We start from the raw sequence: 57671 nt of genomic DNA, 5'->3' as shown, positions 1-57671 counted from the left end.
TTAATAAGGAAAGGACCTATGCAGTTAGAGGCAGTATCTCCATAGGTTATGAAACCAAAACCGGAGCCCATCAGGATATAGATTCTATTGTTAAGGATGCAGAGGTTAAAATGTATAACCAAAAAACCTTACACCGGGAAGATATTGATAGGGGAATGGTTGATACCATTATTGAAACCCTGCAGGAGAGAAACCCCCGGGAGAAACTGCATTCCCAGTCGGTTAGCCACCTATGCCAGGCCATAGGGCAAGAAATGGAGCTGCCGGATACAGAAGTTAGAAAACTAAAGGAAGCAGGTTTATTGCATGATATTGGCAAGATAGCATTAAGCAGGGAACTCCTTAACCTGAATGAAGATATGCTAAGTGGTGAACAAAAAATGCATTGGCAGCAGCATCCGGCTATAGGGTATAGGATATTAAATTTATCCAACAGGACTCTGGATTTGGCTGAAGGGGTTTTAAGCCATCATGAAAACTGGGATGGTTCAGGCTTTCCCAAGGGCCTTAAGGGAAAAGAGATACCCATGATCGCCAGAATAATAGGGGTAGCAGAAGCCTATGATGCTATGACCAATAAGCTAAGGCCAAAACCCATGTCGTCCGGTGAAGCCTTAAAAGAGATTAAAAAAGCAGCGGGAATAAAATTTGACCCGGAAATAGTAGATATATTATTCAAATTGGTAAAGGCCTAAAAAGCTTACTTTTTATCCGGCTGCCGCATTTTTGCAATCTTGGGTTTTCTGATTAAAAACAATACTCCCCCTATAATTGATTCAGCCAGGAGCAAAAATAAAATAAGCAGGGGGAATATGGCTGCCTTAGATGCAACTACCCCAAAGCTGGTTAAGAAATAGGCGGTAGTATTTTCCCTGATACCTATGCCCCCAATAGATATGGGAATCATGGCTACCAGCAGCACTATGGGTACCATAAATACAAAGGATACAAAACTTATATCTATTTTTAAGGCCAGGGCGGCAAAGTAGTAATGCAAAATTACATTAAACTGCATTAAAAAACTTAATAGTATAAGCAGGGTTAACACTTTTTTATTCTTTAAAGCAGTAAGGGCATCCATAATGCTTTTAAATTTATCCTTTAGCTTAGCCATAAACCTTATTTTAAAAATGAAATTAAAGGGCTTCAGCAGCTTGGGATTTAGAAGCAATAATAAAAAAATACCCAATACTACAAATAATATTATTACCACCAAAAATATGGTATTTAGCTCGGTAAGGCTAAACCCTAAAAACAAAGACAGCATAACAAAACATATAAGGGCTATTACCCCCGTACCCCGTTCCAGCAGGAGCACAGTGATAGACTTGGGCCAGCTGCTGTTTTTAAGCTGGGCTGCATCATAAGCGCGGTAGGTGTCCCCGCCTATGCTGCTGGGTAGAAAATTATTTAGAAAAATCCCTATCAGCAAAGATCCGTTAAGGTAGTTTAGGGAAGGGTTTACTCCCTGCAGCTTAAGCAGCATCTGCCACCTTACTGCTGAAATTATAAGGCCGGTAAAGTGCATAAAGGCAGCTAAAAACAGGAACCAGAAATTAATATCATTTACAGTTACCGTAGACAAAAAATTTGTTATTTCTTCCCAGTATTTGTAAATCAAATACCCAATAAGGGAAAGGCTTACTATCACTTTAGCAATATTGAAAATCTTGGATTTCACCTAATTTGCCCCCCAGTTATCTTTTATGAAAGTCTTTAGGTAATCCTGGGGCAGTCCCATGAAAGTGTTTCGCCACAAGCGGTCACAATCCTTGCATGGAACCAGGGTGCCTATATCCTTAGCTGTTATTTTTTGCCTTAGTCTTTGCATCTTTTGGCCCTTAAACACAGCCTCTGCGCTGTCACTATTAATATTTCCCAGGTTAAGCCTGGCTTCAAAATCCTGGGGACAGGGCAGTATGTCTCCATTAAATAATATTACCAGAGCATACCACAGAAAGGTGCAGGGCACATAGCTTTTTTTAGCAGGCAAGGCGCCTGGCACCAATCCCGCCCAGTTATGGGGTTTTCTGGTAATGACTCTATTTAAGGGCAGCCCTTTAAACCGGTTAAAAAATTCCTGTTTTACTTCCGGTTGGGGCTGGGGGCCGTATTCCATTATCTGCAGTACGGTATAGGGAGTCTTACTGCCCAGCTGGCGTTTTAGGTTTAAAAAATATAGGATGTTTTTTACAGTTTGTTCAAAATTGGAGTTTACCCGGTGCTGTTCATAAGTTTCTTTTTGGTATCCATCAAAAGAAAAAGAAATAAAATCCAGCCCTGAGCTGATAACCTGGTGGGATTTTTCCTTATCCAGCAGGGTAGCATTGGTGTGGATTCTAACTGTAGCCGGTGTCTTTTTGGCATAGCCAATCATATCCATCAGCTGGGGGTGCAGGAAAGGCTCGCCCCTGTGAAAGAGGTAGATATCATTTACCCGGGAGCCCAGCTGGTCGATTATATCAGTAAAAAGGCCGTAATCCATAAAACCTTTCTGCTCCGGCTCCATATCACGGTTAGGACAAAGTGGACACTCCAGGTTACAGTTACTGGTCACCTCTATCCATACCCGGCAGGGCCAGTAGTTGGGCCGGGGATTTCTTTTTATGTAGTTAAGGTATGAATTCAGTAGTCTGGATACCTTTTTTAAATTCACCAATTAGCCCTTTATCTCCCTTACAAAATAAGTAGGCTTCTTTTGTGATTCATGGTATATCCGCACATTTAATTCCGCCAGCAATCCAAAGGTTATAAACTGGATGCCGATAAAAACCAAAAATATGGCCAGTATAAACAATGGACGGTTGCCCAGGCTTATCAGGAAGAATATTCTTTGAATGATCAGCACCAGGGTAAGTATGCCTCCCAGGGAACCGACAATCAAACCTAACAACCCAAATATCTGTATGGGCTTGGTAGAAAAGCTAAGCAAAAACTTAACCGTTATTATATCCAGGAACACCTTGAAAATACGGTTAAGGCCGTATTTGGATTTACCATGTGTCCGGGGATTATCATTTACCACCACCTCGGAAACACTAATACCCATCCAGCTGGCTAAAGCTGGAATATAACGGTGCATTTCCCCATAAAGCTTGGTGTTTTTTACCACCTCTTGCCGGTAGGCTTTAAGGGTGCAGCCAAAGTCATGCAGTTTTACCCCGGTTAAAAAAGATATAAGGCGGTTGGCCATAATGGAAGGGAGCCGGCGGGTAAGGTAATTCTCTTTCCTGTTTTTTCTCCATCCGCTAACCACATCAAAACCTTTATTCATTTCTTCCACCAGCTTGGGAATATCCTCAGGTTCATTTTGAAGATCTGCATCCAAAGTTATTACAATCTCTCCCTGGCTATAATCAAAACCGGCGCTCATAGCCGGGGTCTGGCCGAAGTTTCTCCTGAGCTTAATAATCCTGAACCGGGGGTTGGCCTGGTGCACTTTAAGCATTTCTTCCCAGCTTCCATCCCGGGAGCCGTCATCTATTAACAGTACTTCGTATGTAAGACCCATTTGGTTTAATACCTTTTGAAGCCTTTGATGCAGCATTGCAATATTGTCCTTTTCATTGTATATGGGAACAATAATTGAAATATTAATTTTATCGCTGTTATTCATTAAAAATCCTTGGAAATTATAACTAAAATATGAAAAAAGTTTAGCATTATAGTTGGGGTTTGTCTATGCAAGCCTGTAAGGTTGAAAATTAGAAATATATAAAGTTAAAAATGATTATTTTTTTAACCTTTGGTTTTAAATCTATATTTTAAATGATAAAATCTATCTAAAAATCAAGGTCAGGATGCAGGTGTTAGGCAAACATACAAACCATAAATCCAGAATAAAAGAATACATCATAGTATCGGTTTTGCTAATAATAATGATCATGGGGTTTATGTGGAAGATATTCTTTGCCGGGGAAGTGCTGCTGCCGGCAGATATGATTAACACTTCAGTCCATCCCTGGGTCCTGGACCAACAAAACCAGTACAGCCCGGGCCAAGCCCCTTACAATAATGCTTTGTCTGACCCCATTTTTATCTATTATCCCATGAAATATTATATGAAGGCCAGCCTGGACCAGGGGTCTTTACCCCTGTGGAACCCCCTGTCTTTTTGCGGCTACCCCTACAATGCCAAACTGGTTAGCGAGATGTTTAACCCCTTAGATTTTATGCATTTGCTTATGCCGGCCCAGTATGCTTTTGGCTTTACGGTGGCTTTTCACCTGCTGGTGGGGGGATTGTTTACCTATATATTGTGTAAAAGCCTGGGCATAGGCAAGCTGGGCTCTTTTTTTGCAGCCTCGGTGTTTATGTTTAATGCCAATACGGTGGTATGGCTGGAATTTCCTACCCATTTTAGGGGAGAGCTGTGGATACCGCTGATATTGTTGTTTTTGTTCCGGTTTTTTAAAGAAAGAAGGGCAATTTTTGCCATACTGGGAGGTATTGCCCTGGGCCTGCAGGTACTGTCCGGATACAGCCAGGCAGTTCAGTTTACGGCCATAGCCATAATTATAATACTACTGGTGCAAATAATTTATGACCTTAAGGATAAAAAGTTTAAACAGGTTGGCCAAAATATTGGGGGTACTGCCCTGCTGGCAGTAATTGGGCTGGGTATCGGGATCAGTTTTATTCTGCCTTTCTACCGTGAGCTGCAGGACTCCCTGCGGGCGGTGCAGGAAAGAGGGGGCGGGGGCAGCATGAATTTCAGGTACTTGATTACCATGCTCAACCCCAACTTTTTCGGCAATGGAATCAAGGGCTCTTTCTGGCTGCCGGGCACCAATTTTATAGAGGCGGTCCGTTATTCCGGGATAGCTACGCTGCTGCTGGCTGCTATAGCAGTAATATTTAAAAGAGGCAAGGTGGTATGGTCTTTGCTGGCAGTAGCCGCAGTAGCGGTACTGCTAAACTCTGTGCCCCAGATATTTGAGCTGTTTAACCGCATCATTCCCTTTTTTGATAAATCATCTATCTCCAGGATATTGCTATTGATTCCTTTCTGCCTGGCAGTATTGGCCGGTTATGGAATATCTTACCTGCAAAAAGTAACCACCGGACAAAAAAAGAAAATCATAATGGTAACAGCTGGCCTGGCCGCTTCTTTTATAGCCTTGATGGTAGGGCTAAGCTTAACTTTTAATACCCATATAAGTATAACCACCATGGACCAGCACCCCATAATATGGCTGGAAACCTGGTCCTTTATCCTGTTTCTAATACTGGCTGCAGTCTCGGCAGTATTTATTATACTGGCCGTTAAGACTAACAGGAAAGCCTGGGCCTGGCTGATGGTACCATTGATTGTAGCTGATTTATTCCTATTCGGCATAAACTATAATACCACCTCATCCCCGGACCAGGTCTTTTTTGAAACCGAATCTTTAGCCTACCTTAAGCAGGATACGGAAAAGAGTAGGAACCTGGGGATAATGGGCGGTACCTTTAACCCCAATTCCCTGTGGATACATGGGCTGGAAGACATCGCTGGATATGATCCGGTAATGCCCTACAATTATGCCCAGTTCTGGGCAGCATTCCAGGGCAGCGGCCAGGTAAGGCCCAACGGCAAGGTGGGCGCCGATAAGATGTACGCCAATTTCTTAGCCCTTACCAATACCAAATACGTAACCAGCTATGCCTTTATGCAGGAGATGGGCTATTTCTATAATAATATGGATAAGAACCTTAACCAGCACAGCAGGGAAAATTCCGTACTCAGTGTATGGAATTTTATGGAACATATAATACCTACCATAGAAGTCAGCCCTGATTCTGCCATGGAGTTTGAATACCTCGTACCTGCCTCCAGTGAACTGGTTTTCTACAATGCCATCCATCCTGATTACTGGTCGGCCCAGGAGGGAGACGGGGTAATATTCAGGGTGTACATACAGCAGGGAGATCGGTCAGAAATGATATTTGAACAAGATTTAAACCCCATACAGGTAGAGGATGACCGGAGATGGTTTGTTCACCGTATCGATCTTTCCGGTTACGGGGACCGGCAGGTAAAAATAGTATTCCAGACTGCCAGTAAGCAAAACAGCGAAAATGACAAGGCTGGCTGGGGTAATCCTACCATCATCCCCAAGGACAGCCTGGGGCTGGGAAACCTGATGCTAAACTATAATAAAGAGGTAAAAATATACCGAAACTACAATTATCTTCCCCGGGCTTACCTGGCGGGCAGTTCCATGGAATTTGAATCAGAAGATCATGTTTTAGCTTACCTGGTGGCCAACCATAAGCTGGATCTAAGCCATACCGTATTGCTGGAAGGAGAGCAGGTACCGGTAACCGGAGAGACTGCCGGCAGGGTAGAGATTACCGACTACAGCTATAACCGGGTAGTGATAGAAGCGGAAAATGAAAAAGAGGCCTACCTGGTACTTCTGGACCGCTACGATCCAGACTGGAGGGCATTTATAGACGGGCAGCGGGCAGATATAGTAAAAGCCAACTACTTGTTTAGGGCCTTGTATTTGGAACCAGGCCAACATGTGGTAGAATTCAGGTATGTGCCGGTATGGTTCTTTGTTAGCGCCGCGGTATCGGTACTGGTATTACTGATATCGGCAGCCGGCGCGGTATTTATCTTCATCAGGGAAAGGCGGAGGGATGCAGGGGTTAAAAGCTAGGCTAAACCGGATCTATCTGGGTTGTTATCCTACTGAAGCCAGCAATCAGCCCGGTTTAAGGATGAGGATTAACAGGGTTATTCTGGGAGGAATACTTCTGCGGTTTTTATTCATGCCTTTTACTGCCCATAATGATTTCTTATCTGAACATATAAGGGTTTACCAGATTGCAGAAGGCATAAACCTTTTCCCCAGTTTTTTCCAGTTTGTCTCCCATTACATGGATGCCTTTTTTATGAAGATAATGATGCCCCTTATCCCCAATGCATCCCAGGTCTTTGTGCCCATGGAAGGGGGTATCACTACCATAGAAATTGGCAATATGCTTAATTTTGTGGATTCCCCCTATATCTTTAGGACCCTGTTTATGCTAAAAGTTCCTTACCTGTTGCTGGAGATAGCCACCGTGCTGCTGGTGCTTAAACTGATAGGGCAAAGAAAATATACTATGGCTTTTTTAAAATTCTGGATGTTTAATCCGGTAATAATATATGCGGTATACATCTTTGGCAGGTATGAAATTTATATTTTCTTTTTACTGGCCCTGTGCCTGTATTTTGGCATAAGGAAAAAAAATATCTACCTGGCCGGCCTGTTTTTGGGAATGTCAGTAGTAAGCAGGGCTTATACCTTCTTTTTAATACCGGTGTTGTTTATCCTGCTGCCTCAAAGGATTAAGGACAAGATTATATTTATACTGTTTACCGCGCTTCCCATCCTGGCCGTATTTGGATTCCATATGACCTATCCCGGTACCCGGACTGTGCATGGCCTGGAAGCAGAAAGCCAGTTCTTGCGGTTTTTATTTGATTATTCCCTGATAGCCTTGGGCGGATTTAAGCTGCAGCTGTTTGTATTGTTTTACCTGTTATTTTTAGCTGCCCTGCTGTATATAACCTACAGCTACAAAATAAAGGGAAAAGGAGCAGTTAACCTTATTTATCCTGACTCCCAGCTTACCATGGTATCCATGTTTTGCCTGATCTTCTTTTTAATATTTTACCTAACATCCCCTTCTGCTGCCCAGTGGTTCAGCTGGTTTATTCCCTTTGCTGCTATTATTATCTGCCGGCATTCCAAATACATGGGCCTATTTTACCTGTTGATAGTTGCCTGGTTCTTCTTCTGGCTGTTTAATTCTGATATAGGAGTATTTACCCCTTATCTTTTCAGCCCCATAGACGGCACTTATTTTCATCAGGTAGCAGAGAACTTCAAGCTGCAGATATTAAGCATAAAATTCGGCACTACGGTAAGCGTGGAAACCTTTATCAATTTTTTCAGGACCGCATACAGCGCCATAATTATCTGGATCATGGTGCTGCTGGGAAAGGATATAGCAGACCAGCTAAGGGAGGCTAAGCTTGGGGACCATTAAACAGCTTATAGTAAGGATAATCACTACCAGGCCTATCAGCACTATGCTGGCCAAGGCCTCCAGCGACTACATATTCTTTACAGTCTACCTGTTATTAATAGGCCTGGCTATTATAGGCATAGTGAATTTAAGTTTGCATATATCCGGGCGGAGCAAAAAAGCTATAGCTGCGGTTAATATAATATTGGCAGTACTGCTGCTGGCAGTTCTGCTGCTGGCCAATATATTGTTCTATATCATCAGGGGAAACTAAATAAAACCCTACCTGGTTCCATACTGGTTTAAATGCCTGGAAATAGTATTAAAGGCAATACTGGCTACAAACTGGTCTCCATTGCTGTTGTAATGCAGCCCATCGCCCAGGTACTGATTAGGATTTCCGCTCTGCATCATGGGATTGAACACATCCACAAATACAGCTCCATGCTGGGCGGCTACCTGTGCTGCCAGGTTACTATAGGTGGCCAAATCGGAATTGGTGTGGGCTTCATTTACTCCTTCATTTACCGGCCCGGTAGACATTACTACCACCAGGGCACCGGTATTGGTTTTAATGGTATCTATCATGGCTCCCAGGTAGTACCGGAAAGTCTCCGGCGCTATACGGTAATAGCCGGAAGAGGTATCGGCATCATTGGTGCCATAGTTGAGGATGAAGATATAGGGGCTTTGTCCCAAAACACCTGAGCTAAGCATGCGGTTGTATCCCATCAGCACTGTCTCTCCGCCCTTGCCGCTTTTTATGAAGTTAAAATCGCCATAAAAATACTTTTGCTCAAAAATACCGTTAAGATGGCCTGCCCAGTTGGTATTGGCCACTTGGGAATCTCCCATTACCACCACATTATAACCATAATTGGAGATAATTGTATGGGTTACAGATTGGGAACTGAGCCTTTCTTCCTGGTGTATCAGGGTATTGGTATTGGTAATCTTGGTTCCGTAATAAAGGCCTCCGGCTACTTTTACCCGGTAAGAATAGCTGAACTCTTCGCCCGGGGCCAGTTCTGCTATTCTTATACTGAACACCTTATCCTGCAATTCCCAGTTAAACTGGGAAGGCTCTAGGCTGTAGTCCAGCAGGGTGGTATTGTCCGGGATGGCATTTTCTACAAATACATTAAAGGCGCTGCCGTCCCCTTCGTTTTTAAAGGTTACCGTATACCTTACCGTTTCATTGGGAAGCAGGTCACCTCCGTTTTCATCTACCCCGGCCAGGCTCAAGGGTGTAAACTGGGGAAAAGCCCGCACTGTAAATTCCTGGTTTTCCATCACTGCCTGCATGGTTCCGTTTTCAATAGTGGGCTCAAATAAAACCTTGGTATTATCTGCCAGGCCGGAAGCCACCTGTACTGAATAATTAATAAACATCTTGGCATTGGTTTCTACCTTATCCAGCTTTATTACTGTTTCCCCGTCCACCTGGTCCATATAGGCTGAATCTGAAGAGAAGCTTCCTTCCACCAAATTGGTATTAGCGGGTATGATACCCTTTATCTTTACATTTTCAGCTATCATATTACCGCTGTTTTTAACAAAATATACAATGTTTAAGGTATCTCCCATCCTGATGTACCCACCATTTTCATCGGTTATCTTGTAATAGGATTCGGAGAAATCAATATTGCTGGTAACAGTGGTCTTAAGGTCAGTCTCAAACTTTTTCTCTACAGTTTCTTGGTCTCCCTGCCTCTGGTAATTAACCAGGAAGCTGTTATTGCTGATAACTGTCCCATTGTCCAGGGGATTGTCTATGGTAACTGTGTAGCTAAATTCTATATTCTGGCCCACAGGAAGGCTGTCTATCAAAAACTTAACCTGGTTTCCGATTATCTGTTCCAGGTAGTCTGTATCCTCATCAGTTAGGGTAGTATGTTCCGGCAAATCGGTAGTTACATGGATATCATTTGCCTCTTTTCTGCCCTCATTGGCAAGCCTGATAGTATAGGTAAGCTGGTCTCCCGGGCTGGCCTGGTCAGCAGAGACGGAAATAAAGTTGGATTCCGGGCTTACAAAATTGGGGGAGTTCAGGTAGTCCAGATAGTACATGTAACCCACTGGTATGGCAATAGCCAGCAGCAGGGCTGCCAGTATCAGTATGATGAAAGCTTTGCTTTTAAAAAAAGATGAAGGATTATCTTTTGTCTTAGCCAATTTAATTTTCCTTTTCTCGGTACCATGTAATAAATTTTTCAATCCCCTCTTCTATGGGGGTAGCAGGATTATAGTCCAGCCATTTTTTGGCTTTAGTTATATCAGCATAGGTAATATCCACATCTCCGGGCTGCATTTCCATAGGCACAATTTGGGCTTTCTTGCCCAGCTTTTGCTCAATCAGCCTGATTAATTGCTTAAGGGTGATAGGATGGCAGTTGCCCAGGTTAAAGATCTGGTAGCCCTGCAGGCGGTCCAGGCAGGTCTCCAGTGCCTGGGTTATATCATCGATAAAAGTATAATCCCTGCTGGTGGAACCATCCCCGTACATATGTATTGGCTTTCCTTTCTCTATCAGGTCCACAAACTTATGAATAGCCATTTCCGGCCTCTGCCGGGGGCCGTATACGGTAAAGAACCGCAAGCAGAAGCAGTCCATTTCATACAGGTGGTGATAGGTATAACAAATCAGCTCCCCGCTTTTTTTGGTAGCTGCGTAGGGGGAGATTGGAAAATCTACATTATCCTGCTCGGCAAAAGGTATTTTCTGGTTATTGCCATAAACAGAGGAGGATGAGGCAAATATAAATTTGTGTATTTTATACTGGCAGGCCAGCTGCAGCAAATTAAGGGTACCGCTTACATTTACCTTTCCATACAGCAGCGGGTCCTCGATAGACGGCCTTACCCCTGCCCGGGCAGCCAGATGTACTATCTTGTCTATCTTATGGGCCTTAAACAGCTGCACTAGTGACTCATAATCAGTTATGTCTGCTTCATAAAGCAGAAAGTTAGGATAATTCCTATACTCTGCAATATTACTTCTCTTAATGGCAGGCGAGTAATAATCATTAAAATCATCCAGGCAAATAATCCTGCCCCGGTAATTACTTTTTAGCAGCCGGCCTATAAAACTGGAGCCTATAAAGCCGGCTCCTCCGGTTATTAGTAAATTCTTCATTGATTATGCTAAAATTGATAAATATTTTAACATTATACAAGTTTGCTCATATTTTTTCTATTGAATTATGGGTGGCCGAACATGAAAAAATGGATACTTACAGTAACTATTTTAATCCTGCTGCTGATTCTTTCCAGCCTGCTGTACTATTTTCTGGCAGAACGGCAGCCGGAGCTGCAAAACCAAGGCAGCAGCGCGGATGCCGCCTACCAGCTTAAACTTGATTTGCTGGGGCATATGGATTTGGATTCAGAGTGTTACGGCCTGGATATTTCACCCCAATACCTGTATATGGGCTTAAACAACCGTATAGCAGTGGTAGACTTTTTGCAGGAAGGCCAGCCAAGCCTGGCTGCTGATTACAGTTATGCCGGATGGACCGAAAACCAGGGATGGGCCATAAACCTTAATTTGGCTGAAAATATCATATATGCCTGTCCCAACCACCGGCTGGATATTATAAGTACAGAACAGGGAACCCTGCAGCATCTGGCCGTCCTGGACCTGGAGGGATTTGATATAAAGATGGCCAGGGAAGGCAGCACCCTGTACCTGAAAGCCTCCTATATGGGACCGGAACAGCAGGAGCTGGCTAGAATTTATGCTGTTGATATTTCAGAGCCCGGCCGGCCGGTAATTATGTGGCAGCTTGATGTGGACCATAGGCTATATTCGCTGGCAGCCCAGGATGGATTTATTTATGCGGGAGGAAGCGGGGTGCTTTGGGTGTTAGAGGCAAAGGACGGCCAGCCCGGCCGGCAGAGCATCCATAACATTGAAGGATGGATAAACCATTTAGAGATATCATCCGGATATCTTTATACTGCCGGCAGCCAGGGAGTAAATTCCTACAGCCTGGGGCCAAAGCCCCAGCTAAAGCAAAGCGCGGGGCTGGATGGCTATGTGCAGCAAATAAAAGTGGAAGACGGCCGGATATGGGCGCTGGTACAGGCTGAAACCAGCAGCCAGCTGGCAGTCCTGCAGCAGGACAGCATGGATATCATATACCAGCAGCCGGTAGAGGGATTGGCCCGGCACCTGGCCTACTGCCACCCTTATTTATTGGTGGTTAGCTCTGAGCTGCTGATGCATGACCCTGATTGGCCCATAGCTGAACATATACCTACCCGGCTGTTTGCCTACCAAATAGATTAATATTTTACCGTTATCTCTAAAGGTGCAATATTGTATTTTCCCTGATAATCATAGGCAAAAATCCACAGCAGGTTTATCCCCTTATCCAATTGGTCTAAGGCAATCGGAGCACTGAATCCGCAGGGCTCATAGCCGGGAACCGAAAAGAATTGGGCTACATCTTCCCGGGGCTGCCCGTAAGAAACTTCAGTAAGAAGCTCAAGCCTGCCTCCCGTTTCCTTAAACACTGTTAGCCTCTGGATACCAGTCTCCTGCTGGCTGGCAATATTTACTGCCCACCCGCTAAGGACAAACTCCTGGTTTACCTCCTGGGCAGCCAGGGGATAATCTACATTTATACGTATGGCTTCATTTACCATATTCTGGGCCAAATCAGTAGTGGAATTAATATAGGCATCTAAAAAATTAATGCGGTTATGGGCCCATGATTTTAAGTAGTCCAGTTCCTGGTTAAAGTCATAAGGGTCTATATGCTGGTCCTTTTTCCAGTCATCGCCCACTATAATGGGGTATTTCTTAAAATTACGCGCGGCTGCATCTTCTATAAGCCGTGCATTTTCCTCTATCATCTGCTCTATATTCTGGTAGGAAAACACCGATTCCCTAACCTGGTTCCACCTGTTTTTAAACTCTTGCTGATAGGGAGAAAGCAGTAACAGCCGGTCCAGCAGCCCATTGGAATACCAGCGGGCAAAAGAGGTTTTAATACTATAGGCATTCCTGCCAAAAGACGCATTGTAATCCCAGGGGACAAAGAAAAAGAGGCTGTCCCCTTGGTTATCCCGGGCCAGGTACTGGTTGTTCAGCAAGGCATCATCAGCCCCGGTAACCAGTATCAACAGATGCAGGTCGATAGCATTGGAAGTATCCAGCATGCCTTCTATATGCTGGCTGAAATAAGGGTCAGGGGATTTTATGGCCATCTCTTTAAAATAAGCCAAAGGACTCCAGAATTCCTGATGGTCCGGATTGTCAGGGTTGGGCTCTTTCTGCAAATAGCCGTGATAGGGCCCCAGCTTGTCAAAAGGTATATAATCCAGGTCTGTATTGAACCTCCTCCAGCTGGTAGCTGAACTATAGGATTTATACACTACACTATGCATAGGGTCATCAGGGCTGTAGTCAGCTAGGTTTAAGCTGTCTTCATCTATTCTTTCCGTAAGCAGGTAAAGCCCGTTGTACCTGCCGTTTACAAACACTTCCACAAACTTGGTCTGGGAAGCAAAATCGTAATGCCGGTCATCCCTTAGCTGGTTAAACAAATCATAAGATATCTTATCCCTCATAAAGGAGCGATCCAAAAAGCAGCTGTTTAATATCCACTTCCTGGCTTGGACCATGTCCAGCAGGTCCAGGTCAATATTATGCACCAGGCTTCTTTCAAATTTAAAGCTATAGGACTTCTTTTGGGAAAACCGGCTGGATCCTCCCCTTACTTCTATCAGGCCCTCCATGGGCGGGGTATGGTAGTTATACCAGTTTTCTGCAGAGATAAGCTGGAACTGGCAGCCAATCTTGGGAAAGTTAATTATATCTTGCCCCCCGGTGTCTATGGTGATTATGGGTATCTGTCCAGTAGTTACCCATAACTCATAGGTTCCGTGGCCTTCCAGGGCCAGGTTGCCATGGTATATGAAATCCACAAAGTCATAATGCTGTCCAGGAGACAGGTAGCCTGTCTGGGGAACCGGATAATCGGACATGCTGTTAAGGTTGTCCAGGTTAAAGTCTACCCTGGCCACAGAGTAGCTGCCGTCCTTACCCACAGCGTAAACATAAAGGGAGTGGCTTCCGTTAGCCAGGTAGGCAGAGTCAAAGGAAAAGGAAAAACCGCAATTACTGTAGTTTTGGTTACCAAAATTTTGGGCTACATCTATCCTAGCCTGCCCATAGCCAGCCTGGCCCAGGTAATTCTGCCCAGACAGGGGGCCATCGGATAGGTATATGGCCTCTATTCCCGGGTCGGATTGGAATTGACTGTTGACTGCCCAGCCGGTTACCTCAATGATACCGGACAAAGCAGCACCTTCCTCGATGCTCTCTATATTGATTTTGATCTGCGGTGAAGGCTCATCTAAATTTAGAAAGCCATCATCAGGGTACCTGTCTTTCTGCTGCAGGTAGTCCAGGTTGAAGCTGCCATAGGAAAGCGGCTGTATATGTATACTGGAACCTGCTGGCAGGCTGGCTTCAATAACCTGGCGGGTATCTGCTCCCGGCTCCAAGGAGCAGTAGATGGTTTTGGTTTCATGGTTGACGGCTGCCTTTTGCCCCCCTATGTATATATCCAGGGATGTATTAAGGTAGCTGTCTAACCATTCCCATCTTTGGCCCATATAGCTTTGCATATATTCCAGTTCCTGGCTGAAGCTAGGGCTGTCTTCAAACAGTTCCGGCTGATAGGGCCACCTTATACGGTTGCGTTCCAGGGCGGGTTTAAGCTGCCCGGCATTAGCCTGGATAAGGGACTGCATCTGCTGGGTACTTAACAGGCTATCCTTTAAATCTTCCCATTTGTTTTGTAGCATTTGCTTAAACTGTGGCTCCTCTTCCAGCAGGCTGAACAGCCGGCCCAGCTTAAGCACTTCCGGGGGCAGCTTTATAGAACGGCTGTCCCTGCCCCAGCTGCTTTGATAATAATCTCCCGGGGCCAATTTAAGTTTCTCATCAGCAGTTTGGCCATAGATAAACTGATGTGCCGCCAAAGGGTGGCTGCATCCGGAATAGAGGTAAAGCAGGTAATTATCCACTGCGCTTTCCAGGTCCAGGCCGGAAGGGAACTGCTGCTGGTATACCTGCTGGATTAACCCTTCCAGCATAAAAAACCTATCATCCTGCGAGCCTACCTGGGAAAAACCCTGAATGCCATGGGCAAAATTAGCCTGCCATCCGGAAGCCTCAAATAAGGCTCCCTGCTTTTCATCTACAGAAAACAGGGAAGGGGAGTGCCTCTGGTACAGGATATATATGCCCTGGTAACCGCCTTCTACAAAAAGCTCCACGTAACGGGGGGCTAAACTGTCCTGCTCATCTATTAATGAATACAGGTCATAAGCCAATTTTTCCCTCATCAGTGAAGGGTCAAAATAAGGGGCGCTTAATATAAAGCGGGTATCATTGCCGTAATCCATCAAAGGGGCAGGTTTTCCAGTTAAGGGATTGCCGGTTAGATTAAAGCTGTAACTTGGTTGGGGACAATGCTGGTAATTGTTTACAGTCTCTATTTCTGCCGTTATATTATGGCTGATGTTTTTATCCAAACTGGATATGATACAGGGAACCTTGGGTTCATTAGGTATATCCTGCCCTGCAGTAGCAATAGAGATTATGGGCAGCTGGCCATTGGTTACCCATAAGTCATACTCTTCTCTGCCTACTTTAAGGGTGGAATGAAAGATATAGGAGCCAAAATCATAATAGTCACCCGAACTTAGCTTAACCATTTCCCCGGTAAGTGGATCCTCCAGGTATACCTGATGGTTGCTGAAGGGAAAATCAAAGGATATTTTCTGCAGGGTTTCTGCCTCTGGATCAAGCCTTACCAGGAGGGTATTGCTATTGGAGCCAAAAACAGCAGAGGTTTTTCCTACAGAAAAATCCTGGTGTTGGGACCAGTATAGAAACAAGGATAGGGCCAGGGCCGCGGCCAAAATTAAAATGATTACCAGGTCCCTTTTTTTAAACATCAAACCTAACCCTCTTCCAGGTCTCCTTCATAAGATACTACCTTTATATTTTCCATGGAAGGCAGGTTTTTAACTTCTGATATGAACTGCTGCAGATTATCTTTTTTAATCTTTACCTCCACTGCCAAATCGTACCGGTTGTCCCTTATGTTTTTGGACCTGAGCTTATACACCTGACATAGTTTTTGGCATATCCCTTCCACCTGCTGCCAGTTATCCTGGCTGGCTTCCGCTAAAAGCAGGTAAGGTTCGGTGACCCTTAGTTTTTTGGAAAGTACGAATATTACCAGGCCTATAAACAGGGCGCAGATAATAGCTAAAGCATAGGCGGATATCCCGCAGATTATGCCGTTGGTGATAGCCCAGAACAGAAAGCCCACATCCTTGGGGTCCTTTACCGCCATCCTGAATCTTACTATGGAAAGGGCTCCTACCATACCCAAAGCTAACACTATATTGGAGGCGATAATCATCACCGCGGAAGTGGTTACTAAAGATACCAACACCAGGGTTATATTAAAATTCTTGGAATACAATACTCCGGAGAAGGTAATCTTGTATATCCAATAGATGAACATGGCAATAGCTAATGCTAATACCAGGTTCAATACTACCTGGACCAGGCTGATCTGCTGGGTGATATCCTGTATGGAATCCACATTTAAGGATTCCAAAAAGCTCCTGAACGTAATCCTATCCATTATCTTACCCTTCTATATATCTTGATAAAGTATATTTGCTTATGGCACAGCTTTCAAAGCTGCCCACCTGGAGTATCTTTTTTATCCATAGGGGAATAGGCTGGCTAAACTTTATTTCCATTATTATCCTCTTGGAATCTATAACCGGGTTTAAATCCAAGCCTGATTGGAAAAAGTGGCTGAAGCTGGTCTCGTTTTTACCCAGGCAGCGGTCAAAAGTAACCCTAAGCCCGCTCTCAGGATAAACATAAGCCTGCCGAAAATAATCAATTATTACTGCCGGATGGAAGCTGTCCTGGGAAAACTTGGCCAGCACCAGGCGGGCGGTACGGTGGTCATGCTGGGCTAAAAACCTATAGTCCCCCTCTATAAGGCGCCTGGCCTGGTCCTGGGCTATGGTAACAGACTGCTTATGGATATAGGTTTGCCTTTTAGATTTTATCTCCAGTTTGATGGGACTGGGATTAAGATCATATATCCTAATCCTGTATTTTTGGCGGTCGCTTACCCCGGCAATTTTATGGTAATAGCTGTTATTGGATTTATTGTCAAAATAAAGGCTTCTAACCAGGTACCCCCGGTCTTTGGAATGGGTATCCTCTACAAATATCCCCTTCATGCGGTCCAAAAGTTTAATGTGGTCGATATGATTTATATAGTACTTTAGTTCATTCCTATAATTTTTGTGCATATGCATAAAGTTTGTATTAAATTTATATGGTAATTATATACTATAAGACCTAAAAATCATCAACTAAGTAATAAATTTAGCGCGGGCTGTAAAGGGCAGAAACAAATGCTGGTTCTTATAAATTTTTCTTTTACTATTTTTATGGTAAAGTTAAGACAAAATTTATTAAGGCTGGTATATGGGGAAATTATTCATACTGGGGATGAGTCCCCTGCCTTTTGAAAACGATAAAAAAGTTTACGGCACAGGGATTAGGACCTGGCAGTTTGTCCAGCCCCTGCTCCAGGACGGGCACCAGGTTTGCCTGGTAAGTTATGCCATACCCAGCGCCTACAACCAGGATTTTTCTTCCAGCCACAGGGAGGGGTTTAAATATGGCGCTTACAGTTTCGATTACCACCTGCTTTCCCCCCATGATTTTGAACATAGGGAATTAGTCTCTGGTTTATGCCAGAAATTTAATCCGGACTGTATAATAGGCTGCAGCTTTTACCCTTCCTATATCGCCTCCAGGATTAAATCCACCCAGCCCATGTGGGCGGATTTGTTTGGTCATGTAATGGCTGAGGCCCAGGCCAGGGCGGCAGTAGACCAAAACGACGGCTGCCTGTTTCATTACTGGAACCGGGAATACCACATATTGCAGCAGGCAGATATGTTTTCCTGTGTATCCGGCAGGCAGGAATATGCCCTAATAGGAGAGCTGGGGGCGGCAGGCAGGCTTAACCGGCATACTTTGGGCTATGATTTCAGCTGCAGCATACCCTGCGGCATGGCTGCCGAAAACTATGAGCATACTAAAACAGTCATCAGGAACACCGGCCGGGTTTCAGAAGATGACTTTGTAGTGTTATGGACGGGAGGCTATAATACCTGGACCGACGTAGATACCCTGTTTGAAGGCCTGCAGCAGGCCATGGCCTCTAACCGGAGCATAAAGTTTGTTTCCACCGGAGGGGAGATCCCGGAGCAGGATATCAAAACCTATCCCCATTTTTTATCCTTGATTGAAAAAAGTAAATTTAAGGATAACTTTATCATGAAAGGATGGGTTAAGGGCGAGGATGTGCCTAATTATTACCTGGAAGCCGATATAGGTATAAATATTGATAAGGATATTTATGAAGTGAGGCTGGGAAGCAAAAACCGTATACTGGACTGGATGCGGGCCGGCCTTTGTGTGGTTAGCTCCGATGTATGCGAGCTTACCCATATAGTAAAGCAGGAAAAAATAGGGTATACCTTTTCTCCCCATGACAGCCAGGATTTGGCCCAGCTGCTAATCTACCTGGCTTCCCACCGCAGCCAAGTAAAGGAGAGGGGCCAAAAAGGGAGGCAGTATGGATTGGATAATTTCAGCTATGGCCTTACTGCTAAAAGTTTAAGGCAATGGGTAGATAGCCCCGCCCATGCCCCGGACAGCGGCCACAGAAAAGAGATGATGTTCCTTAAGGAAGAAGCATTGGCCAATTTAGAGGATATTACCTACAGGCAGAAGAAGATGATAGAAGAAAGAGACCGCCGCCTGGGCGAGCTGGAAGCCATAGTAAAGAGGGGCTTTGTTTATCGCAGTTATGCCTACCTTAAAAAATTAAAGGGGAAAATAGGCAGGTAGGCTTGTGCAAAAATTGTAATAATAGGTTTTCTGTATTAAAATCAATTAGCTTGTAAAACCTTACATCAATCCCTATGGAACCAAAAAGCCTGATTGTGGTTATAAGTTACAACAGCGAAAGTTTTATAGAAAAATGCCTGAATTCAGTAGTATCCCAGGATTATCATTCCTGGTTTTTGCTGGTAGTGGACAATAATTCTACCGACTTAAGCTTAAGCAGGATAAGGGAGTTTAGGAATTCTGTCCCCGGGATATCGCCCAAGAATTTCAAATTGCTAAAGATGAATGAAAACTATGGTTTTGCCGGGGCTATCAGGAAAGCCTGCTGGGGTTACATGCAAAAAAGGTTAAAGGATTACCGTTACATAATCTTTTTAAACCCTGACCTGTATTTGGATACCAGCGCCTTGGACCAACTTATAAGAGCCCTGGAGGGTGACCGCAGGATAGGGGTGGCGGGAGGACTGATACTGGACTATGAGCAGGATACCATACAGCATTTGGGAGGGCTGGTATCCTCCAATTATCTAACCACACATATAGGGTCAGGTAAAAGCTACAGCCAGCTTAAGGATAAATACAAACAGGAAAAGGAAAATGTGCTGGATACAGTAAGGGATGTAAGATATGTAACGGGGGCCATGCTGGCTACCAGGACAGAACTGTTTACTGGTCTAGGGGGCTTTGATACCGGGTACAGGCCAGCTTATTTTGAGGAGCTGGACTATTGCTTGAAATGCGCCAGGCTGGGATACAGGGTGGCGGTAAACCCTTTGGCCATGGCCAGGCATGCTGAAGCGGTGACCTTGAAAAAATACAGCAGCAGTTTTTACCACCTTTACCATAAGAACAGGATAAGGTGCGCTGTGCTTAATGCCAAACTGCCTTACCGTGAATTTTGGGCTGCTGAAAGAAAATGGGTAAGGGAGCAGTCTACTGCAGACCAGAAAAGGGCTTTGCGGTCTGCCTATGCCAAGAATTTTTTACTGCTGCTTTTCAACCTGGCAGTTAGAATAAAAAACCATTTTATATTAAACAGATTGAAGTTAAAATAAAGGCAACCTTAATTTAAAAACAGAAGGAATGATTATGGAAAATAATATAATCCGGCTGCTGATAATATCCCATGATGTAATTGGTTCCCAGATGGCGGGACCGGGCATCAGATTTTATGAATTTGCCCGGGTGCTGTCGCCATTCTGTGAAGTTACCCTGGCTACCCCTAACCGGGTAGACTTAAAAGCAGATGGTTTTAAGGTGAGGCAGTACAACACCCAGGATTACCGCAGCTTAAAAGCGCTGACCGATAATGCTGATATCATTCTTATCCAGGGCCATATAATCTATTATTTTCCCTACCTTAAAAACTTTAAGGGGAAAATTATAGTAGACCTCTATAATCCCTTTAACTTAGAAAGCCTGGAAATGTTTGCAGACCGGGATATTGGAGAAAGAATAAGAATCGATAAGAGCAACTTAAATATACTCAAGCTTCAGCTGGTAATTGGAGATTTCTTTATCTGCGCCAGTGAAAAACAGAGGGACTACTGGGTAGGCATGCTCAATGCCATGGGCAGGATAAATACCTATAATTACGATGATGACAGTACCTTGAGGAAAATTATTGATGTGGTTCCTTTCGGCATACCGTCCCAGCCGCCCCAGCACAGCCAGGAAATGAAGCTAAAGCAGGTTATACCTAACTTAAGGGAAGATGACAAAATAGCCCTTTGGGGCGGAGGCATCTGGAACTGGCTGGATCCCATAACCGCCATTAAGGCTATATGGGAGATTACCCGCCACCGCCAGGATGTAAAGCTGTTGTTTTTGGGTACCAGGCACCCTGATCCCAAGCTGCCCCAGATGAATAAATGCCTGGAAGCCATAAGATTGGCCAAAGAGCTGGACCTTTATGACAAGTTTGTATTTTTTAACCAGTGGGCACCTTATGAGTTAAGGCAGGATTTTTTACTGGAATCGGATCTAGGGCTTTCCATCCACCAAAAAAGGATAGAAACCGAGTATTCCTTCCGTACCCGGGTAATAGACTATATTTGGGCCAGGCTTCCGGTAATAACTACGGAAGGCGATTCTATTGCCAAATTGGTAAAGAGGTTCAACCTGGGGGAAGTAGTTAGATACCAGGATGCCCAGCAGCTGGCCCGGGTAATGGAGTCCATGCTTACCAATAACAGCTTAAAGGAAATCTACAAAAAGAACATGAACAAGATTGCCCCTTCCTTTTCCTGGGAAAATGTAGCTAAACCTTTGGTTAAGTTCTGCACGGAACCGGATTATGCCTATGACAAGAAGAAGATTATAGAGCTGATCGACCAGCAGAACCAAAAGATAAGCAAGGTGCTTGAGGATAATTTTGGCCGCAGCAATAATATTTTAGCCATCACGTCTGAAAAATATGAAGACAGGCATCTTTTAGAGAACCGGGAGCTGGGCAAAATATATACGGTACAGATCCAGGAAATGGAGCAGGAACAGGAAGGTGAAGAGATAGACCTGGTAGGAAAATTAAAATCCAAGATATCTTCCCGGACCAAGTTTGACGGCATTATTATAAATAATGCCTTTGAGAGCATAACCGCCAAATTTTTTCACGACCTGGTAAACATTTTAAGCACCAAGCTCAAAACGGAAGGCCTGCTGTTTATTTCCATACCGGAAACCAAGGGCCTGGCTGACTATTTTGGCCGGTCCCAAACCCAGGACAAGGCTAAAACCACGTTAGATGATTTCATGGCTGCCTATATTTTAAAAAATGCAGATTTTGAAATAATTGACCAGGGAACCTGGAAGCAGGTACTGGATCCAGAGACAGTCCAAACGAAAGAAATTATGGATATATACGGCAAAAATGAGCTGTTTGACCTGTTTGAAATACAGTTTTCACGGGAAGGCTTTAAACAACTTAAACTGCTATCGGGATTTAATATGCTCAACTCAGAACAGCTGGCCCAGGATAAAAGCATTAAAGGCAAACTTAAAAGGTATATGTACTCTTTAGCCAGCCTGTACTTTGAGAATATTAGGAAAAGTTATAATGAATCCATGAAAAACCTTAACCATAACCTGCATTTGCAGGTAAACCAGGAGATAAATGAGCTTAACCGGAAGAACAGGGAGAGGATGCTTCTTATATATTTTAATATTTTCCGGGCACTGCAGACAGAGATCAGCAAACTGGGAATGGATGCTTTAAGAATGAGGGAAGTGCTGGAAAAAGGTACGACCCTGCCCAGGACAGATGATCTTTTGTTGGAAGAAAGCCTGGACTCCATGCTGCTGGATTTTAAAAATATTGACCGCATTATGGGGCTCACTGTATCCAATCAGTTCTATTTGGCTAGAAAACTGTAGATTTTTATTTATAAATTTGTTATAAGGGTATAAATAAAAAAGGCAATTGATAAATGGGTGGGGAGAAGGAAAAATTGAGCTTGGCTAAATCCGTAACCCTTATTCTTATAAGTGTAGCTATTGCAGTAGGGGGACAGATACTGCTTAAGATTGGCATGAATCGTATCGGGGCCTTGGATTTTAACGGGCTGGGCAGCCTGGTCAGGCTTTTTTTAGCAGTAATTAAAAGCCCTATAGTTATAATAGGCCTGTTCTTATACGTAATATCTGCAGCCTTATGGCTGATAGTGCTGTCTGCAGTAGATTTAAGTTTTGCTTATCCTTTCATAGGATTGACCTATGTTTTTGTACTGGTATTATCCAAATTTATTCTAAAAGAGGATGTAAATCCTCTTCGATGGGCAGGAGCGGCAATAATCACAGTAGGGGTTATTGTTATCTCCAGAGGCTGATTTAGCAAACAGGCTATAAGGGGTGAGAATATCAATTGGAAAAAGATGCTGACCCATTATTATCCATAATTACGGTTAACTATAATGGCAAGGATTTTTTGCCTGGCCTTTTTCAGTCCCTGGCCCATCTGGATTATCCTCAATCCAAGCTTCAGATAATAATGGTGGACAATGCTTCCACTGATGGCTCCGTTGATTTTGTACAGCAGAACTACCCCTGGGTACAGATTGTTGCCCTGGATAAAAATACAGGCTACGCCGGGGGCAATAATGAAGGTTTCAAGCATGCCCGGGGTTCATATATCGCCCTCATAAATAATGACTGCGTAGTGGATGCCGACTGGGCCCGGCAGATGCTGGCTATATTTGAAGAATCAAGCCCTGATGCCAAAATAGGGGCGGTGGGCTCCAAGGTTCTTTTCTATTATCCTTACCTGCCCCTGGAGCTGGTTTCAGACAGCATTAGCACTAAAGGCAAGTCCCAAAAAGGCAGGAGGCTGGGGGTAAAAGTATCAGGCCTTAGCCTTTCCTCCCAAAATCCCTGGGTACAGGCCAGCATAAAATATTTGGATGGCTTCTATACCCCGGAGGGAGATGGCCGGTGGACCAATGGGGACGGCTACCTGGCTGTACCTGTTGCCCGCCAGGACCAGGACATGAACATCAATGTAACCCTATCTTCCTATCTGGAGCCTAACCGGGCAAAGATACTGTTGGGGGAGCAAATCCTAAAGGAAATAGACCTGGGTAAAACCGAACAGGTAATTACACTGGACATACCCCGGGATTATCTACAGTACCAGAAGGATATCATAAATTCCTGCGGGGTTAAGGTAAACCGTTCTTTTTATGCCCGGGAACGGGGATTTAATTGCTTTGACGAGGGACAATACAGCCGGGTGGAAGAGGTGTTTGCCTTAAGCGGTTCCAGTTTTATGGTAAACCGGGCCATGCTGGAGGACGTAGGGTGGTTTGACCCTTATTTTTTTACCTATTATGAAGATATAGACCTTTTCTGGAGGGCCAGGCTAAAAGGTTGGAAACATTTCTTTGTTCCCAATTCCATAGCCCGCCATTTTCATTGTGGTTCGGGGCAGGAATGGTCCCATAGCTTTACTTATTATGTGTTAAGAAACCGTATGCTGGCTATTTTTAAATGCGGATGGTTTGCCCTGTGGGCCAGGACCTGGCTGGCCTTTAGCGTGTCCATGCTGTATCACCTGTTCTTTTACGGGGGTTCCCTGGCATTAGGCAGGCGGCTTAACCGGGTAGATATACCCATACGGCTAAAACTATTTTTTAAATTTTTCTATTTGTTTATAATCTTTATACCTAAAAGGATAAAAGTAAGGTCGGCTGCATCAGTAAAGGATAAGCAGATCAAGGAATGGATACGGAGTTTTTAGTCAGGATAACCTATGGTAAGAATTGGAATTTACGATCGCTACCTTTCCACTGCGGGGGGAGGGGAAAGATACAGCTGCAAGGCAGCGGAGATATTATCCCGGCAGCAGGGCTACCAGGTAGACCTGCTCACTGACTTGCATGCTGATCTTAACCAGCTTTCAGGCCGGCTGGGATTGGATTTGAGCCAGGTAAGGCTAAAGCATTTTGCCTTTATTTCTCCCCATTATGCCCAAAATATTACCAGCGATTATGATTTGTTTATAAATGCCACTTACCTAAGTTCTTTGCCGGCATACGGGGCAGTCAATCTATACCTGTGCTATTTCCCTACTCCCTTTGATGTGGATTTTGGATGGCTTCACCGGTTTCTGCTGTTGTTCAGGGGCCCTGCCCTGGCCTTGTTCCACCTGGCTGAAAAATGGTGTCCCAGCTTCAGGCAGATAGAGATACTGTCCGGCCTGTATGAACCCCAGCGGTTTTTGCTGGGCAGGGGAAGCTGGACCAGCGGCCAGGCCAGCTTGAAGTTTAGCGGTCCTGCTGTAGTGGGATTAAAGAACCCTTCGTCTAGCCCTTTGGACCAGCTTGCTGCTGAAATCAAGGTAATAGCAGAAAACGGTATGCAAACAATCCCTTTAGCCTTAGAGCGGGGGCAGGCCAGGATTTTGGATTTAGGCCGGGGGCCGCTGCAGGTAGAGATTAAGTCTGATACTTTCAGCCTGCCTGGAAAGGATACCCGGGAGCTGGGAGCAGTGGCCTACCAGCTGGGCACCAAAAACCCGTTAAAGAAATTTTTATTAAAGATAATAGGTTATATACCCCAGTTTATAGTTTCCTACCCCCGTAACCTGGATTTTTTGGATACCTACCAGGGAATAATCTCCATTTCCCGTTACAGCCAGAAATGGATAGAGCAATGGTGGAAAAGACGGTCAGAGCTGCTTTTTCCCCCGGTGGAGGTAGAGCAGTTTAAACCAGGTAAAAAACAAAAAGCCATACTTAGCGTAGGCAGGTTCTTTCCCGAGCATCATAATAAGAAGCAGCTGGAGATGGTGGAAACTTTCAAACAGCTGTGTGACCAGCATAGCTTGGAAATGGAAGGTTATCAGTTGTATCTGGCAGGGGGCCTTTCCCCTAAAAAAGAACACCAGGATTATATGAGGGCCATAGAAGCCAGCGCCAAAGGCTATCCGGTCCATATTCTTCCTAATATTGGTTATGACCAGCTGCGCCAGCTGTTTGCCCAATCCACATTTTTCTGGCATGCTGCCGGGATGGGGGAAGATGAGGCCAGGCATCCGGAAAAATTTGAACATTTTGGTATAACCACGGTGGAAGCCATGGCCGCAGGCTGCGTGCCTATAGTTATAAATAAGGGAGGGCAAAGAGAAATCATCAGGGATAAAATAGACGGTTACCTGTTTGACAGCCTGGACCAGCTAAAGCAGATCACCCTGGATGCTGTACAGGGCAGGCTGGACCTAAAGCTGGTTGCAGATAGGGCCAGGGAGAGGGCCCAGATGTTTTCTAGCCAGAATTTTTCCCAAAAATTATTAAAAATAGTACAGGATTACCTCCGGCATGGATCTGAGCATAATAACCGTAAATTATAATGGGCTGCCTTTCATAAGGGAGTGCATAGAAAGCACCGGCAACCTGGATGCCGGGCTCAGCTGGGAGATGATAGTGGTGGATAATGACTCCCAGGATGGGAGCCTGGCTTACCTGGAAGATATAGCCGGCCAGAGCACCAGCCTTAAGCTGATAAAGTCAGGCAGCAACCAGGGATTTGCCTCTGCCTCCAATCTGGGAGCTGGCCTGGCCAGGGGCAAATACCTTCTTTTTTTAAATCCTGATGCCCGGTTCAGCCAGAGGGGTATCTATAAGCTGATAGAGTTTTATTGCCTGAAGGGCAATACAGAAAAGATAGGGGCTGTGGGGCCCCGCATGGTTAATACAGACGGTACCCTGCAGTACAATGCCCGCAGCTTCCCCAATCTGGGGAGGCAGTTTCTAGAAAGCAGTTTCCTGTACCGTATACGCCGCATACCTTGGCTTAGTTCCTATTTTCTGCTCTGGTGGGACCATGCCAGTGTACGGGAAGTGGACTGGCTTTCCGGAGCCTGCCTGTTTATAGCCAAAGATACTTTCGGGGAAGCAGGGGGCTTTGACCCCAGCTATTTTATGTACAGCGAAGATACCGATTTATGCCTGCAGCTGGCTAGAAAAGGCTACCATAACTATTATTATCCCTTTTGGGAAGTGATCCATGCAGACAGCGGCATAGCTTCCAGAAACCGGTCATTGAGGATGTCCCAAATTTGGGAATCCAGAACCATCTATTTTAAAAAAAATTTCAATTGGTGCTACAGCAAGGCAGCCAGCATACTGTTTGGATGGGGAATACTTAACCGCACTATTTTAGCTTTTGTTTTGGGCCAAATACCTAAAGCCCGGGAATGGGGCCGGGTATTTATCAATTATTTTGGGTGATGATATGAAACCGGTAAAAAAAGATACTGCTTTTATTGCTACCGTATACAATGAATCTAGTTCCATAACGGACTTTTTAGACAGCCTTACCGGGCAAGAATTGCTGCCGGGCCAGATAATTATAGTAGACGGCGGCTCCAAAGATGGGACTTACCAAATGCTGCAGGATTATTTTAGCCATTACCAGCAGACAGAAGTAATACTGATGCAGAAACCAGCCGGTATATCGGAGGGCAGGAATACAGCTATTGCCGCTGCCCGGGCCCCTATTATCTGCGTTAGTGATGCTGGCTGCATACTTAATCCTAATTGGCTAAAAAACTTAACGGAGGAGGCGGGACCGGATTTGGTAGTGGGCGGATACAGCGCAGCCTGGGCAGATTCTTTTTTGGAAAGGTGCCTGGCGGCAGCGGTAGTGGTATTGCCTGAACAGGTAAAAGAGGAAAAATTCATGCCTTCTTCCCGCAATGTTTGTTTTTACCGGTCAGCCTGGGAGAAAGTGGGAGGATACCCTCAATATATGGATTATGGCGAAGACATGAAATTTAATTTCAATTTAATAAAGGCGGGATACCATATAAAATTTGTGCCTCAAGCAGTGGTTCAATGGAAGATGAGAGCCAGCCTGCCCTCTATATTCAGGCAGTTTTTCCGCTATGCCAAGGGAGATGCCATAGGCAGGATGTATAAAATGAGGCATATGATCAGGATAATATCATTGTTTTTATTTATAGCGGTTTTAGTCCTTGCTTTCAGCCTAAGCGGGTGGATTTTACTGATGCTGGCCCCCTTGCTGGCATTTTATGCCTGGCCCGCCTGGAGAAGGATAGGAGCTGTTTTTGAAGGCAGATCCGTAATTGAAAAGGCAGCAGCTTCCATATTTATGCTTTTTTTACTTCCCTACATAGATTTGGCCAAACTGGCCGGTTATATTTACGGCTGGTGCAGCCCCAAGCAACTATAACCAATTTATTAAAAAAAATTATATTAAAAATTTCATAATTTTATTATAGATATAAATTATATATTATGATATCATAAGTTATGCTTATTTCTTTATAATTTACTTATTACAGTAATTATAAATAAGAAATGTTTATATAAGTTTTTTGGGGGTGAACCAGTGAATGATATAAAAAGAATCGATACTAATGAGCTTCGGGTAAACTTAACCAAATACTTAACCGAGAACTTGGGTGATACTATATACATTACCAGGTATAACAAACTGGTAGCTGAGCTGAGGGTTTACACTGAAGACATCAGGAGAAAAACGGAGCTGAGGATTGCCAAGAAAATGATAGAGGCCGCAGAAAGAGAAAAGGGCAACTAGGCTTACCTTATTTTGAAAAAAAATTATTCCAGTAGCAAAACTGCTGGGATAATTTTTTTTACCCTTTTTTGTTCTTGCTTTATTTTAATACATACCTTAAGATTGTATTCAATTATCTATTAACTTATTTTTAAACGGCAGTAAATGCTGGGCATAAACACTAAATTAAAACAATTAACTAAACAGGGAAAATCCATAAAGGTAGCAGTAGCAGGCATTGGCCATATGGGCATTAGCCTGCTTTCACAACTGCAGGATGTAGAGGGCATAGAGGTAGCAGCTGTAGCTAACCGCCATGTTGACCTTATAGCTGATAAATTAAAACATCTTAAGCTGGGTTCGGGTAAAACGGAAGTAATTGCCAGCAAAGGCTCTTCCTTTGAAAGAATTGAAAGACAAGCTAACCTGGCTGCTAAAGAAGGCCGGGTGGTATTAACTGACAGTCTTGACCTAATGACCAGTTTAAATAAAGCAGACATAGTTATAGATGCCACCGGCAGCCCTGAAGCAGGAGCAGTGATTGCCATGTCCGCTATCCAGCATAAAAAACATATGGTAAGCCTCAATGTGGAAGCGGATGTTACCATAGGGCCCATGATAAAAAAAATGGCCGATAAACAGGGACTGGTTTACACTGTGGGAGCGGGAGACGAACCTGGTGCCCTAAAGGAATTATATGATTTTGCAACAGCATTAGGGTTTACAGTAGTGGCTGCAGGAAAAGGTAAGAACAATCCCTTGGACCGGGATGCCACCCCAACTACTTTAGCCGAATATAGCAAAATCAAGGGAGCCAATCCCCGGATGATGACCTCTTTTGTAGACGGCACTAAATCCATGGAAGAGATGGCCTGTTTTTCCAATGCCACCGGCATACTCCCTGATGTCAGGGGCATGCACGGAGCTAAAGCCAATATTGATGAGCTGGCCACTGTTTTTGCCAGCAAAAAGCAGGGGGGCATACTGGAAAGGATACCGGCTGTAGATTTTGCTATCGGAGATGTGGCCCCCGGGGTTTTTTTGATATATACCACTGAAAATCAAATTTTAAAAGATGAATTAAAGTACCTGCTGTTTGGGGACGGGCCCAATTATCTTCTGTACCGCCCTTATCACCTGGCCAGCATGGAAGTACCTTTATCGGTAGCTTTGGCTTATTTTTACCAGCAGGCTACTATTTCTCCCTTGGATGGCCCCGTATCCCAGGTAATAACTGTAGCTAAAAAAGATCTGCACAAAGGGGACTCAATCGATGGCATAGGGGGTTATACAGTATACGGGCTGATAGAGGAATACCATACTGCCCGCAGCCAGGACCTTATTCCCCTGGGGATGGTAGAAGGGGCCCAGCTTACTGTTGATGTAGCCAAGGGCCAGCCCCTAACCTCTAAAATGGTACGCATAAATGAGAGTAGCGTTCTTTACAAATTGAGGAAAATGCAAGAGCAGACCTATGGATAAATTACCTCCGGTATTTAATTATTATAAGCCCCATATAGAAAAACAGCTCAGCAGCAGCCTCCAGGACAGGGATTTACCTTTCTACCAGATGCTGCGGTATCACCTGGGCTGGGTGGATGAGCAGGGTAAGCCCATTGCCACCAAGGGGGGCAAGTATTTAAGGGCTACCTTGTGTCTTTTGGCTTGCGAAAGCTTAAGTTCTAATTTTAAGCCTGCCCTGCCTTTGGCAGAGGCTATTGAATATGTCCATAATTTTTCCCTGGTACATGACGATATCCAGGACAATGACCAAAAGAGAAGGCATAAACCCACTGTTTGGAGTATCTGGGGCAAACCCCAGGCCATTAATGTGGGTTCGGCCATGAGGGTAATAGCCAGCCTGGCAGTGCACAAGCTTTCCCGGTACGGCATAAGCTGCAGCAGGCAGATGAAAGCTTCATCCATCATGGACCAGGCTTGCCTTAATATGATAGAGGGCCAATACCTGGACATTAGTTTTGAGCATAAAAAAAATATTAGCCTGCAGGATTACCTGGTTATGATTGAAAAGAAGACAGCGGCCCTTATTGAGGCCAGCCTAATGATGGGGGCCTGCCTGTTTGTAGGGGGCAGGAAGCTGGAGGCATTTGGCGCCTTGGGCAGGAACCTGGGCCTGGCTTTCCAGATAAAGGATGATATGCTGGGAATCTGGGGCAATGACCAGAAAACCGGCAAGAGCAGCGGCAGCGACATATTAAAGAGGAAAAAATCAATGCCCATCGTCTACCTTATGGAAAACGGTTCTGAACAGGTAAAGAAAGGCTTGTCATCAATATACAGCCAGGACAAGATTTCCAAAAGGGATCTGCAGCAGGTTCTAGATTACCTGGACCAGGCAGGGGCCAGGGAGTATTGCCAGAAGCAGGCTGACCATTATTATTTAAAATCCCAGCAGGCTTTAAAAGGATTGCCCCTGCAGGGCGGTACTGAAAAACACTATTTAGAGATTTCAGAATTTTTGGTAAAAAGAGAATTTTGATATGGTGTCCAACAGCGGCAGGAAGCTGGAGCATTTAAATATCAGTTTAAACGGCAGCTATAACTTAAACCAGGGAAGCAATGGCCTTTCCGGCTACCGTTTTTTACATCAAGCCCTGCCCCAGGCTGACCTGAAAGCTATTGATACTTCCACTAATTTTTTAGGCAAGCCTTTAAAGCTGCCCTTGATGATATCCCCTATGGTGGGCGGAATAAAGGAAGCCCAAAGCCTTAACCGCAAACTGGCCCAGGCAGCCCAAATGATGGGTATTGCCATGGGGGTGGGGTCACAGAGGACTGCCATAGAAGACAGCAGCCAGGCAGAGACCTACCGGATAAGGGATGTAGCTCCGGGCATACTGCTGCTGGCCAATCTGGGGGCAGTACAGTTAAATTACGGCTATGGCTTAACAGAATGCCGGCAGGCGGTGGAAATGATTGAAGCTGACGGACTATGCCTGCATCTAAACTGCATTCAGGAAGCTTTCCAAAGCGAAGGCAATCAAAATTTTAGCGGCCTGGCGGAAAAAATTAAAGAAATATGCTCCAGCCTGGGATTTCCGGTAATAGCAAGGGAAGTTGGTTTCGGGATAGATGCCAATGCCGCCAGGATGCTGCTGGATGCGGGGGTGTCAGCTATAGATGTAGGGGGCCGTGGAGGTACTTCCTGGATTGAGATTGAAAAGATCAGAAGCCGGGACCCTATACTAAAAGAAGTAGCAGGGCATTTTAGCCAATGGGGGATTAGCACCGCTGATTCCCTGAATATGGTAAGGGCTGAATCCGGCAGTATCCCCCTTATTGCTTCCGGGGGAATAAGAAGCGGATTGGAAGCAGCCAAATGTATTGCTTTAGGGGCAGACCTGGTGGGAATAGGACTTCCCATGCTGCAGAATGTAAATTATTCTGTAGAGGTCTGCCTGGATTATATACGCCAGATAGAAGCAGGCCTAAGGATAGCCATGTTTGGCATTGGAGCCAGGGATATCTTGAGCCTGAAGAATACCAAACACCTAGTTAAGGGGGTACCCAGTTGATCTATTCAGCCCGGCTTTCCCTGCGTCTTCTGTCCCATATCAGGAGGAACCTGGCTGCCGGCAACAGCAAGTTTCCCTTTGTGCTTATGCTGGAGCCATTATTTAAATGCAACCTCAAATGTGCCGGATGCGGCAGGATCAAGGAATATAAGGATATCTTTGACCAGACCATGGATTTGGAGCAATGCCTGGATGCAGCCCGGCAGGCAGGCGCACCTATAGTTTCAGTTACCGGGGGAGAGCCTTTGCTGCACCCCCAGGCAAAGCAGATTGTTGAGGGGCTGCTAAAGGAAGGATATTTTGTCTATCTATGCAGTAACGGCCTGCTCATGGAGGATTTTTTAGACACTATTGAGCCTGATGCGGGATTAAGCCTGGTTATCCACCTGGATGGCCTAAAAGAGACCCATAATAAGATGGCAGGGAATATAAATGTGTTTGATGCTGCGGTATCGGCCATAAAAAAAGCCAAGAAGCTGGGGTTTGCGGTAAGGACCAATACCACCGTTTATAATCACAGCAGCCCCCAGGAGATAAACAGCCTGTTTGACCTGTTAAAGGAGATAGGAACAGACGGGGTAATGGTATCTCCCGCTTTCAGCTACCAGGAAGTGGACCATGACCTGTTTTTGCCCCGGGAAAAAACTTTTAAGGCCTTTCAAGAGATATACGGGAACCTGGATTCGGTAAGGCTTTACAATACTCCCCTTTACTGGGATTTCCTACAGGGCAGGAGGGAGCTGGAATGTGTTCCCTGGGGCAACCCTACGGTAAATCCCCGGGGGTGGAAAAGCCCTTGTTACCTGATAACCGATTCCCATTATCCCAGCTACAGGGAGATGATAGAAAATACTGACTGGCATAAATACGGCAGGGGCAGAGATCCCAGATGTGAAAACTGTATGGTCCACAGCGGTTATGAAGCCAGCTCAATTTTAGGCCAAAAAAGCTTTTCGGATCTACTTAAACTGGCAAAATGGAACTTTACCGGGAGAAGATAGGTGAAAGCACTGGTTACCGGCGCTACCGGGTTTATAGGAAGCCATGTGGCAGAAAAACTTATAAAGGAAGGGTTTGAAGTTAGGGCACTGGTGAGGCCTGAAAGCAATCTGAGCAACCTAAGCGGACTCGATGTCAAACTATGTTATGGGGACTTGACCAACCGGGAGTCTTTAGATGACGCGGTTAAAGGCTGCGATAGCCTGTTTCACGTGGCGGCCAGTTACAGCTTCTGGTGCCGGGATGCCCTGCTTCCCTATAGGGTAAATGTAGAAGGTACCCGCAATATCATGGAAGCAGCAGTTGACCATGGCGTAGAAAAGATAATATACACCAGCAGCGAGTCCACCATTGCTATTGATAAAAACCAACCCCTGGGAACAGAAGGCAGACTTAACCATCCCCAGCAGGTATACAGCCATTACAAGCGTTCCAAGGTGCTGGCAGAGATGGAAGTAGCCAAGTTATGTGGACAGGGATGGCCCATTGTTATTGTAAATCCCACCGCCCCTATCGGAAGCAGGGATATAAAGCCTACACCCACCGGAAAGATAGTGCTGGACTTCCTGCAGGGGAAGATGCCCGCCTATGTTAATACCGGTTTAAACATAATCGATGTAGAGGATGTGGCTGCCGGCCACCTGCTGGCCTACCACAAGGGAAAATGCGGCCAGAGCTATATACTGGGCCATGAAAATATGACTTTAAGGCAAATACTAGAGATGGTAGCCAATCTGGCCGGCCTAAAACCGCCTAAAATACAGATACCTCTATGGGTAGCTGCAGGAGCTGCCTGTTTTGACCAGCTGATAAGTGACAAGATACTCAAAAAACATCCCCGGATTCCTTTAGCGGCAGTAAAAACTGCGGCCAAGAAAAGATTTTTTGATTGCAGCAAGGCCAAACAAGAACTGGGATTAAAACCAGGCCCGGTTCAGGATGCCTTTACCAAGTCCATTAACTGGTTTAAGGAGGAAGGCTATGTTAAGCATTGATACCGAAAAAATTGCGGATCACATAGAGAGGTCCCAGGATTATCTATTATCCCGGCAGCATAAGGAAGGATACTGGGTAGGACTGCTGGAAGCTGATGTCTCTGTGGTCAGCGGTTTTATCCCCCTTATCAGGTTTTTGGGAATTGAGAACCTGGGCAAAGAAAAGAAAGCCATGGATTATCTTCTAGACCATCAGAATACGGATGGTTCCTGGAGCATGTTCTACGGGGGGCAGGGCAGCCTTGATGTAACCATCCAGACCTATTTCGGCTTAAAATTTTTAGGTCTTAAACCGGAAAATGAGCAATTGGCCAGGGCTAAAAAATTTATACTTAACCAGGGAGGGATAGAAGCAGCCAATACCTATACCAAAATTATCCTAGCTCTTTTTGGGCAATACAGCTGGAAAGGCATACCGGAGATACCTCCGGAGATTATATACCTGCCCCGGTGGTTTCCCATAAATATCTATGACTTTGCCAGCTGGACCCGGTCTACCATTATGGCCTTTTCCATTATCATAGCCAAAAAACCGGTATACAAATTAAACCGGGAGCAATCGGTGTTTGAGCTATACCGTAATCCGGAACGGATTAAACATCCAGTGCCCTACCAGGCCGGAAGCAGGTGTTCTTTGGGGAACCTGTTTTTGCTGTTTAACCGGGCGCTAAAGATATGGGACAGCCTGCACAATAGGCTCAAGATAGGGCGCCAGCCAGCTATCAGCAAGGTGGAAAAATGGATTATTGACCGCCAGGAAGATGACGGAAGCTGGGGAGGAATAATGCTGCCCTGGCTGTTTTCATTAATTGCTTTAAAAATATTGGGCTACAGCAATGACCATCCGGTAATCTCCAAAGGGCTAAAGGGTTTAGATGATTTTATCTCGGAGGGATCCCGCCATATCATACTGCAGCCGGCTACCTCACCGGTATGGGATACCGCCTGGTCGGTGATTGCTTTAAGGCAGTCAGGCCTGCCTGCGGGCCATCCCCGGCTAAGCCGGTCGTTAGAATGGCTGTTAAGCAAGCAGGTAACCGAGGAAGGCGATTGGAAGGTAAACAATCCCCGTACAGCCTCAGGATGCTGGTCCTTTGAATTTGAAAATAAATATTATCCCGATATCGACGATACGGCCATAGTGAGTATGGCCCTAAGCTTATTAAAGGATAGCTCCGGCCAGCATCAACAGGCAGTAAGCAGGGGTATCGACTGGGTGCTTGATATGCAAAACAAGGACGGCAGCTGGGCTGCCTTTGACCGGGATAATAATAAGAGGATTATCAGGGATATACCCTTTGCTGATTTTATAACCCCCCTTGATTTTGGCAGCCCGGATATAACCGCTCATGTGCTGTGGGTTTTGGCCAAGCTGGGTTATACCAGTGAGATAGGCCCCATATCCAGGGCCCTTAAATATATCAAAAGGTCCCAGAATGCTGACGGCAGCTGGTATGGACGTTGGGGTGTAAACTATATTTACGGCACCAGCAAGGTGCTGCAGGCAGCCGCTGCTTTGGGTTTGGGTGCCAACAGCAGCATAGGGCCCCATATAGAGCGGGGAGCTGAATGGTTTATGTTTATACAGAATGAAGACGGGGGATGGGGGGAAAGCTGCGCTTCTTACGAGGCAGGCAGCTATCAGCCCCTGGGGGTCAGCACTGCCAGCCAGACCGCCTGGGCCTTATTGGGCCTTATAGCCTCCCGGGGCCTTTGCCGACAGGTGGAAAAAGGAGTAGAATATTTGTCTTCTACCCAGAATGCTGACGGCAGCTGGAGCGAGAAACATTTTACCGGAGGTGGATTTCCGCGGGCTTTCTATTTAAAATACGAGCTGTATAAGGATTACTTTCCTTTAATGGCTTTAGCGGAATATAAAAAGAGAATAGACAGAAAACAGCAAGGATAATTATGAGCATGCAAAAAACAAATCTGGCTAAAAATGAACAGGAGCGCCAACTGGCCTCTATTAAGCCCCAAGACAGGGTCCTCCTTATATCCCATTGTTTGCGGCCTTCACAGCTGTGCCAGGCCAGGGTGGGAAAACAGGGGTTGGAGTGCAGGGATGACTGTCCCCACCGCTGTACCATAGGCAGATTGAGAATATTGGCACAGGAGCTGGGTTACGGGGGTATATGCATCGCTCCCGGCGGCTCTATGGCCTTAAGGTTTGTTAAAGAGAAAAAACCCAAAGGTATAGTGGCTATTGCCTGCAACAAAGAGCTGGAAGAGGGAGTTTGCGCTGTAGGAGATATACTTAAGGATGATGACATCAGGCACTTGCCATTAATAGTTACCATACCCTTAACCAAGGATGGTTGTGTGGATACCGAGGTTAATGAGGAAGAAGCAGAAAGGATAATCAGGCTGTAGGTGATGGAAATGATTTGTGAAATAGCACCGGCCAAGGTAAACCTTACCTTGGAAATAATTGGCAGGAGGGATGACGGCTACCATGATATTGAGTCCGTAATGCAAACTATAGACATATGCGATGTGCTTACTTTCTGGGAAAATGAATGGATCCAGGTGGTGCCGGAATACTCCGGGCTGCCGGCCAAGGATATGCTGTTTGGGGAAGACAAAAATAACTACCTGTTTGATAATCTGGTATATAAGGCGGCGCTGCTCCTAAAGGAAGAAACCGGATACAGCAGCGGGGCTTTAATCAATTTAAGAAAAAGCATACCTTCGGCTGCCGGTCTGGGGGGAGGCTCCAGCGATGCAGCAGCTACCTTAAGGGGACTTAACCAGCTGTGGAAGCTTAATTTAAGCCAGGACGACCTGGCCCAGCTGGGAGCCAAAATAGGTTCAGATGTACCTTATTTTATATATGGGGGAACCTGTGTGGTAACCGGCAGGGGAGAAAAAGTAAAAAAGGTAAAAGACCTAAAAACCAAGTGGATGACAGTGATACTGCTGCCCCTGGCTATGCCCAATAAAACAGCCAAAATTTACTCCTATATAAATCCCTATCATTATTCGGGAGGAGAATACAGCAGCCGGCTGCTGGACAAACTGGGGCCCAACAATGGGGGCAATAACTTTCAGTCAGAGCTGTTTAATGTGTTTGAGAGGGTTTACAGTACCCAGTTTAAGCAGTTTTCATACTGGATTGATAAACTGCAGTCAATGGGTATAGCCCCCATACATTTGGCAGGAAGCGGCCCTGCCGTTTATTTTATATCTTCTTCCCGGGAAAAGGTGAGGGATATAACCAGGCTGCTGGAAGGCAGCGGTTTAAGCAATTATGTAGCCAGGACGGTACCATGACCCAGGAACAACGAGGGCTGGACACCAGGAGCAGTATCCTGGCTGCAGCGGCGGAAGTGTTTTCAGAAAAAGGTTTTTACGAAAGCGGCATTGATGATATTTGCAGCCAGGCAGGTATAACCAAGGGAGCCTTTTATCATCATTATCGAAGCAAACAGCAGTTGATGATGGAGCTGATGGAAAGATGGATGGACCAGATAGCTTTGAGCATAAGGCCGGTAGAGCTAAACAACCCTAATTTTTTGGAATTGCTGTTAAGCCTTCCAGAAGCCATGAAACCGGCTTTCACCAGGATTAAGGGTCAGCTAAACCTGTTTTTAGAGCTTTATATCAAAGGGTTAAGTGACCCCGAGCTGAAGGTAGTCAGCCAAAGAACCTATGATAAGTTTACTTCTTTCTTTAGCCATATAATTGAGCAGGGCATAAAACAGGGATCCATAAAAAAGGTGGATGTGGGGGAGTGTTCCCGGATATTGTTTTCCCTAACCATAGGTTTTATGGTGCAGGGACTGCTTGATCCCGATGGTGCGGACTGGATTGGGCTGGTAAAAAAAAGTATACTGATGCTGCTGACGTAAAGCGGTTATAGCACTGCTGTTCCAAATATATTAAAATAAAGAAAAAAGATTATTGCGCTATTGTCACCACAAACACAAAAAACTAAACTGCTGATAAGCATAGTCAGCTATAACAGCTTGAACTATGTAGTGGATTTGTTAAATTCCTTAAAGCAAAACCCCCCTTCTTTCCCTTACCGTACAGTGGTGGTGGATAACAGGTCCAGTGATGGGACTGCTGAACACCTAAAACAGGACTATAGCTGGGTAGACCTAATTGAAAATCCGGATAATAAAGGTTTTGCAGCAGCCAATAATAGGGCCATGGCTGCTTTTGATTCTGATTATGTGCTGCTTATAAACAGTGACTGCCAGTTGTATCCCGGTTCGGTACAGAACCTCATTTCCTTTTTGGAAGAGAACCCCAGGGCAGCTATAGCGGGGCCAAAAATAATAAACAGTGACGGCACCCTCCAGCCTTCCTGCCGCCGGTTTCCTTCCATGTTTAATGCTGCCCTGCACAGCCTGCTGACTGCTGTTTATCCCCATAATCCCTTTTCCAGGAAGTACAAGCTTATGGAAGCAGATAAAAGCAAGCCCTTTGAGGTAGATTGGGTATCGGGTTCCTGCATGGCCATAAGAAGACAGGCTTTAGAACAGGTGGGCAGCCTGGATGAAAGATATTTCATGTATGTGGAAGATTTGGACCTTTGCTACCGGGTATGGCAGAAGGGTTGGAAGGTATACTATTTTCCTTACAGCCAGGTCCTCCATCATATTGGAGGCAGCAGCAGGGGCAGGAATATCAGGGCTTCTTACCTTATGCAAAAAAGTGTTTTTTATTTTTACTGGAAACATTACCGCAAGAGCTGGAAGGTATGCTTTTTACCCGTTCTGCTGGTTGTACTGGCTTTGAGGTTCCTGGTAACTGCTGCCAAAAGTTTGCTGTTTAGGAAAAGCAGGTCTTAATTTTAGTTTGTATAGTTTGTATTTTATATTAAAATGGTTTATATATTTTTAGGCTACAGATTTAGGAGTATATACTTTTGAATATAATAATAACCGGAGCAGCAGGATTTGTAGGCAGGCATCTGGCCCGGCTGCTTCTATCCCGGAACCACAGCATCGTAGGTATTGATATCAATCAGGATCATGGTTTGGGTTTCCCTATCCAGGGTGTTGACCTGACCAAACAGCAACAGGTAGACCAGCTCATAAAGCAGGTTAAACCGGAGGGGATATTCCACCTGGCTGCCCAGGCTTCAGTTTCCTATTCCTGGCAGAATCCGGTGGATACTTTCAGGACCAATGTATTTGGGGGAATCAACCTGCTGGATTCAGTTAAAAAATTCAGTCCTGGTGCCCGTGTACTGATGGTATGCACCGCGGAGGAGTACGGCCAGCCTCCCTGTCACCAGGCCATTGATGAGCAGTTTCCGCTAAATCCCCAGAACCCCTATGCAATCAGCAAAGCAGCCCTGGATTTTTTTGCTCTTACCTACAGCCAGGCCTACCAGCTTCAGGTGCTGGTGACCAGGTCTTTTAACCATATAGGGCCGGGACAGTCTGACCGTTTTGTGTGCAGTGATTTTGCCAGGCAGATAGCCTGTATTGAACAAGGATGCGCAGATCCAGTAATAAAGGTAGGCAACCTGGAGGCTTACCGGGATTTTTTGGATGTGAGGGATGTGGCCGCTGCCTATAGCGTTATACTGGCCCAGGGCAGGCAGGGAGAACCCTATAATGTTTGCAGCGGGCAGAAGATAAAAATAGCAGAAATACTTAATATCCTAATAGGCTTAAGCAGCGCCCGGCAGGATATTAAGGTAGAGATAGACCCAAATAAATTCAGGCCGATAGACATACCGTCCATATACGGGGATAACCGGAAACTAAAGCAGGACACCGGCTGGCAGCCCCAATATGATTTAATAACCTCTCTTTCCGACACCTTAAACTGGTGGAGAGAGAAAGTAAACCAGGAGAATAGGAGGTAGAAGTGAAAGCAGTAATACTGGTGGGAGGAAAGGGAACCAGGCTAAGACCCATTACTTACCTGAACCCCAAGCCCATGCTTCCTTTGGTAAACCGTCCCTTTATGCATAATTTTATTAATTGGCTTAAATCGCATGGTATAAAAGAAATAATTTTTTCCACAGGCTACCTGCCTTCGGCATTTAAGAATTATTTTGGCGATGGCTCTAGGCTGGGAGTAAGTATTACCTATGTGGTAGAAGAAAGCCCTTTGGGTACCTGCGGGGCGGTAAAGAATGTTATGAAGTATCTGGATGGCTCAAAATTTATGGTATTTAATGGGGACATTCTTACTTCCCTTAATCTTACTGAAATGATTAATTACCACGAGAGTAAAAAATCTGATATAACCATATCCCTGACCCCGGTGGAAGACCCTTCCGCTTATGGGCTGGTTCCTATAGACGGGGAGGGAAAAGTAGCCGAGTTTTTGGAAAAACCCAGTGAAGAAGAGATTACTACCGACCTTATCAATGCCGGAACCTATATTATTGAGCCCCAGGTTATGGACATGGTGCCGGAAGGAATTAATTACTCTTTTGAAAGGGGGCTTTTTCCCAAGGCCCTGGCTGAAGGTTACCGCATATACGGCTACCGTTCCCAGGATTACTGGCTGGATGTAGGCACTCCCCAGAAATACCTGGCTGCCCATCATGACATACTGGATAAGAAGATTGAGTTTGATTTTCCCTACCAGGAATATAAGCGGGGTATATATATAGCTGATAAGGTAAAATTTGATGATTCTAATTTTACTTCAGGGCCGGTGGTGGTAGGGCATGGCACTATCATTGAACCAGGGGCTAAAATCCTGCCGTTGACGGTTATTGGGGATAACTGCTACCTGAGCTGCGGGGCTGAAATTTCGGGAAGCGTCCTGTTTAACAGCTGCCGTATCGGTAAAAATACAATAATAAAGGATTCAATACTATCTAAAAATGTTAAAATAGATGAAAATGTAAGGATCGAAGGGGTGTCCCTGATTGGAGACAATAGCATTATTGCCAAAAATAACGTGTTAAAAAATGGAATAAAAATATGCATTAACTCCAGGATACAGTCAGGGCAAATACAATTTTAATGGGTAAAGAAAAGAGGAGAGCAAAGTGAGAGCATTGATTACAGGCATAACCGGCCAGGACGGCTCTTATCTGGCAGAAATTTTGCTGGAAAAGGGCTATGAGGTTTATGGCATGATAAGGAGGTCTTCTGTAGAGAACCTGTACAGGATTGAGCATATCAAGGACAAGATAAAGTTTGTTCAGGGAGACCTGCTGGACCAGCTTTCTATTGTTAATGCAATAAAAGAAGCCCAGCCGGATGAAATCTATAACCTGGCGGCCATGTCCTTTGTACCCACCTCCTGGAACCAGCCGGTGCTTACCGGCGAGTTTACGGGGCTGGGAGTTACCAGGATGCTGGAAGCGGTTAGGAACTTAAACCGGGATATCAAATATTACCAGGCTTCCAGCTCAGAGATGTTTGGCAAAGTAAGGGAAGTTCCCCAGAATGAGGATACCCCCTTTTACCCCCGCAGCCCTTATGGGGCAGCCAAGGCTTATGGACATTATATTACAGTCAATTACAGGGAAAGCTACGACCTGTTTGCTTGCTGTGGCATCCTGTTTAATCACGAGTCTCCCCGCCGGGGGATGGAGTTTGTTACTAAAAAAATTACCGATGGAGTGGCCAGGATTAAGCTGGGCTTGGCTGATGCCCTTTACCTGGGCAACCGTGAGTCCAAACGGGACTGGGGTTATGCTAAGGATTATGTGGAGGCCATGTGGCTTATGCTGCAGCAGGACAAGCCCAGTGATTATGTAGTATCTACAGACCACACCCATAGTGTGCAGGAATGGGTGGAGGCTTCTTTTAGCTGTCTGGATCTGGACTGGAAAAAATATGTAAAAGTTGATCCCCGGTTCCTGCGCCCGGCCGAAGTGGATCTGCTGGTAGGTGACTCCTCCAAGGCCAGGAAAGAATTAGGGTGGAAGCCCAAGGTGGATTTTGAGCAGCTGGTTAAAATAATGGTAGAGTATGATTATAATTATTTAAAAAAACAGGTTTAGGAAGCAGCCATGACAGAAAGAAACATCCAGTTTGGTACTGACGGTTGGAGAGGAATAATAGCTGATCAGTTTACCTTTGAAAATGTTAAAGTAGTGACCCAGGGAGTATGTGAATACTTGGAGCATAAGGCCGGGGGTGATAGCCATCAGCGCAAGGTGGTAATTGGGTATGACACCCGGTTCCTATCCGACCGTTTTGCCCTCATGGCAGCTGCTGTATTTGCTGCCAATAAGGTAGATACTTTTATATCTGATGGCCCGGTACCCACCCCGGTGCTGTCCCATGCAGTGGTAAACCATGGTGCCGACCTGGGCATAATGATTACGGCCAGCCATAATCCCTACCCCTATAACGGCTATAAGGTAAAGGGGCCTTATGGAGGGTCAGCTACCATGGAAATAATTGATAAGATTGAAACCAGGGTAAACCGGGGCATAGCAGATGGCCTTTTTTACCGCTGCATACCTCCGGATAGCCAACATGGAGACCAGCATATTAATAAGGTAGATTTTATCTCACCCTACCAGGACCATATATTCAGCCTTATAGATACCGGTGAAGTGGGTAAATATAATTTTAGCTTGCTCCTGGATCCAATGTACGGGGCAGGGCAGAATATTTATCGTAAAATGGTTGCCAGCCTGGTTCCAGGGAGAGTAGAAGAAATTCACTCTGAGGTCAATCCTGCTTTCGGAGGCCTGGCTCCTGAGCCCATAGGGGAAAACCTTAACCAAGCCCGGCAATACCTTAAGGCCCATCAGCTGGATATGGCGGTATGCCTGGATGGAGATGCAGACCGCATTGGAGCTTTGGCTGGAGATGGCAGCTATGTCAGCAGCCACCATATATTTGCAGTGGTTTTAAATCATCTGGCTGCTGACCGCAAGTTAAGGGGGAGGGTAATTAAAACCGTATCCACTTCCTCTATCATTGACCGCATATGCCGCCACTATGGCCTGGATTTGGAAGTTACCCCTATAGGGTTTAAGTACATTGGAGAAAAGATATTGGAAGGCGATGTCATTATGGGGGGAGAAGAAAGCGGAGGCTTGTGGTGTTATGGCAATATTCCGGAAAGAGACGGCATGTTGATGGGCTTGAAATTAATGGAAATTTGCGCTTTGAAGCAAAAAACCATAGGGCAAATTTTGGAAGACATATACAGCCAGTTTGGGGGATTTGTCTATGACCGGGTAGACCTGGAAGTAACTGTTGGCCAGAAAAATAAACTGGGGAAGCTGCTGGCAAGCAGCATCCCCCCAGATATAGAAAAACTGGGAATAGCAGAGACTATTACCATAGACGGCTATAAATATGTAACCCAGGATGGAAGCTGGCTGATGATAAGGCCCTCGGGCACCGAAGCAGTGGTAAGGATTTATGCTGAAAGCAGCCAAGATGAAAAACTAGCGGGCTTGCTGCAAGCTGGTAAAAAAGTTATTGATGGCATATTAGGCTAAAAATTTGTAGTATTAACAGTAGGCAGGAGTATTATTTTTATGAATAATTTAGACCATTTAGATAAATTGAGGGAGCTGGACCCCCAGGGAATGCTGGCAGTGGAAGAAGGTTTCTACCAACAGCTGCAGCAGGGAGTTGAAATCGCCGGCCAATCTGATTTAAGCAAGATATCGGGCAAAAAATATTCAGGAGTGGTATTTACGGGAATGGGCGGCTCGGGCATCAGCGGAGATATCATTACTGCACTGGCCGCAGACAGCAGCCAGGCCCCTATGGTTTCAGTAAAGGGTTACCGGCTGCCCCGGTTTATTACCAAGGATTGGCTGGTAGTGGCTTCCAGCTATTCCGGCAATACTGAAGAAACCCTTTCCTGCGTGCAGCAGGCCATGGATATGGGGGCTACCATGCTGTTTATAACTTCTGGGGGCAGATTGGAACAGCTGGTCCAAGATTATGACAGCGTATCAGCCATAACTGTTCCCGCAGGCTTACAGCCCAGGGGAGCTTTTGGTTATTTGTTTATGCCTGCTTACCTGGCTTTGGCACAGCTGGGGCTGTTAGCAGTAAAGCAGAGCCATATAGAAGAAGGTTTGGAAATAGTAAAAAAACTTAGCAGCCAATATAACCGCAAGGTGGAAACTGGTAAAAATTTTGCCAAGCAGGTAGCGGTGAATATAGGAGACCGTCTTCCCCTGGTATATGGGCAGGAAGGTTATTTGGCTCCTATTGCTTACCGTTGGAAATGCGAGATAAATGAAAATGCCAAGACACCTTGTTTCTGGGCCCAGTTTCCGGAGCTGAACCATAATGAAACTGTAGGTTGGGAAAGGCTGGATAAGCTAACCAAAGATTTTGCCCTTATAATTTTGAGCCGTCCGGAAGGCCATCCCAGGATAAGGGCCAGGGTAGAAGCTACTAAAAAATTGATTGATAATAATTTGGGCAAGGTAATAGAAATTCCGGTTAAGGGCCAAAGCAGTTTTGCCCAAGCCATATCTACCCTGTATACTGGAGATATAGCCAGTGTTTATTTGGCCCTTTACCACGGGGTAGATCCCACCCCGGTAGAAAAGATTGAAAAACTAAAAGCAGAACTTGCCAAGCTTGATTAATTTAGAAAGGAAAGATAATGGAGTACGATGTAAAAGATATAAACCTGGCTGCCCAGGGTAAAAACAAGATTGAATGGGCTGGCCAGGATATGCCTGTGCTGGCTGGCATTAGAGAAGATTTTGCCAAGAACAAGAACCTGGAAGGCCTGGCATTAGGAGCCTGCCTGCACGTGACCAGCGAAACCGCCAACCTTATGATTACCTTAAAAGCAGGAGGAGCCCAGGTGGCTTTATGTGCCTCTAACCCCTTAAGCACCCAGGACGATGTGGCTGCTTCCCTGGTAAAGGATTATGGCATATCAGTGTTTGCCATAAAAGGTGAGGATAATGATACTTACTACAGGCATATAAACAGCGTGCTCGATACCAGGCCCCGCATTTCCATGGATGACGGTGCGGATGTAGTGTCCTGCCTGCACAGCAAAAGAAGGGAATTGCTGGACCATATGCTGGGAGGCACCGAAGAGACCACTACCGGGGTAATAAGGCTAAAAAGCATGGAAACCAAAGGGGTTTTGGGTTATCCCATAGTGGCGGTAAATGATGCCAAGACCAAACATTTTTTTGATAACCGTTATGGTACCGGGCAGAGTACCATAGACGGCATACTCAGGGCTACCAATATTTTGCTGGCCGGCAAGAAATTTGTGGTGGTAGGCTACGGCTGGTGCGGCAGGGGAGTGGCTATGAGGGCCAGGGGCATGGGTGCCTCGGTGGTAGTATTAGAGATCAATCCCCTTAAGGCCCTGGAAGCTAAAATGGACGGATTTGAGGTAATGACCAATACCCAGGCAGCTAAGCTGGGGGATGTATTCCTGTCAGTCACCGGAAATAAGAATGTAATAGGTGAACCCATACTGGCTAACTGCAAGGACCGTACCATTGTGGCTAATTCCGGCCATTTTGATGCGGAGATTGATATTAATTATTTAAAACAAAACAGCCAGTCCAGCCGGGAGGTAAGGCCTTTTGTAACCGAGTACAAGATGAATGACGGCAGAAGGATATATTTGCTGGCAGACGGCAGGCTGGTAAATCTGGGAGCAGCAGAAGGCCATCCGGCCAGCGTTATGGATATGAGTTTTGCCAACCAGGCTTTAAGTGCAGAATATATTTACCAGAATGCCGATAATCTAAAAAAGAAAGTATATCCGGTGCCGGAAGCCATAGATGCCCGGATTGCTGAAATAAAACTGCAAACCATGGGAGTAGTGATAGACAAGCTTACCCCCGAGCAGGAGGAGTATTTAAATTCATGGGAGCTGGGAACCTAACCTTAATCTGGAAAGGCGATTCTCTGGAAATGATTGACCAGAGAAAACTTCCTTTTACACAAGAATATGTAATATGCAAGGATGCCAACAGCACGGCCCAAGCCATCCAGGATATGGTAATCAGGGGCGCTCCGGCTATTGGAGTGGCAGCTGCCTATGGAGTGCTGCTGGCCGCCAAAAGGTATGAGGGAGACAGCAAGGATGAATTCCTTTCCCTTGTAAGGGAAGGGGTATATGTGCTGTCCAAATCCAGGCCTACCGCAGTGAACCTGTTCTGGGCCTTAGACAGGATGGAAAAACTGGTAGATGAAAATATTGCACAAAGCATTGACTCCATTAAGCAGATACTGGAAAAGGAAGCCAAAAAGATAGAGCAGGAAGATATTAGCATCAACAAAGCCATAGGCCAGCATGGCCGGGAAGCTTTAAGCAAGCTGGGCAAACCAAAATTATCCATACTTACTCATTGCAATGCTGGAGCCTTGGCTACGGCCGGATACGGAACCGCACTGGGAGTCATCAGGAGCCTGCATGAGGCGGATATGATAGAGAAAGTGCTGGTAGATGAGACCAGGCCGTATCTTCAGGGAGCCCGGCTGACTGCCTGGGAATTGTACCAGGATGGCATACCCCACTGGGTAATAACCGATAATATGGCTGCCTATTTTATGTCCAGGGGCCAGGTGGATGCAGTGGTAGTGGGGGCAGACCGGGTAGCTAAAAACGGTGACAGCGCCAACAAGATTGGTACCCTGGGCTTATCGGTACTGGCCCATTACTATAATCTTCCCTTCTTTATTGCTGCTCCCTTGTCTACTGTGGATTTCAGCATAGAGGAGGGCAGCCAAATACCAATAGAGCAAAGGGATGAAGAAGAAGTAAGGACTGTATTGGGCACCAGGATAATCCCTGGCTATATACAGGTTAAAAACCCTTCTTTTGATGTAACCAGCCATCAGAATATTACCGGGATAATTACGGAAAAAGGAACTGTTTATCCTCCTTATGAAAAAAATATTGCTAACTTGGGATAGGAGTGGGTATAGATATGAAAGTGAAAAAAGCAATGGTACTGGCAGCTGGTCTGGGAACCAGGCTGAGGCCGCTTACAGACCTTATCTCCAAGCCTATGGCTCCTATTGTTAATAAGCCGGTTATGGAACACATTATTGACTTACTGGCCAGCCATGGCTATAAGGATATAGTGTGCAACCTCCACTGGTATCCTGAAGCCATCAAAGACCATTTCGGTGACGGCTCCAGATGGGGTGTTAACCTGGTGTATTCCTATGAGGAAGAGCTGCTGGGGACTGCCGGGGGAGTAAAAAATGTGGAAGACTTTTTTGAAGGGCAGCCTTTTTTAGTAATCAGCGGGGATGCCCTGACCGACATAGATTTAACCAGCGCTTCTGGGTTTCACCAGAAAAAAGGAGGAATCTGCACCATGGTGCTGACCAGGGTGGAAGATACATCTCAGTACGGGGTTGTACTTTTGGATGATGAAAAACGTATTTATGGTTTCCAGGAAAAACCTTTAAGCGGAGAAGCAAAATCAGACCTGGCCAATAGCGGAATCTACTTTTTTGAACCCCATATTTTTGAGCATATGCCCCAGGGTAAATTTTACGACTTTGGCAAGAACCTATTTCCCCATCTTTTAGAACAGGACATCCCTTATTATGGCTATACCCATTCCCAATACTGGAATGATGTGGGCAGCCTGGATGAATACCAGCAGGGTAATTTTGATGCCCTGGAAGGAAAGGTTAAGGTAAAGATACCGGGCAAACAGATAAAAGAAGGGGTATGGATCGGCAAGCATTGCAAGATAGAAGAAGATGTTATCATCATTCCTCCGGTATGTATTGGCAATAACTGTACCATAAAGAAGGAAGCCAAGCTGTTTGGGCCTATCATTTTGGGCGATAATACGGTAGTGGACCAGAGGGCAGTGCTGTACCGGGGAATAAAATGGGGAAGCGGCTATATTGGCAAGGATTCTTCCTTGATTGGAGCTATTATTGGTTATGATGCTAAAATAAAGGATAAGGTATCGGTGCTGGAGCGGGCTGTCATAGGCTCCAAAAGCGTTATCGAAGACGGGATAATTATACATCCCAGTGTAAAGATAATGTCCAATGAGGTCATAAATATTGATAAGTTGAATAATAAAAAACAGCAGGAAAAATAATTATTCAGTGAATTTAAGGCAGATAAATTTAGGGGAAGCATTAAAAGATTTAATCCTACCCCCTGCCTGCTGTGTTTGCGGCCGGGTGTCCACTGCTCCCTTATGCCAAGACTGCGGGCAGAAAATAGAGATTATAGGGGAAGATATTTGTCCCCGATGCGGCTGTCCCCATACACCGGAAGTCTGCAGCTTTTGCTCCCAGCAATCCCTCTATTATTACCGCAGCCGAAGCTTTGCCTATTACGGTGATACCATTAGAGCTGTAATTTTCCGTTATAAGCAGCAGGGTATCAGCCTCTTGTCAGGTCTTTTGGCTTCCTGGCTTGAGCTTAGCTATAACCAGCATTACAGGGGGGAAGATATAGAGATAATGGATGGGGTGCCGGGCTCCCATATCCAAATGATATGCTCTCATCTTGAAAGCAGGCTAAAAATACCTTATGCTAACAACTTACTGAAGATAAGGAAAGGCCAGGAGCAGAAACAACTGGACAGCAGCACCCGTAAGTTTAATCCGGTAGGAGACTATAAGGTGAGGGACTGCCTTAAGTATTACGGACGCAATCTATTGCTGATAGATGACGTGTTTACTACCGGCAGCACTTTGAATCATGTCTGCTGGCTGGCTAAAAAAGCAGGGGCTGCTAAAATTTATTTATTAACTGTAGCCAGGGGAGAGCACCGTATATGAAAAAGATGATGGGTGTAGTAAAATGGTTCAGCCCTGAAAAGGGGTTTGGCTTTATACAGGCCCAGGATATGGATAACATTTATGTTCACTACAGCGGAATCAGCAGTGCCGGTTTCAAGAGCCTGACCCGGAGCCAACAGGTAGAGTTTGAATTAAGCCGGGACAGCCGGGGGCCGGTGGCAGTTGATGTTTGTATTAAAAATAATTAACCAAGGAGGCAAACATGGAATTCAAAATCAGAAGCAAGAACATTGATTTGGATGACAAGATTAAAGAATATGCCCAAAAAAAGATAAGGGACAGGGTTGATAAATTTTTAGATAAAGTGGTAGAAGCCGAATTAAAACTTATTTTTGAAAAGAATCCCAGAATAAATGAAAATACCCGGGCTGAGGTTACCGTTTTTACGGCAGGGGCGGTAATCAGGGCCGAAGATACAGGAACGGATGTATTTTCTGCTATTGACAAGGTCAGTGATAAGCTGGAACGGCAGGCCAAAAGATTTAAGAATAAAAGGATACAGAGGGGCAGGAAATCCCCTGCTTCCGCCGGAGAAAATAATGTTGCTGAGAAAATAAAGAAGCAGATAGTTAAAACCAAGTCCTTTACGCTAAAGCCTATTCCCCCGGAGGAAGCAGTAATGCAGATGGAGCTGCTGGGGCATGACTTTTTTGTGTTTATCAATTCCGATACTAATTCCACGGCGGTAGTGTACAGGAGGAAAGATTCTAATTACGGGCTTATTGAGCCCACTACAGAATAATATGGTGGTTGGAAATGTTTGAAAAAATTGGAAATTTATTGAAATTTGGAGAAGGCAAGAAGCTAAAAGCCTATGAGCTGCTGGTAGAGCAGGTAGCCGGATTTGAGGACAGCTTAAAGAAACTGGATGACCAGGCTTTAGCGGCCAAGACCATAGAATTTAAGCAGAGGCATAAGCAGGGCCAGAGCCTGGAAGAACTGATGGCCCCTGCCTTTGCCGTGGTCAGGGAAGCAGCCAGGAGAGTGCTTGGCATGAGGCATTTTGATGTGCAGATTATGGGTGGGGCTGTACTTTTTGAGGGCAAGATCGCAGAGATGAAAACCGGGGAAGGAAAAACCCTGGTGGCCACTTTGCCGGTTTACCTTAATGCCATAGCCAATAAATGCACCCACCTGGTAACCGTAAATGATTATCTAGCTAAAAGAGACAGCCAGTGGATGGGTAAAGTCTATGAGTTTTTGGGCTTGGAAGTGGGCCTGCTGCAGCATGGCATGGATACTGCTGAAAAGAAACAGCAGTATGATTCTGATGTGGTGTACGGCACCAATAATGAGTTTGGTTTTGATTACCTCAGGGACAATATGGTGGTCAGCAAAGACAGGATGGTGCAAAAAGAACACCAGTACGCCATAATTGATGAGGTGGACAGTATTTTAATCGATGAAGCCAGAACCCCCCTTATCATCTCCGGAATAGCTACCGGTACCACCAAAATATATCAGCAGTTTTCGCGCATTGTACCTATGCTGGAGCCGGATAAGGATTTTGAGGTCGATGAAAAGGCCAAGAATGCAGCCATAACTGAGGAGGGGGTAACCAGGGTAGAGCAGCTGACCGGTATAGATAATCTATACGATCCTGCCAACTATTTGATGGTTCATGCCCTAAACCAGTCTTTGAAAGCCAGGCATCTGTTTAAAAAGGATGTAGACTATATTGTCAAAGAAGGCGAAGTAATCATAGTGGATGAATTTACGGGAAGGCTTATGCCCGGCAGAAGGTATTCAGAAGGCCTGCACCAGGCTATTGAAGCCAAAGAGAGGGTAGCTATTAAGGATGAAAACCAGACTCTGGCTACTATCACCATCCAGAATTATTTCAGGATGTATGACCGGCTGGCGGGTATGACCGGAACCGCAATTACCGAAGCGGCTGAGTTCAGGCATATATACAACCTGGAAACGGTAGTAATACCTACCAATAAACCCTTAAAAAGAGACGAGCTTCCTGACCTGATTTACAAGAGTGAAGAGGTAAAATTTGCCAATGTGGTACAGGATATAGCACAGCGTAACCAGAAAGGCCAGCCAGTGCTGGTGGGGACCATTTCCATCGAGAAATCAGAAAAGCTGTCAGCCATGCTTAACCGGATGGGAATTGCCCATAACGTGCTTAATGCCAAGCATCATGAAAAAGAGGCGCAAATAGTAGCTGATGCCGGGCAGAAGGGGGCAGTTACCATTGCCACCAATATGGCTGGAAGGGGAACTGATATTGTTTTAGGCCCGGAAGTAGCCGGCCTGGGAGGCTTACATGTGCTGGGTACAGAAAGGCATGAAAGCAGGAGAATAGACAACCAGCTCAGGGGTAGGAGCGGTAGGCAGGGTGACCCTGGCTCCAGCCAATTCTACCTTTCCACCGAGGATGAGCTGCTGAGGCTGTTTGGTTCTGAACGGATAGGAGCCATAATGGACAGGTTTAGTTTTCCAGATGACCTGCCCATTCAGCATCCCATGATAAACAGGGCGGTAGAAAATGCCCAGAGACAGGTAGAATCCCGAAATTTTGAGATAAGGAAGCATGTCTTAGAATATGATGATGTAATGAACAAGCAGAGGGAGATCATTTACGGCCGCCGGAAAAAGGTACTGCTGGAGCAGGATTTAAGACAGACCGCTGTTATGCTTACCAGTGAAGCGGTAGATGACCTGGCAGCTGCCCATATCAATAAAAATGACTATCCTGAAAACTGGGATCTTAAGGGCTTGGGGACTGTTTTGGCCGCCGAATTTGGCCAAGATATGCTGGATAATGATTTAGATTTGGAAAACCTGAAAGCCGAGCAGTTTACCCAGGATTTAAAGGCAAAAGCGGTAAAGGCTTATGAGCAGAGGGAACAGGAACTGGGCCCGGAAATTATGAGGAACCTGGAAAGGCTGGTAATGCTGGATGTAATTGATAACCGGTGGAGGGAGCATTTGCTGGAAATGGATTACTTAAAAGAAGGTATCGGGCTCCGGGCTATCGGGCAGAGGGATCCTTTAGTGGAATACAAGCATGAGGCTTTTGCCTTGTTTAAGGATCTTATCTCAGAAATAAGGCAGGATACGGTAAAGCTTTTGTTTAATGCTAAAGTGGTAACTAAAAAACAGGAACCCCGCCCCAACCCCCTGGAAAACATTAGCACCAGCGGTCCTTCCCAGGCTGTACCTGCTAAGCCTAAGCAAGTTCCGCACCAGGACAAGGTTGGAAGGAATGATCCCTGCCCCTGCGGCAGCGGTAAGAAATATAAGAAATGTTGTGGAAGGTAATTATGTTAAATGACTACTCAGATAAATTAAAGGAAATAAGGGAGAAGCTGGTTTTTTTAAAGGATTGTCTTTGAAATAGGTAAAAAGGAAGAGAGGCTGGATACCCTACAAAAGAAATCCCTGCAGCCAAAATTTTGGGACCAGAAAGAAAAGGCACAGCAAACCTTACAGGAGATGAATACAGTAAAACAGGCAGTTGACCGCTACCACCAGGCCAGCCAGCTGGCTGAAGATGTAGAGCTGGCCCTGCAGCTTCTGCAGGAAGGGCCTGATAAAAAACTGGAGGCAGAGCTTAACCAGAACCTGGATCTACTGAAAAAAGCGGTAGACGATATTGAAGAGCAAGCTATACTGTCCGGCCCCTACGATTCCTATCCGGCCGTTCTAAATATACACCCCGGGGCAGGAGGGACAGAGTCCCAGGATTGGGCAGAAATGCTGTTGAGGATGTATACCCGGTGGATGGAAAAGAAAAAACTTAAATACAGGGTGGTGGATTTTTCAGCAGGGGACGAAGCCGGAATAAAGAATGTTACCCTTACCGTGACTGGGGACCATGCTTATGGCCTGCTTAAAGGGGAAAAGGGAATACACCGGCTGGTCCGTATTTCGCCCTTTGATTCTTCCAAAAGAAGGCATACCTCTTTTGCTTCAGTTGAGGTTACTCCCTTGTTTGAGCAGGATGTGGATATAAGCATTAACAAGGAAGACTTGAAAATAGATACCTACCGTTCCAGCGGAGCGGGGGGACAGCATGTCAATGTTACTGACTCGGCAGTAAGGATAACCCATATTCCTTCCGGAATTGTGGTTAGCTGCCAGGATGAAAGGTCACAGATGCTTAACCGGCAGACAGCCATGCAGATACTTAAATCCAAGCTTTATGAGCTGGAGATTCAAAAGAAACAGGAAGAAATGGACAAAGTCAGGGGAGAGCAGAAAGACATAGCCTGGGGCAACCAGATCCGCAGTTATACCCTGCAGCCCTACCAACTTATAAAGGACCACCGTACAGGAGTGGAAATTGGGGATGTGCAGTCTGTTCTGGATGGGGATATAGACGAATTTATAAGGGGTTATCTTGAAAAAATGTTGGCCAGAGGTTAAACTCTATCTATTAAAAAAAATTACCTTTCTTTTTTAAATATGAATATGATTGAATTTAAGAATGTAACCAAGATATATGATGACAATACCATCGCTTTAAAAAATATAAATGTGGTAGTTAAAAAAGGGGAATTCATGTTCCTGGTAGGCCCCAGCGGCTCAGGAAAATCAACTTTTATTAAACTATTAATCAAGGAATATGATGTATCCAGCGGGTCCATTTTTATTGCCGGCAGGAATATCTGCAAATTAAAGTCTTCCCGTATACCTCATTTGAGAAGAAATATAGGCTGTGTTTTCCAGGATTTTAAGCTTCTTCCCAATAGAACCGTATTTGAAAATGTAGCTTTTGCCTTGGATGTCATAGGTAAACCAACCTATGTCATAAATATCCAGGTGCCCCAAGTATTGAAGCTGGTAGGCCTGTACCAAAAGATGCATTCTTTCCCCCATCAGCTTTCCGGAGGAGAGCAGCAGAGGGTTTCCATAGCCAGGGCTTTTGTTAACCGTCCCCCCATACTGTTAGCAGATGAGCCTACTGGAAACCTGGACCCGAATACCAGCGACGGTATTATGACCCTGCTTTCCAGGATCAGTTTAATCGGAACCACCGTGGTTATGGCTACTCATGACAAAAGTGTGGTAAACTCCATGAGGAGGAGAGTAGTAGAGCTGGAAAACGGCGAAATAATAAGAGACCAGAAGAGAGGGGTTTACGGAGACTGATGACCAGGGCCAAGTATTATTTTGGAGAGACCTTTTCAAATTTTAAAAGAAACTTCCTTATGGCCTTTACTGCTATTACTACCGTGGCCATAACTTTATTTATGGTAGGCCTGTTTTCAGTAATAGTATACGATGTCCTGGGGATTCTAAATTCCATTAAGAGCCAGGTGGAAATTGCTGTTTATTTGGAAGACAATATTTCTGACGAACTAAAAGTTTACCTGGAACAGGAAATTGAAGGCTGGGAAGAGATAAAGGGTGTAAATTTCATATCCAAGGAGCAGGCCCTGGAACAATTCAGGGCAAAGAATGAAGGCAGTGATATCCTAAAGGAAATCCAGGGCAACCCCTTGCCCGCTTCGTTTGAAATTACCTTAATTGACCCGGAGAAAGTAGATCAGGTAGCATTGAGGTTTGTAGACCGGGATGGGACCTACATAGAGGGGGTCAATGATGTTATATATGGGCAGAATTATGTCAATAAGCTGTTTTCGGTAATTGCAGTAGTAGGAACCATCGCCCTGCTGATCATTATCGTGCTGCTTCTGGCTACCATTGTGCTTATTTACAATACCATCAGGCTGTCTATCCATGCCCGGAGAAAAGAAGTAGAGGTAATGAAACTGGTGGGGGCTTCCAATTGGTTTGTAAGGATACCCTTTTTATTTGAAGGATTTTTTGAAGGTTTTATGGGCAGCATACTGGCAGTAGTGATCCTTTATTTTCTGGGTAATTTCCTGCTTATTAAAGGAGAAAGGGCCATAGTGGATACTATGAGCATCAGGGATCTGGCCATTGTGGGCAGCAGTAATATTGCCATCTATATTTATCTGGCGTTGATTGCCCTTGGTGCACTGGTGGGAATTTTAAGCAGTGCTTTAGCCCTTAGGAGATATCTTAAAGTTTAGGGTTAACATTTATAAAAGGTATGGTACAATAAGGAAAACAAAAAATATTTTTTGTTATGCAAAATTGCAGTAAGAACTTTATAGCCATAATTGTAGCAATTATAATAGCCGCCACTTCTTTTTTATTCGGTTATTCACCTTCCATGCTGCATGCCCAAAACCTGGAAGAAGAGCTGGAACAAATCCAGGAAGAAAGAAAAGAAACCCAGGAAAAAATAGAGGAAACCAAAAAACAGGAAAAGGAATATATTCAGCAGGTAGAGGTAGTAGAAGGCCAGCTGCTGGGTGCCCTGTCTGAACTGGAAGGGTTGAATGCCAAAGTATCCGAAGCTAAATCAGAAATAGATAAAACCACTATTGAGCTGGTATTAAAGGAACAGGAGCTAAAGGATATTGAACAGGAGCTGGAGTCCAAAATCCAGGTCCTTAATGACCGGGTAGCTTCCATATATAAAAACAGGAACATAAACGTATTAGAAATCCTGCTTAAGGCTGAAAACTTCCTGGAATTTGTATCCCGTATCAAACTGATGAATAACCTGGCAGAACAGGATACCGAAATCATAACTGCCATCAAGGAAAAGAAGCAAGCCACCTTAAATGTAAAAAAATCCATTCTGGACCTGAGGGAGAAACAGGAAGAAGGCAAAGCAAAGGTAGAAGCCCTGGTAGTACAGGCTGAATCCAAAAAAACAGAAATAGAAGGCATCTATAATGAGAAAAACAGCCTGCTAAACCAGACTACTGCCAATAAGAATGCCCTCATCCAGATGGAAAAGCAGCTGGCATCCAAGGAATCTGAGGTTAAAAGGATACTGGATAGCTATCGTTACGGCAGCGCCCCCGGGGGCAAGTTTGCCTGGCCTGTTGCCGGCAGGATAACTTCCGGGTTTGGAAACAGGATGCACCCCATCTTTGGGTATGTGAGGTTTCATTCAGGAATAGATATGGCTGCCCCTTACGGTACTCCCATTATTGCTGCTGATGGCGGCCAGGTAGTACAGGCTGGTTATTTTGGGGGTTACGGCAATTCCATCATGATCTACCACGGGGGAGGATATGCTACCTGGTATGCGCATATGTCCGGGTTCAATGTATCCAATGGCCAAATGGTGCAGAGGGGACAGGTAATTGGCTATGTAGGCTCTACCGGATGGTCCACCGGCCCTCATCTTCATTTCGAAGTCAGGATTAATGGTAATGCCCAGAACCCTATGGGCTTCCTATAATATTTAAGCTTATATTGCATTTTATCCCAAAAGCATATAACTTATAACTGGTATTTTTTATAACTGATAGGTGATTTTTTAATGCTTAAAAGCTTAATCCTAAAAATTATAGCAGTAACGGTGGCTATTATCCTTATATTCGGCCTGGGGTTTTGGCTGGGTATAAACTTCTATACCATTAAGCAGGTAGCCAGCAATAACCAGGGGCTGAGCTTGCTGGGCTGGGATAACCAAGCTAGCGATAGCCAGCAAGCTTTTAGCCTAGAGCCTTTACAGGAGGCCATAGACCTTGTACTAAAGAATTCCATATACCGCCAGCCTCCGGAGCAGCTGCTTCAAAATGCCATAGAAGGCATGCTGGAAGGCCTGGATGACAAGTATGCCGATTATTTTAGCCAGGAGGAATACCAGCAGATAATGGAATCCTACCAGGGCACCATGAGCGGTATCGGGGTCATAGTAACCCAGGATGAGCAGGAAAGGGTGGTTATAGTAACCGTAATAGAAGATACCCCTGCCGGGGAAGCAGGCCTAAAGGAAGGAGATATAATTTCTGAGGTAGAGGGGGAAGCTACCAAGGGATTGCCGTTGGAAAAAGTGGTAACCAAGATAAAAGGGGAGGAAGGCACTTCTGTTAACCTTACTATATACAGGACTTCAGAAAACAAGAGATTTAAAGTGGATATTACCAGGCAGCAGTTTTACGTTCCCAATGTTTTCTCAGAACTGCAGGATGGAAACATCGGTTATGTCCAATATATTGGATTCCAGGACCGGGGAGCAGAGAAGCTGGAAGAAGAAATAGAAGAGCTGATGGAGGCAGGTGCACAAGGCATAATCATTGACCTGCGCAACAATTTAGGGGGAGTGCTGGATGATGCAGTAGCGGTATGCGATTTGTTTATGGATGATGGCATTATAGTTATGGTTAAGGGCAGGTCAGGGGAAAACGAAAGGACTTCTACTTTCAATGCCAAGGAAGGCGGGTTGGTAGATATACCACTGGTAGTGCTGGTAAATGAGTTTTCAGCCAGTGCTTCTGAATTGGTGGCAGGATGCTTGCAGGAAAATGGTAGGGCGGTGCTGGTGGGAAATACCACATTTGGAAAGGGTACTGTACAAACCATACAGGAGTTATCCAATGGCGCCGGTTTAAAATTAACTACCGCCAATTACCTGCTTCCTAGTGGAAAATCTATTAATGAGGTAGGGGTAGAGCCTGACCTGGCGGTAGAGCTGGACCTGGAAGCAGAAGAAGATACTCAGCTAAACCAGGCGAAAGAAACCTTAATTTCCATGATTGGTGATCAGGATGGCTAAAAAAGGTGACCAGCATAGGGTCCTGGCTGCGAAGAACAAGAAGGCTTTAAGGGATTTTTTCATACTGGATAATTTTGAAGCAGGTATAGTGTTAAAGGGCAGTGAGGTTAAATCCATAAGGGAGCATAAGATAAACTTAAAAGATAGTTTTGCCCGGGTTAGAGATGGGCAGCTGCTTTTATATAATGTGCATATATCCCCTTATGATAAAGCCAGGATAGAAGAAATTGACCCGGTGAGAACCAGGAAACTGTTGATGCACCGGAAGGAAATAGACAGGCTGGCTGGAAAGCTGACCGATAAAAGCCTGACCCTGGTGCCTCTGGAAGTTTATTTTAAAGATAACCGGGTTAAGGTAGAACTGGCCTTGGCCAAGGGCAAGGTAAAAAGAGATAAGAGGCGGGATATACAGGAACGGGAGATGAAGAGGGAAATAAATAGGGCTTTGAAATATAAGTGATATTGTTGTATGATAATTTAGCTTCTATATGGGGGCGAATTGGATTCGACGGGGATAGGTTGAGCTTGGATGGCAAGCCGAGTATCAGAACTCGTAAAAAGCTGAAAATAAACATAAATGCTGACGATACACAGTTAGCTTTAGCAGCGTAGTTTAACGTTGCTCGTCTACGAAAAGGTTCCTGTGCTTTTCGATAGGCGCCGTTTAGCAGGATACCCGGCTATGTTCTGTCTGTAGGTATAACTGGGGAAATTTATACGGGCTAGCTTTTATGAATGGTGCTCTTACCAGGCATAAAAGTGAAAATAAAATAAGGGATAAGCTTGTAGAGGTTCAAGTGGCAATATCTTCGGACGCGGGTTCGATTCCCGCCGCCTCCACCATATCAATAACCGTCAAACCTATGAGATCCA

The 57671-nt window shown here is 45.2% G+C and carries 50 protein-coding genes and 1 other RNA gene (1 of these 51 running past the window's edge); 43 read left to right on the top strand and 8 right to left on the bottom strand.

The features are described from left to right. Positions 1–695 carry the 3' end of a diguanylate cyclase gene (locus tag PHN32_04810; GenBank protein MDD3776906.1) on the top strand. 2011 nt of this gene lie to the left of the window's left edge, so the window shows 695 of its 2706 coding nt (coding positions 2012–2706); its start codon lies off the left edge, out of view; it ends in the stop codon at positions 693–695. 5 nt (positions 696–700) lie between these two features. Here the strand turns inward: PHN32_04810 and PHN32_04805 are convergent, their stop codons facing one another. Genes PHN32_04805 through PHN32_04795 form a run of 3 tightly spaced genes read right to left on the bottom strand, consistent with a single transcriptional unit; the run spans position 701 to position 3616 of the window. Next, the gene (locus PHN32_04805) at positions 701–1681 is read right to left on the bottom strand and encodes a lysylphosphatidylglycerol synthase transmembrane domain-containing protein (protein MDD3776905.1); all 981 of its coding nucleotides are present in this window, start codon (positions 1679–1681) and stop codon (positions 701–703) included. After that, complete coding sequence (locus PHN32_04800) at positions 1682–2656, bottom strand: SPASM domain-containing protein (protein MDD3776904.1); 975 nt, start codon at positions 2654–2656, stop codon at positions 1682–1684. Between the two features lie 3 nt (positions 2657–2659). Beyond that, positions 2660–3616, bottom strand: a complete 957-nt coding sequence (locus tag PHN32_04795) for a glycosyltransferase family 2 protein (GenBank protein MDD3776903.1) — start codon at positions 3614–3616, stop codon at positions 2660–2662. Positions 3617–3806: 190 nt separating this feature from the next. Between PHN32_04795 and PHN32_04790 the strand changes: the two genes are divergently transcribed. Genes PHN32_04790 through PHN32_04780 form a run of 3 tightly spaced genes read left to right on the top strand, consistent with a single transcriptional unit; the run spans position 3807 to position 8278 of the window. Continuing rightward, positions 3807–6647: a YfhO family protein gene (locus PHN32_04790; protein MDD3776902.1), complete on the top strand. Its 2841-nt coding sequence runs from the start codon at positions 3807–3809 to the stop codon at positions 6645–6647. Beyond that, complete coding sequence (locus tag PHN32_04785; GenBank protein MDD3776901.1) at positions 6628–8025, top strand: hypothetical protein; 1398 nt, start codon at positions 6628–6630, stop codon at positions 8023–8025. The genes PHN32_04790 and PHN32_04785 overlap by 20 nt, the downstream gene beginning before the upstream one ends. Continuing rightward, entirely contained in the window at positions 8012–8278 is a 267-nt protein-coding gene (locus tag PHN32_04780; protein ID MDD3776900.1) for a hypothetical protein, read from the top strand. Before PHN32_04785 ends, PHN32_04780 begins: the two co-directional genes overlap by 14 nt. Positions 8279–8286: 8 nt before the next feature. Here the strand turns inward: PHN32_04780 and PHN32_04775 are convergent, their stop codons facing one another. Then, positions 8287–10179 (bottom strand): GDSL-type esterase/lipase family protein, encoded by a 1893-nt coding sequence (locus PHN32_04775; GenBank protein ID MDD3776899.1) that lies wholly within the window; start codon positions 10177–10179, stop codon positions 8287–8289. Between the two features lies 1 nt (position 10180). Next, positions 10181–11140 (bottom strand): GDP-mannose 4,6-dehydratase, encoded by a 960-nt coding sequence (locus tag PHN32_04770; GenBank protein ID MDD3776898.1) that lies wholly within the window; start codon positions 11138–11140, stop codon positions 10181–10183. An 81-nt stretch (positions 11141–11221) separates the two neighbouring features. On the opposite strand from PHN32_04770, the gene PHN32_04765 reads away from it, so the two are divergent. Then, entirely contained in the window at positions 11222–12295 is a 1074-nt protein-coding gene (locus PHN32_04765; GenBank protein MDD3776897.1) for a hypothetical protein, read from the top strand. Here the strand turns inward: PHN32_04765 and PHN32_04760 are convergent. Genes PHN32_04760 through PHN32_04750 form a run of 3 tightly spaced genes read right to left on the bottom strand, consistent with a single transcriptional unit; the run spans position 12292 to position 17301 of the window. Continuing rightward, entirely contained in the window at positions 12292–15981 is a 3690-nt protein-coding gene (locus PHN32_04760) for a CotH kinase family protein (GenBank protein MDD3776896.1), read from the bottom strand. The genes PHN32_04765 and PHN32_04760 overlap by 4 nt on opposite strands. 5 nt (positions 15982–15986) lie before the next feature. Beyond that, the gene (locus PHN32_04755) at positions 15987–16682 is read right to left on the bottom strand and encodes a DUF4956 domain-containing protein (GenBank protein ID MDD3776895.1); all 696 of its coding nucleotides are present in this window, start codon (positions 16680–16682) and stop codon (positions 15987–15989) included. A 4-nt stretch (positions 16683–16686) separates the two neighbouring features. Beyond that, the gene (locus tag PHN32_04750) at positions 16687–17301 is read right to left on the bottom strand and encodes a polyphosphate polymerase domain-containing protein (protein MDD3776894.1); all 615 of its coding nucleotides are present in this window, start codon (positions 17299–17301) and stop codon (positions 16687–16689) included. 250 nt (positions 17302–17551) lie between these two features. Here PHN32_04750 and PHN32_04745 point away from each other — a divergent pair, with 250 nt between their 5' ends. The 38 genes from PHN32_04745 (at position 17552) to ssrA (ending at position 57641) form a co-directional block, all read left to right on the top strand. Then, positions 17552–18988 carry a glycosyltransferase gene (locus PHN32_04745; protein ID MDD3776893.1) on the top strand — a complete coding sequence of 479 codons (1437 nt, stop codon included), beginning with the start codon at positions 17552–17554 and terminating at the stop codon, positions 18986–18988. 74 nt (positions 18989–19062) lie between these two features. Beyond that, a complete protein-coding gene (locus PHN32_04740; GenBank protein ID MDD3776892.1) occupies positions 19063–20043 on the top strand; it encodes a glycosyltransferase family 2 protein in 981 nt (326 codons plus the stop codon). A gap of 34 nt (positions 20044–20077) precedes the next feature. After that, positions 20078–22360, top strand: a complete 2283-nt coding sequence (locus PHN32_04735) for a glycosyltransferase family 4 protein (GenBank protein MDD3776891.1) — start codon at positions 20078–20080, stop codon at positions 22358–22360. Positions 22361–22413: 53 nt separating this feature from the next. Next, positions 22414–22812 (top strand): EamA family transporter, encoded by a 399-nt coding sequence (locus PHN32_04730; GenBank protein ID MDD3776890.1) that lies wholly within the window; start codon positions 22414–22416, stop codon positions 22810–22812. Between the two features lie 35 nt (positions 22813–22847). Next, positions 22848–24218, top strand: a complete 1371-nt coding sequence (locus tag PHN32_04725) for a glycosyltransferase family 2 protein (protein ID MDD3776889.1) — start codon at positions 22848–22850, stop codon at positions 24216–24218. Between the two features lie 12 nt (positions 24219–24230). Further along, the gene (locus PHN32_04720) at positions 24231–25829 is read left to right on the top strand and encodes a glycosyltransferase (protein ID MDD3776888.1); all 1599 of its coding nucleotides are present in this window, start codon (positions 24231–24233) and stop codon (positions 25827–25829) included. After that, a complete protein-coding gene (locus PHN32_04715) occupies positions 25798–26709 on the top strand; it encodes a glycosyltransferase family 2 protein (GenBank protein MDD3776887.1) in 912 nt (303 codons plus the stop codon). The genes PHN32_04720 and PHN32_04715 overlap by 32 nt, the downstream gene beginning before the upstream one ends. A 4-nt stretch (positions 26710–26713) precedes the next feature. Next, complete coding sequence (locus PHN32_04710) at positions 26714–27673, top strand: glycosyltransferase (protein MDD3776886.1); 960 nt, start codon at positions 26714–26716, stop codon at positions 27671–27673. A 159-nt stretch (positions 27674–27832) separates the two neighbouring features. After that, on the top strand, positions 27833–28042 hold the full coding sequence (locus PHN32_04705; GenBank protein ID MDD3776885.1) for a hypothetical protein: 210 nt from the start codon (positions 27833–27835) through the stop codon (positions 28040–28042). A gap of 144 nt (positions 28043–28186) precedes the next feature. Next, a complete protein-coding gene (locus PHN32_04700) occupies positions 28187–29503 on the top strand; it encodes an SAF domain-containing protein (GenBank protein ID MDD3776884.1) in 1317 nt (438 codons plus the stop codon). Next, on the top strand, positions 29496–30521 hold the full coding sequence (locus PHN32_04695; GenBank protein ID MDD3776883.1) for a polyprenyl synthetase family protein: 1026 nt from the start codon (positions 29496–29498) through the stop codon (positions 30519–30521). Before PHN32_04700 ends, PHN32_04695 begins: the two co-directional genes overlap by 8 nt. A 1-nt stretch (position 30522) precedes the next feature. Next, positions 30523–31557, top strand: coding sequence for a type 2 isopentenyl-diphosphate Delta-isomerase (gene fni, locus PHN32_04690; protein MDD3776882.1), 1035 nt, complete (start codon positions 30523–30525; stop codon positions 31555–31557). Further along, positions 31554–32558, top strand: a complete 1005-nt coding sequence (hpnH, locus tag PHN32_04685; GenBank protein ID MDD3776881.1) for an adenosyl-hopene transferase HpnH — start codon at positions 31554–31556, stop codon at positions 32556–32558. Before fni ends, hpnH begins: the two co-directional genes overlap by 4 nt. Next, positions 32559–33551 carry an NAD-dependent epimerase/dehydratase family protein gene (locus PHN32_04680; protein ID MDD3776880.1) on the top strand — a complete coding sequence of 331 codons (993 nt, stop codon included), beginning with the start codon at positions 32559–32561 and terminating at the stop codon, positions 33549–33551. Next, on the top strand, positions 33538–35460 hold the full coding sequence (shc, locus tag PHN32_04675) for a squalene--hopene cyclase (protein MDD3776879.1): 1923 nt from the start codon (positions 33538–33540) through the stop codon (positions 35458–35460). Before PHN32_04680 ends, shc begins: the two co-directional genes overlap by 14 nt. A gap of 8 nt (positions 35461–35468) precedes the next feature. After that, positions 35469–35924 carry a DUF116 domain-containing protein gene (locus tag PHN32_04670; GenBank protein ID MDD3776878.1) on the top strand — a complete coding sequence of 152 codons (456 nt, stop codon included), beginning with the start codon at positions 35469–35471 and terminating at the stop codon, positions 35922–35924. Between the two features lie 3 nt (positions 35925–35927). Beyond that, complete coding sequence (ispE, locus tag PHN32_04665; GenBank protein ID MDD3776877.1) at positions 35928–36824, top strand: 4-(cytidine 5'-diphospho)-2-C-methyl-D-erythritol kinase; 897 nt, start codon at positions 35928–35930, stop codon at positions 36822–36824. Beyond that, entirely contained in the window at positions 36821–37402 is a 582-nt protein-coding gene (locus PHN32_04660) for a TetR/AcrR family transcriptional regulator (GenBank protein MDD3776876.1), read from the top strand. Before ispE ends, PHN32_04660 begins: the two co-directional genes overlap by 4 nt. A 60-nt stretch (positions 37403–37462) precedes the next feature. Beyond that, a complete protein-coding gene (locus PHN32_04655; protein ID MDD3776875.1) occupies positions 37463–38350 on the top strand; it encodes a glycosyltransferase family 2 protein in 888 nt (295 codons plus the stop codon). 77 nt (positions 38351–38427) lie between these two features. Then, entirely contained in the window at positions 38428–39378 is a 951-nt protein-coding gene (locus PHN32_04650) for a GDP-mannose 4,6-dehydratase (protein ID MDD3776874.1), read from the top strand. A 2-nt stretch (positions 39379–39380) separates the two neighbouring features. Beyond that, positions 39381–40496: an NDP-sugar synthase gene (locus tag PHN32_04645; protein MDD3776873.1), complete on the top strand. Its 1116-nt coding sequence runs from the start codon at positions 39381–39383 to the stop codon at positions 40494–40496. A gap of 25 nt (positions 40497–40521) precedes the next feature. Continuing rightward, the gene (gene gmd / locus PHN32_04640; protein ID MDD3776872.1) at positions 40522–41484 is read left to right on the top strand and encodes a GDP-mannose 4,6-dehydratase; all 963 of its coding nucleotides are present in this window, start codon (positions 40522–40524) and stop codon (positions 41482–41484) included. 9 nt (positions 41485–41493) lie between these two features. Continuing rightward, positions 41494–42945, top strand: a complete 1452-nt coding sequence (locus tag PHN32_04635) for a phosphoglucomutase/phosphomannomutase family protein (GenBank protein MDD3776871.1) — start codon at positions 41494–41496, stop codon at positions 42943–42945. 39 nt (positions 42946–42984) lie between these two features. After that, the gene (locus PHN32_04630) at positions 42985–44058 is read left to right on the top strand and encodes a bifunctional phosphoglucose/phosphomannose isomerase (protein ID MDD3776870.1); all 1074 of its coding nucleotides are present in this window, start codon (positions 42985–42987) and stop codon (positions 44056–44058) included. Positions 44059–44075: 17 nt separating this feature from the next. After that, positions 44076–45332 carry an adenosylhomocysteinase gene (gene ahcY, locus PHN32_04625; GenBank protein ID MDD3776869.1) on the top strand — a complete coding sequence of 419 codons (1257 nt, stop codon included), beginning with the start codon at positions 44076–44078 and terminating at the stop codon, positions 45330–45332. After that, a complete protein-coding gene (gene mtnA, locus PHN32_04620) occupies positions 45314–46366 on the top strand; it encodes an S-methyl-5-thioribose-1-phosphate isomerase (protein ID MDD3776868.1) in 1053 nt (350 codons plus the stop codon). Before ahcY ends, mtnA begins: the two co-directional genes overlap by 19 nt. 14 nt (positions 46367–46380) lie before the next feature. After that, the gene (locus PHN32_04615) at positions 46381–47523 is read left to right on the top strand and encodes an NDP-sugar synthase (GenBank protein MDD3776867.1); all 1143 of its coding nucleotides are present in this window, start codon (positions 46381–46383) and stop codon (positions 47521–47523) included. 7 nt (positions 47524–47530) lie between these two features. Further along, positions 47531–48214 (top strand): double zinc ribbon domain-containing protein, encoded by a 684-nt coding sequence (locus PHN32_04610; protein MDD3776866.1) that lies wholly within the window; start codon positions 47531–47533, stop codon positions 48212–48214. A 5-nt stretch (positions 48215–48219) separates the two neighbouring features. Further along, positions 48220–48423: a cold-shock protein gene (locus PHN32_04605; GenBank protein MDD3776865.1), complete on the top strand. Its 204-nt coding sequence runs from the start codon at positions 48220–48222 to the stop codon at positions 48421–48423. Between the two features lie 14 nt (positions 48424–48437). Further along, positions 48438–48977, top strand: coding sequence for a ribosome-associated translation inhibitor RaiA (raiA, locus tag PHN32_04600; GenBank protein MDD3776864.1), 540 nt, complete (start codon positions 48438–48440; stop codon positions 48975–48977). A 14-nt stretch (positions 48978–48991) separates the two neighbouring features. Next, on the top strand, positions 48992–51508 hold the full coding sequence (secA, locus tag PHN32_04595) for a preprotein translocase subunit SecA (GenBank protein ID MDD3776863.1): 2517 nt from the start codon (positions 48992–48994) through the stop codon (positions 51506–51508). A 2-nt stretch (positions 51509–51510) separates the two neighbouring features. Beyond that, positions 51511–52615 (top strand): peptide chain release factor 2 gene (gene prfB, locus PHN32_04590; protein ID MDD3776862.1). Its coding sequence is split into 2 segments (ribosomal slippage): positions 51511–51579 and positions 51581–52615, totalling 1104 coding nucleotides; the frame shifts between segments, so codons are not numbered across the junction. A 45-nt stretch (positions 52616–52660) separates the two neighbouring features. Further along, positions 52661–53341: a cell division ATP-binding protein FtsE gene (gene ftsE, locus PHN32_04585; GenBank protein ID MDD3776861.1), complete on the top strand. Its 681-nt coding sequence runs from the start codon at positions 52661–52663 to the stop codon at positions 53339–53341. After that, positions 53341–54249: a permease-like cell division protein FtsX gene (gene ftsX, locus PHN32_04580; protein MDD3776860.1), complete on the top strand. Its 909-nt coding sequence runs from the start codon at positions 53341–53343 to the stop codon at positions 54247–54249. The genes ftsE and ftsX overlap by 1 nt, the downstream gene beginning before the upstream one ends. Positions 54250–54305: 56 nt before the next feature. After that, the gene (locus tag PHN32_04575) at positions 54306–55478 is read left to right on the top strand and encodes a peptidoglycan DD-metalloendopeptidase family protein (GenBank protein ID MDD3776859.1); all 1173 of its coding nucleotides are present in this window, start codon (positions 54306–54308) and stop codon (positions 55476–55478) included. Positions 55479–55559: 81 nt separating this feature from the next. After that, positions 55560–56798, top strand: a complete 1239-nt coding sequence (locus PHN32_04570) for a S41 family peptidase (GenBank protein ID MDD3776858.1) — start codon at positions 55560–55562, stop codon at positions 56796–56798. Then, positions 56791–57258 carry an SsrA-binding protein SmpB gene (smpB, locus tag PHN32_04565; GenBank protein ID MDD3776857.1) on the top strand — a complete coding sequence of 156 codons (468 nt, stop codon included), beginning with the start codon at positions 56791–56793 and terminating at the stop codon, positions 57256–57258. The genes PHN32_04570 and smpB overlap by 8 nt, the downstream gene beginning before the upstream one ends. 30 nt (positions 57259–57288) lie before the next feature. After that, positions 57289–57641, top strand: a transfer-messenger RNA (tmRNA) gene (ssrA, locus tag PHN32_04560). Positions 57642–57671 lie beyond the last annotated feature (30 nt).

The sequence above is a fragment of the Actinomycetota bacterium genome, assembly GCA_028698215.1.
In the GTDB taxonomy this organism is placed as follows: domain Bacteria; phylum Actinomycetota; class Humimicrobiia; order Humimicrobiales; family Humimicrobiaceae; genus Halolacustris.
Note: the sequence above shows the minus strand (reverse complement) of the source record. Positions and strands in the feature narration are given on the sequence as shown.

Excerpts from the sequence above, each read along its gene's own strand:
- smpB (MDD3776857.1), top strand. The coding sequence starts at position 56,791 with ATGGCTAAAAAAGGTGACCAGCATAGGGTCCTGGCTGCGAAGAACAAG.
- PHN32_04785 (MDD3776901.1), top strand. The coding sequence starts at position 6,628 with ATGCAGGGGTTAAAAGCTAGGCTAAACCGGATCTATCTGGGTTGTTAT.
- fni (MDD3776882.1), top strand. The coding sequence starts at position 30,523 with ATGGTGTCCAACAGCGGCAGGAAGCTGGAGCATTTAAATATCAGTTTA.
- PHN32_04630 (MDD3776870.1), top strand. The coding sequence starts at position 42,985 with ATGAATAATTTAGACCATTTAGATAAATTGAGGGAGCTGGACCCCCAG.
- PHN32_04735 (MDD3776891.1), top strand. The coding sequence starts at position 20,078 with ATGGAAAATAATATAATCCGGCTGCTGATAATATCCCATGATGTAATT.
- PHN32_04730 (MDD3776890.1), top strand. The coding sequence starts at position 22,414 with ATGGGTGGGGAGAAGGAAAAATTGAGCTTGGCTAAATCCGTAACCCTT.
- PHN32_04575 (MDD3776859.1), top strand. The coding sequence starts at position 54,306 with ATGCAAAATTGCAGTAAGAACTTTATAGCCATAATTGTAGCAATTATA.
- PHN32_04740 (MDD3776892.1), top strand. The coding sequence starts at position 19,063 with ATGGAACCAAAAAGCCTGATTGTGGTTATAAGTTACAACAGCGAAAGT.
- PHN32_04695 (MDD3776883.1), top strand. The coding sequence starts at position 29,496 with ATGGATAAATTACCTCCGGTATTTAATTATTATAAGCCCCATATAGAA.
- PHN32_04670 (MDD3776878.1), top strand. The coding sequence starts at position 35,469 with ATGCAAAAAACAAATCTGGCTAAAAATGAACAGGAGCGCCAACTGGCC.
- PHN32_04765 (MDD3776897.1), top strand. The coding sequence starts at position 11,222 with ATGAAAAAATGGATACTTACAGTAACTATTTTAATCCTGCTGCTGATT.
- PHN32_04660 (MDD3776876.1), top strand. The coding sequence starts at position 36,821 with ATGACCCAGGAACAACGAGGGCTGGACACCAGGAGCAGTATCCTGGCT.
- PHN32_04570 (MDD3776858.1), top strand. The coding sequence starts at position 55,560 with ATGCTTAAAAGCTTAATCCTAAAAATTATAGCAGTAACGGTGGCTATT.
- PHN32_04715 (MDD3776887.1), top strand. The coding sequence starts at position 25,798 with ATGGATCTGAGCATAATAACCGTAAATTATAATGGGCTGCCTTTCATA.
- mtnA (MDD3776868.1), top strand. The coding sequence starts at position 45,314 with ATGGGAGCTGGGAACCTAACCTTAATCTGGAAAGGCGATTCTCTGGAA.
- PHN32_04720 (MDD3776888.1), top strand. The coding sequence starts at position 24,231 with ATGGTAAGAATTGGAATTTACGATCGCTACCTTTCCACTGCGGGGGGA.
- PHN32_04750 (MDD3776894.1), bottom strand. The coding sequence starts at position 17,301 with ATGAAGGGGATATTTGTAGAGGATACCCATTCCAAAGACCGGGGGTAC.
- raiA (MDD3776864.1), top strand. The coding sequence starts at position 48,438 with ATGGAATTCAAAATCAGAAGCAAGAACATTGATTTGGATGACAAGATT.
- ahcY (MDD3776869.1), top strand. The coding sequence starts at position 44,076 with ATGGAGTACGATGTAAAAGATATAAACCTGGCTGCCCAGGGTAAAAAC.
- ftsX (MDD3776860.1), top strand. The coding sequence starts at position 53,341 with ATGACCAGGGCCAAGTATTATTTTGGAGAGACCTTTTCAAATTTTAAA.
- PHN32_04635 (MDD3776871.1), top strand. The coding sequence starts at position 41,494 with ATGACAGAAAGAAACATCCAGTTTGGTACTGACGGTTGGAGAGGAATA.
- ftsE (MDD3776861.1), top strand. The coding sequence starts at position 52,661 with ATGATTGAATTTAAGAATGTAACCAAGATATATGATGACAATACCATC.
- PHN32_04760 (MDD3776896.1), bottom strand. The coding sequence starts at position 15,981 with ATGTTTAAAAAAAGGGACCTGGTAATCATTTTAATTTTGGCCGCGGCC.
- PHN32_04770 (MDD3776898.1), bottom strand. The coding sequence starts at position 11,140 with ATGAAGAATTTACTAATAACCGGAGGAGCCGGCTTTATAGGCTCCAGT.
- PHN32_04755 (MDD3776895.1), bottom strand. The coding sequence starts at position 16,682 with ATGGATAGGATTACGTTCAGGAGCTTTTTGGAATCCTTAAATGTGGAT.
- shc (MDD3776879.1), top strand. The coding sequence starts at position 33,538 with ATGTTAAGCATTGATACCGAAAAAATTGCGGATCACATAGAGAGGTCC.
- PHN32_04615 (MDD3776867.1), top strand. The coding sequence starts at position 46,381 with ATGAAAGTGAAAAAAGCAATGGTACTGGCAGCTGGTCTGGGAACCAGG.
- PHN32_04605 (MDD3776865.1), top strand. The coding sequence starts at position 48,220 with ATGATGGGTGTAGTAAAATGGTTCAGCCCTGAAAAGGGGTTTGGCTTT.
- PHN32_04700 (MDD3776884.1), top strand. The coding sequence starts at position 28,187 with ATGCTGGGCATAAACACTAAATTAAAACAATTAACTAAACAGGGAAAA.
- PHN32_04795 (MDD3776903.1), bottom strand. The coding sequence starts at position 3,616 with ATGAATAACAGCGATAAAATTAATATTTCAATTATTGTTCCCATATAC.
- PHN32_04710 (MDD3776886.1), top strand. The coding sequence starts at position 26,714 with ATGAAACCGGTAAAAAAAGATACTGCTTTTATTGCTACCGTATACAAT.
- secA (MDD3776863.1), top strand. The coding sequence starts at position 48,992 with ATGTTTGAAAAAATTGGAAATTTATTGAAATTTGGAGAAGGCAAGAAG.
- PHN32_04745 (MDD3776893.1), top strand. The coding sequence starts at position 17,552 with ATGGGGAAATTATTCATACTGGGGATGAGTCCCCTGCCTTTTGAAAAC.
- ispE (MDD3776877.1), top strand. The coding sequence starts at position 35,928 with ATGGAAATGATTTGTGAAATAGCACCGGCCAAGGTAAACCTTACCTTG.